This is a genomic window from Mycobacterium fragae, from assembly GCF_002102185.1.
GTDB classification, from domain to species: Bacteria; Actinomycetota; Actinomycetes; order Mycobacteriales; family Mycobacteriaceae; genus Mycobacterium; species Mycobacterium fragae.
In genome coordinates this window covers 686,932-737,341 of sequence record NZ_LQOW01000031.1, presented here as the reverse complement: position 1 = coordinate 737,341, position 50,410 = coordinate 686,932, and the positions used below count along the sequence as shown (strand labels likewise).

Here is a 50,410-nt window from a genome sequence, read left to right as displayed (position 1 = left end):
CGGCGCTGATCACGACTGCGCGGATCATGCTCACACACCGTGCCCGCCAACGCATCCAAGCGCTTATCCAACGCATGCGCATCCACGGTGAACAGACTCCCGTGGATCTCCGAGATCGCGCCTTCGGCCACATCCCCGATCCACACCTCGCGATCAGCATGGCGCTCCTTACGCCGGCGCACGGCGTCCGCGTCGGCCCTGGCCACGATCTTGTCCACCTGACCGGCCAGCCGATCACGAGTCATCGACGGCCAGCGCGGCACCTTGAGGGCCAGCTCGGCATCCACCGCCGCCAGCACATCGCGATCGGTGATCAAATCGGTGCGATACACCATCGTGGCGAACATCCGAAAATCAATATCACCGGACTTGAAGACCTCACCCACCTTGGGTAGCTGCTCGCGCAGGGCCCGGGCATAGCGCAACCGGCTGCCCGCCAGCGCCTGACTAATCCGCAACGCCGCGGCCACCTCAGCCGCCACCGCCTCCTCGGTATCGACGGCCCACTCCTCGGCATCCGAGCACGACAACCGGTAGGCGAACAATTCCCCAATCGCCACCAACTGCGCAGCAGCAGCCCGGTTCTCCGCGCGCGACGACGAGCAGATCCGACCCACCATGGCGGCGGACTCCGGCGTCGTCGATGGATGGCGCCGCTCAAACATGTCATCGAAGCGAGCGATCACCTCCGGCGACGGCACAGAACCGCTATCTGCTTCGAACATGTGTTCGAGTCTAGCAGCCTGCACTGACTCAACCTTTTTGGCAGGGTCGCGTTATCCACATCGCGGCCATCGCTGAAGCCGAACGCCTCCTTTGACTTCGATGACCTGCGCGGACCGCAGCGTGATGGACATCGTCGATGCCGCCGAGACCGTCATCGGCCACGCACCCGCACCCTGGCCGTAGTCTCCGGTAACGGTCCCTGCTTTCAGGGCCAGACTTTCCAAACCGCCTTCGACGGGCGACGACCCTCTACTGCGCCACGTGCGCACCCGCGTCAAATCCCCGCAGACCAACGGTGTCGTCGAATGCTTCTTCGGCACCCTCAAATACATCGACGGCAAAACTCACCCCAAAGCTGCCAACTTCTTGACTCAAGACAAGCCCGGTACGACAGGACCCAGCCGCCGCAATTGCGTGACGTGTTTGGGCGACAGTTCCTCGAGGCAGGTGACGCCGAGCAGCCGCATGGTGCGGGTGAGCTGCCCGGACAGGATCTCGATGGCACGACCAACGCCCGCCTCGCCGCCGGCCATCAGCCCGTACAGGTAAGCCCGTCCGACCAGCGTGCAGCGCGCCCCCAGGGCGATCGCGGCGACGATATCCGCTCCGGACATGATCCCGGTGTCGAGCAGAATCTCGGTATCAGCACCGAGCTCGCGCGCGACAACTGGCAACAGATGAAACGGCACCGGCGCACGGTCGAGTTGGCGACCACCATGGTTGGACAAGACGATGCCGTCGACACCGAGATCGGCCGCCGCTCGGGCGTCGTCGAGTGTCTGAATCCCCTTGACGACGAGCTTGCACGGCCACTGGGTCTTGATCCACGCCAAGTCGGCGAAGGTGACGCTGGGATCGAACATGGTATCCAGGTATTCGCCCACGGTGCCCGACCAACGGTCCAAAGACGCGAACGCCAGCGGCTCGGTGGTCAGCAGGTCGAACCACCAACGGGGGTGCCGTGAAGCGTCGAGCACGGTGCGCAGCGTCAACGCCGGCGGTATCGACATCCCGTTGCGGGTGTCGCGCAGCCGCGCGCCGGCGACCGGGACGTCAACGGTGACCAGCAGTGTGTCGAATCCGGCATCGGCGGCTCGTTGTACCAATGCCATCGAGCGGTCCCGATCGCGCCACATGTATAGCTGAAACCATTTGCGGCCCTGGGGGATAGCGGATGCAACGTCTTCGATCGACGCGGTACCAAGCGTGGATAGCGAAAACGGGATGCCGGCCGCCGCCGCCACCCGCGCACCGGCGATCTCGCCCTCGGTGTGCATCAACCGGGTAAAGCCGGTCGGGGCGATCGCGAACGGCAGCGCTATCGGCTGACCCAGCACCTCCCAACCGGTCCGGACATTGGTGACATTGCGCAGGACCCCGGGGTGAAACTCGATGTCACGAAAGGCTTGCCGCGCACGATCCAGCGAGATCTCGTCTTCGGCTGCGCCGTCGGTGTAATCGAAGGCGGCCTTGGGTGTCCGCCGCATGGCGATGCGGCGCAGGTCGCCAATGGTCAAAGCGGCATCGAGTCGGCGCCGGGTGCTACTGAGTCGCGGTCTGCGGAACCGGATCAGCGGCGCGAGATCGCGGACTTTGGGCACTCGTCTGTGCAACCGTGTTGGCATGGACTCTGCAACCGACCCCTTCGATCTGCAGCGCTTCGTCGACGCGCAGGCCGCCGTCTACCACACCGTAGTCGAGGAGCTGCGTGCCGGGCGCAAACGCAGCCATTGGATCTGGTTCATCTTCCCGCAGATCGCCGGACTGGGCAGCAGCCCGACAGCCGCCCGGTATGCGATTTCCTCACTCGAGGAAGCCAAGGCGTATCTGAACCACGACGTGCTGGGACCGCGCTTGCACGAATGCGCGCAACTGGTCAACCACATCCAAGGCCGCTCGGTCAACGAGATTTTCGGCTCGCCCGACGATCTCAAGGTGCGCTCGTCGATGACGTTGTTCGCCCATGCCACCGACGACAACGGGGATTTCGTTGCCCTGCTGGACAAGTACTACGGCGGCGAAGAAGATTCGCTGACCGTCGAGCGGCTCAAATAGGCTGCAAGATCCGCCAGCCGTGCGGCTCGATTGTCACCGCGTCGACGACCTCCTGCGGCGGTGCCCCCGACCCGGCGATGATCTGCGCGTGCGGCAGGCTCATCTGCAACGGCGACTCCGCGATGTTCAGCGCGACGATCAACGCGTCGTCGCCGTGCTGCGTCCGATAGACGTAGTGCCGGTTGTCCAGCCGCAGCGCGGTCGTCGATGCCCCGAAAAGCCATGGGTGTCGACGGCGGAACCCGATCAGGTATTGGTACAGCGACCACACTCGTGCACCATGCTCGTCCACGGGCACTGGGGGAGAACCGAATTCGGGCCGAATCGCGTCGTCGCCGCCGAACCGCTCCTCCTTGACCCCGAGGTAGCCGAGTTCGTCGCCGGCGTACACGCTGGGAACGCCGCCGACGGTCATGAGCAGCACCAGTGCGTGGGCCAGGTGGTCAGAGTTCTCTAACCGGCTGGCGATCCGAGTGACATCGTGATTGCCGATGAATGTCAGCGGCGGGAAGCTCTCCACAAACCCGTTGTGCCGCTGCAGTGCCCAGTCCAGTTCGTAGAAGTTGCCGTCATTGAGGCCGCTCCAGATCGCCTTCCACAGCTCGTATTGGGTAACCGAATCGAAGCCGGCCTCACTGACGACCGCCGCGTAGTCGCCGTGGATGAGCTCCCCGACGAACCATGCTTCGGGATGCATTTCGCGGACCCTGGGCAGCACCGCGGACCAAAATCGCTGTGGCACAGCATATGCCGCATCGAGGCGCCAGCCGTCGGCACCTCGTCGCAACCAATAACCCATGACGTCGACGACATAGTCGGCGACTTCCGGGTTGTCGTGGTTCAGGGTGGTGAGATCGCCGTGGCCTTCGAACGTGTGCTCCCGAAACCACCCCTCATGATTACGGGGGAAGTCGGGGCCGACGTGGTTGAAGACACCGTCGAGCAGGACACGTAACCCATGTCGATGCGCTTCGCCGACGACGTAGTCGAAATCGTCATCGTCACCGAGCCGGGGATCGATCCGGAAGTGGTCGGTGGTGTCGTAACCGTGTGTGCGTGAGGCGAAGACGGGCCCCAGTGCAATCCCCGACGCACCCAGCTCGATGGCGTGGTCGAACCATTCGGCGATCCGGCGCAGCCGATGTTCACTCGGATCCGGTGGCGCATCCGCCGGAAACGCGCCCACAAAACCCAAGGGATAGACCTGCCACCAGATCACGTGCCGAACCCAACCGGGCGCCGTCAAGGCTTGAACCTGGCCTCGTAAAGGGATTTCAGCTCGTCCTCGAATTCCGCCACCGGCCCGTCGACCACCGCCCTGGGCGCCACCGTCGTAATCGGCAACGGCGCCACCGGCGGTATCGGCACATCCCAATCGGCCAGCCATTGCCACAGCTGCGCACCCGACGTGGCGTAGACGATGCGCCCGAGACCGGCCCACGCGTGGGCCGCGGCACACATCGGACAGTGCTCACACGAGGTGTAGACCGTGGTCCGAACACGCTGCACCGGGCGCAAGTTGGCGGTCGCCCAGCGGGCGATAGCGAATTCGGGATGTTGGGTCAGGTCGTTGTCGGTGGTGCGGTTGCGGTCCTCATAGAGGATCCGGCCGTCGGCGCCGACCAGAACCGCGCCGAACGGCGCGCTTCCGCCCTCGAGCGCGGCACGTGCGAGTTCGACACAGCGACGCAGATGTTCGAAGTCGGCCTCGCGGAGAACCACAGAGCGTGAGTCTACGTTCCGGCGGCCGCCAGCGTCTGTGCCGTGGTGATCGCCTGTGCCACACCGGCGACGATGGCGGCTGCCTTCAACGCCTCGAAAATCGCCTCCCGGTCGACGCCGGCTTCACGCAGCGTGTGCTCGTGGGCGGTCACACAGTGCGAGCAGCCGTTGATCGACGACACCGCGAACGACCACAGCTCGAAGTTCGCCTTGTCCACGCCGGGATTGCCGATGATGTTCATGCGTAAGCCCGGACGCAGGTCGTCGTACTGGCCATCGAGGAAGCCGCGGCCACGGTAGAACACGTTGTTCATGCCCATGATCGACGCGGCGCCCAGCGCCGCCTGATAGGCCTCTGCCGAGAGGTAATCGGCCGCTTCAGCGCCAATCTCGGCGAGCACCTGAGTGTTCCGGGTCGCGGCGGCGCTGGCCAGCAGCGTGCCCCACAGCTGTTCCTCGGTCAGCAGGGTACTGCGGCTGATCGTGCCGAGGTTGAGCTTGAGATCCTTGGCGTACTCCGGCAAGGCGGACTTGAGATTCTCGATGCTCATCAGGACGCCTTCAGCAGTTCGCCGGCATCTATGGTCGGGTCGCCCTTGCGCCAGTTGCATGCGCACAGCTCGTCGGACTGCAGCGCATCCAGCACCCGCAGCACCTCGTCGACGTTGCGGCCCACCGAACCCGCGGTCACCGAGACGAATTGGATTTCGTTGTTGGGGTCGACGATGAACGTCACCCGGTCGGCAACGCCGTCGGCATTGAGCGCCCCGGTGGCCTGGACCAGCTCGCGCTTGATGTCCGAGAGCATCGGGAAGGGCAGCGTCTTGAGGTCCTCGTGCTGTGCGCGCCACTGAAAGTGGACGAACTCGCTGTCCACCGAAACGCCCAGCACCTGCGCGTCACGGTCGGCGAACTCGTCGTTCAGCTTGCCGAACGCGGCGATCTCGGTCGGGCACACAAAGGTGAAGTCCTTGGGCCAGAAGAACACCACCCGCCACTTGCCGGGGTGGTCGTCGCTGGAGATGGTCGTGAAGTAGTCCTCGGGCTGCTTGGCGTCGACTTTCGAAAGGTCGCCACCGATCAGCGCGGTGAGCCGGTAGGTGGGGAACTGATCACCGATCGTCAGCAGTGCCATGTCGCTCCTCTATCAAGATTGGATCCAGTCAATTTTGTCTCGCTACCTATGCTGCCCTAACTCGACTTAGAATTAAAGGTGATTTTTCCCACTATACTGATAGGCATGACCGATAAGAGTTATCAGCCGACGATCGCCGGTCTGCGGGCGTTCGTCGCCGTCGCTGAAAAGCAGCACTTCGGCAGTGCCGCAACGACTCTCGGGGTCAGCCAGTCGACGCTCTCGCAAGCGCTGTCGGCGCTGGAAGCCGGCCTTGGCGTCCAGCTGATCGAGCGATCGACCCGTCGGGTCTTTCTGACGGCGGAAGGTCGCGAGCTGCTCCCGCATGCGCAGGCGGTGATCGAGTCGGTGACGGCGTTCACCGCCGCCGCGGCGGGCACCTCGGATCCGCTGCAGGGAACCATCCGGCTGGGGCTGATTCCGACGGTGGCGCCGTACGTCCTGCCGACGGTGTTCGCCGGGCTGACCGACAAGCTGCCCGGCCTGACCTTGCGGGTGATCGAGGACCAGACCGAGCGGCTGCTCACCGCGCTGCGCGAAGGCTCGCTGGATGCTGCGCTGATCGCGTTGCCCGCCGAGGCTGCCGGGGTCACCGAGATCCCGATCTACGACGAAGACTTCGTCCTTGCGCTCCCACCCGGGCATCCTCTGGCGGGCAAGCGACGAGTGCCGCCGGCGGAGCTGGCGCAGCTGCCGCTGCTGCTCCTCGACGAGGGGCACTGCCTGCGTGACCAAGCCCTCGACTTCTGCCGCAAGGCGGGCGTGCGCGCCGAGCTGGCCAATACCCGGGCGGCGTCGCTGGCCACGGCGGTGCAATGCGTGTCAGGCGGACTGGGCGTGACGCTGATCCCGCAGAGCGCGGTGCCCGTCGAGGCGGCCCGCAGCCGGCTCGGACTGGCGCACTTCGCCGCACCGTGCCCCGGGCGCCGTATCGGGCTGGTGATTCGGTCTTCGAGCGGCCGCGAAGGGCCCTACCGTCGGCTGGCCGCCATGATCGGCGAACTGGTCGGCGCCGACCAGCAGGTACGCCCAGCCGGCTAGCGGCACCCCCGCCATCTGCCGCCGCGGTGAACGTGTTCTAGTTTCAGGCATGCTGGACTTCACGCTGGAGAACCTCAGCGCCGAGGACATCGAACGACTTCGAGCCGTCTACGAACCGCTGGCCCAGTCGGTCCGCGAATTGGTCGACGCCACGGTCCGAACCCAAGCCGACGCCGAAGCAGTCGCCGCGGCCAAGGCCGAGATCGACTCCGCCACGGCGCGGTTGCGCAGCCGGCAACTCGACGGGACGTTCGGTGTCCGCTACCTCGCCACCGGTGAGCGGATGGCCTGGGGCAATCCCGTCATCGGTATCCGCAACCCGATTGCCCCGCCGTTGGTGATCCGCCGCGACGCGTCGGGGAAGTCGTACTGCGATTTCCATCTCGGCGCCGCCTACGAGGGACCGCCGGGACACGTGCACGGCGGAGTCGCCGCCCTGGTTCTCGATCACCTGCTGGGCGAGGCCGCCAGCGACGGCGTGAATCCCCGCTTCACCGGAACCATCACCCTCCGCTACCTGCGAGCCACCCGGCTGGGCCGCCTGCATGCCGAGGCGACGACCACCCGCACCGACGGGGTGAAAACCTTCGCCGCCGGTCATCTCGCCGACGATGAGGGCGTCACCGTCGAGGCCGAGGGCGTGTTCATCCTGCCCCGGTGGGCGCGGGAAGGGTAGCGATGGAGAAGGTCATCGCTCTGCTGCAGGCCGCAGACCGCGACGACGACTGGTGTGCCCGCCAGCGCGGGCCGGTCGCCGACGCCATCCTCCGGCTCGGTGTGCCCGGTCTGGCCGTCAATGTGCGCGACGATGCGGTGCGTCATTCCCTGATGACGCTGACCACGCTCGACCCGCCCGTTGCCGCCGTGGTGAGCCTGTGGACCCAGCAATGCTATGGCGACCAGATCGCGGCCGCGCTCGACCTGCTCAAGACCGAGTGCGACCAGCTGGCCGCATACCTGGTCACCGAGTCGGTTCCGGTGCCGGCGCCGCTCGAACTCGGCAGCAGGACAACGGGTTTGGCGAACATCGCGCTGCTGCGCCGACCGGAGACGCTGGATTACGCGAGCTGGCTGAATCGTTGGCAGGGCGACCACACCACGGTCGCGATCGAGACGCAATCCATCTTCGGCTACACCCAAAACGCGGTGGTGCGCGCGCTCACGCCGGATGCGCCGGCCCTGGCCGGCATTGTCGAGGAATTGTTCCCGGCCGAGGCGATCACCGACCTGAAGGCCTTCTTCGGAGCCGCCGACGACGACGACCTGCAGCACCGGCTGAGCAGAATGGTCGCCAGCACATCGGCGTTCGGCGCCAACGAGAACATCGACACCGTGCCCACCAGCCGCTACGTACTCAAAACTCCGTTCTCTGCGTTCGAGAGGTGAAGCCGCCCGTGATACTGCAGCTCCAAGACGACAACAGGGTGCGGACCCTGACCTTGAACCGGCCCGAAGCGCTCAACGCCTTCAACGAAGCGCTCTACGAGGCCACTACCGCCGCACTGATCGCCGCGGCCGACAACCCCGAGGTGTCCGTCGTGTTGCTGACCGGCGCCGGCCGCGCCTTCAGCGCGGGTAACGACCTCAAGGAAATGCAGCAGCGCATCAGCGATCCGCAATTGGCGAACCAGGGATCGCACTTCACCACGATGATCGAGGCGCTGAGCCGGTTTCCAAAGCCGCTGATCTGCGCGGTAAACGGCGTCGGGGTAGGGATCGGGGCAACCATCCTCGGCTATGCGGACCTGGCGTTCATGTCGTCGACGGCCCGGCTGAAATGCCCGTTCACCAGCCTGGGCGTCGCACCGGAAGCGGCGTCGTCATTTCTGCTGCCGCAATTGGTGGGCCGGCAGAACGCCGCCTGGCTCCTGATGTCCTCGGAGTGGGTGGACGCCGCCGAGGCCCTGCGGATGGGCCTGGTCTGGAAGGTGTGCGAGCCGTCGGATCTGCTGCCGGAGGCGCGGCGCCACGCCGAAATCCTTGCCTCGCGGCCGATTTCGAGCCTGATGGCGGTCAAGCACACCATCGTCGAGCCGATCCTTCCCGAGATCGCGGAGGCAACTGCCCGCGAAAACGCGCATTTCGCGGAGCTGATGGGCGGGCAAGCCAATGCCGATGCGCTGGCGAATTTCACCAGTCGGCGAGGGAGCTGAATGCTTTAGCGCGAAGCGCTGGCTTCGAACTGGTTGGCCGAAGCGATGATGGCCCGGAGCGTGCGCCGGCAACGTCCGCAGTCAGCGCCGGCTCCGCACGCCGCCGCGACCTCCTTGGAGGTGGACGCCCCGCTCGCGACGGCGTCGGACACCGTTTGGCTGGTGGCGCCAACACACAGGCATACGTACATCAACGAACCTCTGCCAGGCCGGTCTCCGACGACTCAACGGGTCGCATGTTAGTAGAGTCTAACCTAAGTCGGTTAGCCGAGTCTAACCTAACTAACCGGTGACCGGACCGGCCTGCTCGCCGGGCGACGCGCCGATACTGCACCAAACACCACGCCGATCGTCGGCTCCTGGACTAGATTCGAGCTTGTCACGGCTCGGTGGCGTTCCAGCCCAACCCACCGGCAACAGCCTGATGCAGCCCGACACCTGCCAGCCCTCAACAAGGAGCGATCATGCAAGGTGATCCCGATGTTTTGCGCCTGCTGAACGAGCAGCTGACCAGTGAGCTCACCGCGATCAATCAATACTTTCTGCATTCCAAGATGCAGGAGAACTGGGGGTTCACCGAGCTGGCGAAACGCACCCGCGAAGAGTCGTTCGATGAGATGCGGCATGCGGAAATGGTCACCGACCGGATTCTGCTGCTGGACGGATTGCCCAACTATCAGCGCATCGGGTCATTGCGCGTCGGGCAAACGCTGCGCGAGCAGTTCGAGAGCGATCTGGCCCTGGAATTCGAGGTGGTCGACCGTCTCAAACCGGCGATCATCCTGTGCCGGGAGAAGCACGACACGACCAGCGCCAACATTTTCGAGAAGATCGTGGCCGACGAGGAAGACCACATCGACTACCTGCAAACGCAGCTGGAGCTGATGGACAAGCTGGGCGAGCAGCTCTATGCCGCGCAGTGCGTCGCCCGACCGCCGACGACCTGACCCGCCGCGTGCCGAGCGCCCCGCCGGCTGCCGTCGCCGACACCGAGTCCACCAGCACGCTGATCAGTCCGCAGCGACGCAATTTCATCTTCGTCGCGATCATGCTGGGAATGCTGCTGGCGGCATTGGACCAGACAATCGTCGCGACCGCGCTGCCGACGATCGTCGCCGACCTGGGTGGAGCGGGCCATCAGTCGTGGGTGGTCACCAGTTATCTGTTGGCCTCGACCATCATCACCGCTCTGGTCGGCAGGCTCGGTGATCTGTTCGGCCGCAAGTTGGTGTTCCAGGCGGCCGTCGTGTTCTTTCTGGCCGGGTCGGTGCTGTGCGGGGTGGCGCAGTCGATGATCATGCTGGTGGCATCGCGGGCGCTGCAGGGCGTCGGGGGCGGCGCCATCACCGTCACGGCCACCGCATTGATCGGTGAAGTCATCCCGTTGCGCGAGCGCGGCCGCTATCAGGGCGCCTTGGGCGCGGTGTTCGGGGTGACCACGGTGATCGGGCCGCTGCTGGGCGGCTACTTCACCGACCACCTCACCTGGCGCTGGGCCTTCTGGATCAACGTGCCGGTCGGCGTCGCGGTCTTTTTCGTTGCGGCCGCGGCGATCCCGGCGCTGGCCGCCCGCACAAGACCGGTCATCGACTACACCGGCATCCTGTTCGTCGGTTTAGGGGCCGCCGGGCTGACATTGGCCACCAGCTGGGGCGGCACCACCTACCCGTGGGGATCGGCGATGATCGTCGGGCTGTTCGTCGGCTCCGCGCTGGCGCTCGGCGTCTTCGTCTGGGTGGAGAGCCGGGTGCCCGCGCCGATCCTGCCGACCCGGCTCTTCGGCAGCCCGGTGTTCACAGTGTGTTGTGTGCTGTCCTTCGTGGTCGGGTTCGCCATGTTGGGCGCGTTGACCTTCCTGCCGACCTACATGCAATTCGTCGACGGGGTTTCGGCGACGACGTCGGGACTGCGCACGCTGCCGATGGTGGCCGGCATGCTGACCACCTCGATGGGCAGTGGCGTGCTGGTCGGCCGCACCGGCCGGTACAAGGTCTTCCCGGTCACCGGGACGGTGGTGATGGCGCTCGCATTTTTGCTGATGTCGCGGATGGGCCCGTCGACATCCGCTGTGCTGCAATCGCTTTACCTGTTGATCCTCGGCGCCGGCATCGGGTTGTGCATGCAGGTGCTCATCCTCATCGTGCAGAACACATCGAGCTACGAGGACCTCGGCGTCGCTACCTCGGGGGTGACGTTCTTCCGCACGATCGGCAGCTCGTTCGGCGCGGCCATATTCGGTTCGCTGTTCACCAACTTCCTGCACAGCCGGATCGGTCCGGCGATAGCGGCAAGCGGTGCGCCGGCGGCGGCCGCCAATTCGCCGGGGGCATTGCATCGGCTGCCGCCTGACCTGGCGGCCCCGATCGTGGGGGCCTATTCGGCGTCGCTCACCCAGGTCTTCCTCTGGGCGGTTCCCGTCGCGCTGGTCGGACTCGTGCTGGCGCTGCTTCTTCGTGAGGTGCCGCTACGGGATATCGGCCGAAACGCCTCCGACCTCGGTGAGGGATTCGGGATGCCGACGACTCAGTCGTCCGACGAGCTTTTGGAGATCGCGATCGGGCGCCTACTGCGGGGCGAACCCGGTATGCGACTGCGCAGCATCGCCATGCGGCCCGATTGCCGCCTCGACGTCGCCGCGCTGTGGGCTCTGCTGCGAATTCACCGCTATCAGCGGGTGTTCGGGGTCGCCCGGCTCACCGACATCGGCGAGCAGCTGGGGGTGCCGTACGAAGTTCTCGAGCCCGTCTTCGAGCGGCTGGTCCGCGGCGGTTACGCGATGCGCGCCATCGACCGGCTGTGGCTTACCCCGTCCGGTATCCGCCAAGTGGACTTCGTGACCTCGCTGATCCGTGAGTGGATCGTGGACAAGCTGACGCGGTCGCCCAGCTTCAAGGGACGGCCCGACCGGGCCCAGGTCGAAGCGGCGCTGGATCGGATCGTCCATCGGCTTGTCGTGCAACGTGATTGGCATGAGGATCGGCGACACTTGGCGGATGTTGTGACCGAAAAGCTTCCGGTGGCAACGCCGGGCGTACCATCTCGCCATGAGCCGAATCGGAACATTCCCTGACGACGACCTGGCCGGCTGGATCCTGAAATCCCCTGAACTCGGTGCTGCGCTCGGTGGGCTCAGCAACGCCGTCTACACCCGTAACCGGCTGCCGCTGCGTACTCGCGAGTTGGCGCGTACCGTCATCGCCCACAACAACGAATGCGAGGTGTGCGTCAACACCCGCGACGCCGATGGGCCGGCGGCAGGCGTGGACGAGGAACTGTACGACCACGCGTTGGAGTGGCGCACCTGGCCGGGGTACAGCGAACAGGAGCGTCTGGCCGCCGAATTCGCCTACCGATTCGCCACCGAGCACACAGTGCTGCGCGACGACGAAGACTTCTGGGCCCGATGCGCGGAACACTTCTCCGAGGAGCTGCTCGCCGACCTCGCCATCTCGTGCGCGCTGTGGCTGGGCATGGGACGGGTGCTGCGCACTTTGGATATCGGCCAATCCTGCAAGTTGACCTTGCCCAGCCGGACATGATCCAACACGCGTGAGCACCACCCCGCTTGCCGCCGCGGCGATCGCTCAGCTGGAGGGCGAGGGGGTGGACGCGGTCATCGGTACGGTGGTCAACCCGGCCGGGCTGATATTGGCCAAGGCCGTGCCGATCCGGCGGACCAACACGTTCGCGGAGCCGGGTCTGGGTGCCAGCCCGGTCTGGCATGCCTTCGCCATCGATCAGAGCGGCATCGCGTTCACCGATCACATCGGCGTCGTCGGCGATCAGCGGATCCGCATCGACCTTTCCGCGTTGCGCATCATCGGCGACGGACTGGCCTGGGCGCCGGGCAGCTTTTTCGAGCAGGACGGCACACCCGTTCCCGAGTGCAGCCGCGGCACGCTGAGCCGCATCGAGGCCGGGCTTGCCGATCACGGCATCTCGGCGGTGATCGGCCACGAAATCGAGTTCGTCCTGGTCAATCCCGACGGGGGCCGGCTGCCGTCCAAGCTGTGGGCGCAGTACGGCTTGGCCGGCGTCCTCGAACACGAGGCATTCGTTCGTGACGTCCTCGCCAGCGCCACCTCCGCCGGGGTAGGAATCGAGCAGTTCCACCCCGAGTACGGAGCCAACCAGTTCGAGATCTCGTTGACGCCGCAGGCACCGGTCGCAGCCGCGGACCAGCTGGTGCTGACCCGGATCATCATCGGCCGTGTCGCCCGCCGTTACGGCCTGCGGGTCAGCCTGTCGCCGATGCCGTTCGTCGGCAGCGCCGGATCCGGTGCCCACCAGCATCTTTCACTGAGCAGGTCGGAAGAGCCGCTGTTCTCCGATGGACCAGGCGCACAAGGCATGACGGCCGACGGCGAGAGCGCTGTGGCCGGGCTGCTGCTCGGCCTGCCGGAGGCCCGAGGCATTCTGTGCGGGTCAATCGTGTCGGCCCTGCGACTGCGAGCGGGCAACTGGGCTGGAGCCTACGCATGCTGGGGGACCGAGAACCGCGAGGCGGCAGTGCGATTCGTACACGGTGGCCCGAGTAACCCCTACGGGGGAAACGTCGAAGTGAAAGTTGTAGACGCATCCGCGAACCCATACTTCGCCTCGGCGACCATCCTCGGCCTGGCGCTGGACGGGATCAAGCAGCATGCCGCGCTGCCTCCGGAAACCACCGTGGACCCGGCCTCGACGGCCGCTTCGGAGCGCGGCCGCGCCGGCTGCACACTGCTGGCCGGTACCCAAGCCGAAGCTATTGCCGCACTTGATAATTCGGAGCGACTACGGCGCATACTCGGCGATCCTGTCGTCGACGTGGTGGTCGCCGTGCGTCGCCTCGAGCACGAGCAATACTCCGACCTCAAACGCGAGCAGCTGGCGGACAAGTTCCGGATGGCCTGGAGCGTATGACAATGCCGCCCGTCGGCTCGGCTCTGGCAAGCCATATCGCCGGGGTGCAGCTGATCGACCAGCATGTCCACGGTTGCTGGCTGACGAAGGGAGACCGGCAGCGGTTCGAGAACAGCCTCAACGAGGCCAACACCGAACCGCTCGCCGACTTCGACACCGCGTTCGACTCGCAACTCGGATTCGCCGTGCGCGCCCACTGCGCGCCGTTGCTCGGATTGCCGAAACATGCTTCGCCTGAGGACTATTGGGGACGCCGCAGTGAGCTCACCGAAATCGAGCTGGGCCGCATCTTTCTACCCGCCGCCGGTGTCAGCGACTGGCTGGTGGACACCGGGCTCGATCATGACGTCGCCGACACGGCGCAGCTTGCCGACATGTCAGGGGGCCGGGCTCTCGAGGTGGTTCGGCTCGAGCAGGTCGCCGAACAGGCCGCGAACACCCCGGGCGACTACGCGTCGGCCTTCGAGGAAATCCTGCACCGCCGCGCAGCGACGGCAGTGGGCACCAAATCCATCCTCGCCTACCGCGGCGGATTCGACGGTGACCTGAGCGAGCCGTCAGCGGCGGAGGTCGCCGCGGCCGCCGACCGATGGCGTGACAGCGGCGGCGTGCGATTACGCGACCGGGTGCTGCTGCGCTTCGGGCTGCACCAGGCAGTGCGGCTGGGCAAACCCTTGCAATTTCACGTGGGCCTCGGTGACCGCGACTGCGATCTGCACAAGGCAAATCCGCTGTATCTACTCGACTTCCTGCGGCAGTCCGGGGATACCCCGGTCGTGCTCCTGCACTGCTACCCCTATGAACGGGAAGCCGGCTATCTGGCCCAGGCGTTCAACAACGTGTATGTGGACGGCGGCCTGTCCGTCAATCATCTCGGGGCGCGGGCTCCGGGGTTCATCGCCCGGCTGTTGGAGCTGGCGCCGTTCCGTAAGATCGTCTACTCGTCGGACGGGTTCGGCCCCGCGGAGCTTCACTTTCTCGGTGCGACGTTGTGGCGCAACGGTATCCGGCAGGTACTCAGCAGCTTTGTGGCCGACGACGAGTGGAGCGAAGCCGACGCGATCCGGGTGGCCGACCTCATCGCGCACGACAACGCCGCTCGTATCTACCATGTTTGACGCCAGCTGACACGGGGTATAGAGGGCGGTTATGGCGAGCGTGGGGGATGTCTTGGAATGGGCCCGCGACCAAGTCGTGTCGCGGGTTCCCAAAGCCGACCTCGACCAGCGGGATCCCGACTACATCCGCGACCAGCTGCCCGGAACGTGGCTGCTGGCGTCGCTGTACTTCCGGGCCGACGTGCGGGGGCTGGACCGGATTCCAGCCGATGGCCCGATCCTGCTTGTCGGTAACCACAGCGGCGGCAACGTGCCGCCCGACACGTTCGTGTTTACGCTCGCGTTCTGCTCCTACTTCGGCGTCGAGCGGCCCTTCTACCAGCTGGCCCACAACCTCGTCGTCTCGGCGCCGCCGCTGGGATGGCTGCGCAAGTTCGGCACCGTCGCCGCCAACCACGAAAACGCCCGGCTGGCATTGGAATCCGGCGCAGCGCTGCTGGTCTATCCCGGCGGGGACTATGAGGTCTTCCGCCCGTCGTGGGAACGTCACACGGTCGACTTCGGCGGCCGCATGGGGTACGTGCGGCTGGCGCGCGAGGCCGGCGTGCCGATCGTGCCGGTCGCGAGCGTCGGCGGCCAGGAGAGCGCGCTGTTCATCAGCCGCGGGCAATGGCTGGCCAAACTGCTGATGACGGATAGGCTGCTGCGGCTCAAGAGCATTCCGATTTCGCTGGCCTTGCCGTGGGGCCTGAACATCAGCGACCTGGCCGGACATCTCCCGCTGCCCGCCAAGATCGCCATCGAGGTGCAAGAGCCCATCGAGGTCGACGGCGATGATCAGGCGGTCCACGACAAGGTGATGGCCAGCCTGCAGGGCGGGGTCGACCGGCTCGCCGCCGAGCGTCGATTCCCGGTGATCGGCTGATGCGCGTCGAACGTCGCTGTGTGATCGACGCCGACCGCGACGCCGTCTGGAAGATCGTCAGCGATCCCGACTGCTACCCGGAGTTCATGACCAGCCTGGAGCGCTGGGAAAACGCCAGCGAGCAACGTGCCGGCGTCGGGGCGCGCTACACCGTGCACTGGAAGATCGGCTCCGTGCCGGTCGGCGGTCTGATCGAGGTGGTCGAATTCGACGACCTGCGCGACGTGGCGTGGGTCGGCATCACCGGCGTCAACCTGCGGGGCCGGATCCGGCTGCGCGACGCCGGCGACGGCCGAACAAAGGTGACGTTCCGGCTGTCATATCAAGCGCCCGGCGGGATCCTGGGCTACATCGCAGACCGGGTCGCCGTGCGCCAGGTGGGCCGCACAACGGCCGACACCCTCAAACGCCTCAAGGCGCTCGTCGAGGCCGGCGGCTAGACCAGTCCCGTCGCGTCGAAAATCCACGACGTGTCGGCTGTGGCAAGATCTTCCAACCAGGTCGGCGGCGCCTGGCTGACCATCGAGCCCATGTCCCAATAGTCCTTCCACAGCGTCACTTTGCCGTCTTGGACCCGATGCACCGAAACGAACCGCAGTAACGCGGTCTCACCCGTCGGCCACTTCCAGGTCTCCGAGTGCTCGTACATGACATCGGAGCCGTTGGACACCAGCGTGCCGTCGTGGTTCTCATAGCCCGCCAGCGGCTCGAGCCCGATTTTGAGACGCTTGACGATGTCGTCGGGGCCGCGCGCAGCCGCCGTCGGCCCGACCGGCATGTCCAGGTATATGCAGTCCGCGGACAAGAACGTCTTGACCCCGTCCCAGTCCCGATTCGACAACGCACGCCAAAGGCCCAGCACCTGTTCGTCAACCGACACGGGTGTCAATAGAACCTTGCTGCTGAACACGTGTCAACGACAGGCATCCGTAGAGTCGGCGCAGACGACAACGCACGGGAGGTAGTGATGGCGACGCTGCGACTGAGACGCAGAGCCGCGACCAGAAGGGCCCAAAGGGCTCGTCGAGTCAGCCCGTCACCGCTGGCGCCGTCCTGGTCGCCTGGGCCGGCGACCTACGGGGTCGGGGTGCGCCACAACGTGGCGGTGCCGATGAGCGACGGGGTCGAGCTGCGAGCCGACATTCATTACCCCACCGTGCCCGAGACCGGCGAGCCCGCCGCCGGGCCGTTCCCCGTGCTGCTGTCGGTGACCCCGTACGGCAAGAAAGCTCCGCCGCCGGCCGCCCAGATCGGCGGGGGTGCCACGCGGTATCTGATCAAGCGCGGCTACATCGAAGTCATGGTCGACGTCCGCGGCACCGGCGCATCCGGCGGTTCCTTCGAGATGTTCGGGCACAGGCAGGCACAGGATGGGGTGGAGCTGGTCCAGTGGGCTTCGGCGCTGCCGAACGCCAACGGTCGCGTCGGGATGTTCGGAATCTCCTACCTGGCCATCAACCAGCTGTTCACCGCGGCCGCGGTCGGCCCGGATTCGCCGTTGAAGGCGATCTTCCCGGTGATGGCGGCACGCGACTTCTACCGCGATGCCGCCGCCATGGGAGGGGTGCCGCACCTGCGGACCATCCGGGCGTACAGCGCCATCTACCGGCTGCTCAACGTCGTGAACCCCACCCTGGAACTGCTGTCCAGGGGCGGCCATCCGCGCCCTCGGGCCGGCGGGTTCGCCGCGGTTCGGCAGCGCGGACGCGACCAGCGCCGGTACTTCGGGCCGCTGGTCGCCGATGCCATGGCCGGCGGTGACACCGCCTACGACGGGCCGTTCTGGGATGCGATGCGCCCGGGTGACGTCCTTGGTGACGTCGCCGCCAACGGCGTTGCGGTCTTCCTGGTCGGCGGGTGGCACGACGCCTTCCAGCGCGGGGAGCCGCTGAACTACGCGGCGCTGCAGAACGCGCTGGCCGGGCGGCCGGATGCCGCACCGATGGAACCCGGCCAGCCGGTATCCGAGCGGGTCCGGCTCCTGATGGGCCCCTGGTATCACGTATCGGACTTCGACGGCCTGCGCCTGGCCGAACTGCAGTTGCGCTGGTTCGACCATTGGCTGAAGGACGAGCCGATGGCGGCGGTAACCGGAGCGCCCTTCACGTTCCAGGCCATCGGAAGCACGCAGTGGTTCCACGCCCGCGAATACCCGCTTGCCGCGGCGACGCCGACCCGGTTGTATCTGTCCGACTCGGGCAGGTTGACGCGGGATTGCGCCGGCGAAAAGAGCGAGGCAACCCTCAATTACGCGGCACGAGGTCCGCTGGCCGGTCGCAGCCTGGAGCAGTGGAGCCTCGGGATGAACAGCTTCTTCACCACCCGGCGGGGCAGGCGGATCCGCTACGACGCGGACAACAGTCGCCTGCAGCGCAAGGCGCTGACGTACACGACCGAGCCGTTTACCACCCCGACGCTGGTTGCCGGACCGATCACGCTGACCGTCCACGCGACGGCCAACACAACCGAGACGCTGTGGGTGGCCCACCTCGACGACGTCGCCCCCGACGGAATCAGCCGCCCATTGACCCAAGGCGCGCTGCTCGGTTCACATCGCGCGCTGGACCCGGCCCTTACGTGGTACCTGCCGGACGGCACCGTTCTGCGCCCGCATCACTTCAGCACCCGTTCCGCCGTGCAGCCCGTCGTTCCCGGCGAAGTGACCCGCTACGACGTCGAGATATTTCCGACCGCCGCGTTGATCGCCCCCGACCACCGGCTGCGGCTCACCCTGACCACCTACGACTTTCCGCATCTGGTCCCCACCAAGCCCGCCCGCCGCGCTCTGGTCGGCGGCAGCTACCGGCTCCAGCAGGGCGGGCCGACGCCGTCGCACCTTCTCGTCCCGCTGGCCGACCCGGACCGGGTGACCTGACAAGCGTTTCGGCGGGTTACCGCGCCGCCATCGACCGTGCCGGACCCAGCGCCACCGGCAACGTTGACCAGCCCCGCAGAATCTGGGTGTCGCGCCGGCTGCCCGCACCCGCAGACCGCACCTCGGGGAAGCGGTCGAAGAAGGTGCGCAGGCCGACCTCGCCCTCGGCGCGGGCCAGGGCGGCGCCCAGGCAAAAGTGCCGGCCACCGGAGAACGCGAGGTGTCTGCCGGCGTTGGCGCGTTCGATGTCGAAGCGATGCGGGTCGGCGAATACCGCCGGGTCACGATTGGCTGCGGCAAGATAAATCACCACCAGCTCACCTCGCTTGATGTGCGTACCTGCGATCTCGGTGTCGTTCAACGCGATCCGGGCGGTCAGCTGAACCGGCGACTCCAGCCGGAGGATCTCCTCAACGGCGTTGGGCCACAGCTGCGGTCGCTGAGTGAGGGTCTGTACATGCTCCGGCGCATCCAGCAGCATGCGAATCCCGTTGCCCAGCAGGTTGACGGTGGTCTCGAAGCCGGCAGCCAACACCAGGCCGGCGATTGCCTGAAGTTCTAGCTCATCCAAATATGTTTCCGCAGAACCGTTTTGGGCCTGCTGGATAATCTGGCTCATCAGGTCGTCACCAGGGTTGCGTCGCAGGTGGGCCAGATGCTCAGCAAGCCAGTGGGTAAATCCGGTGATGCCACGCTGCACCCGCCGGTACTGCGGCCACGTCAGCCCGAAATCCAAACTGGGGGCGGCCAGTTCGCCGAACTCCAGAATGTGTGGCCGATCGCGTTCCGGCACTCCCAAGATGTCACTGATGATCGCCACCGGCAGCTGCGAGCAGTAGCGCTCGACGATGTCGACCACACCGGGTTCGGCCGAAAGTTGATCGAGCAGTGTGCGAGCGGTCTGCTCGACGCCGTCCCGGAGCGCGGCGACCGCTCTCGGGGTGAACACCGACGACACGGTCTTTCGGTAGCGGGTGTGCTCCGGCGGCTCCACCGCCAGCAACGACGGTGGCCGCAACGGATGCAGCATCGCGTCACGGGTGCGACGCTCGAGCCAGCGCAGCGGCGCCGGTAGGTTTGACCCGATCGAAAGTACCCGGAAGTCTTCCGAGCGCAGCAGTTCATGCGCGATCCCATGGTCGGCGGTGAGGTGGCCGATACGGGATCGCACCAGGGGACCGCGCGCCCGGACCTCGTCGTAGAAGGACACCGGATCCTGGTGGACAGCCGGATCGGCGATCAACCGGCCTTGCAGGTCACCCCGGCGGGCGCCGATCCGCGCGACGCCGCGGACGAAACCGTGCAGCGTCAGCCAGTTCACCCGTTCCCTGAATCCGATGCCCACGAGAAGCCCCCAACTTGTTAACCGAGTTCCCAGTTCATTCGTTTCGCGAACGCGATCGCATCGTCGCTGGCGGTGCCGAGCACATGGCAGCGCTGCACGTACCCGCGGACCACCGGCAGGAAGTTCATCGGGTTGTAGGCGTCTTCCTCATAACTCCACAAGTTGTCGCCGGCGTATTTCAGGATCGACAGGTTGGGCGCCTGGTGGATGCTGCCGTCGCCCGGATCCCGCATCCGGTTGAGAAACTCGCAGAACACCCAGCCGCGGTCCTCGTCGATGGAATACCAGGACGTCGGGTAAAACGGCATCTCGCTGCCCGGAAACACATTCATCGTGGAGACAATCCAATCCCGGATGTTCTCGCGGCCATGAAAGGTTCCATACATGTGCTCGACGTAGGTGGCGTCCTCGGTGAACTCGTCGGCGAACCGTGACCAGTCCCAACTCGTGCCGATCTGTCCGACCACCTGTTTGTGGTGTTCGAAAGCCGACTCGATCTCAGCGCGCGACCACTTGCTCATGGCTGCTGCAGCTCCGGCAGCAGTCTCGGAAGGGATTTGATGATGCGACCGCGCACCAGCTCCGGACTCAGCCCTTTGAAGCGGTCGATCCAGCGAATGCTTTTCGGCACATACCAATGCAGCCGGGTCGGGTGATGGTAGGCAGCCCAGGCAGTCTCGGCCACGCTGCTGGCCGGCATCAATCGGAACATTCCTTTCTTCGGCGCGCTCGCGGCGACCTCCTCGGCCGACGCCGGCTGCGGGCCGTCCTCAGAGCGGTTGGGCGTCGACGTGAGGATCGCGGTGTCGATCAGTCCGGGCAGCACGTCGGCGACGCGCACCCCGTGACGGCGCCATTCCACGCTGAGCGCCTCGGTCAGCCCCTTCACCCCGTGCTTGGTCGCCGAGTACACCGCCAGCCGCGGCATGCCGTAGGTGCCCGCCGACGACGAGGTGGAAAACATCAAGCTGCCGGGCGATTTCTTGAGGTAGGGCAGGGCGGCGTAGGCGCCGGTGAGCACCGCCTTGAAGTTGATGTCGACGACGCGCATGGCGGCCTCGTAGGGAACATCTTCGAACCAGCCGGATTCCCCGATGCCGGCGTTGTTCCACATCATGTCGAGTCCGCCGCCGTCATTGCCGGCGCAGAAGTCGGCCAGCGCGCCGTCGAGCGCGGCTTTGTCTGTTACGTCGACGACGCGGGTCCACAGCCGCTCGCCGCTCAGCTCCTCGGTCAGCGACGCCAGCCCGTCCGCGTTCCGGTCGACCGCGCCCACTCGCCAGCCATTGGCGTGGAAGAGTTTTGCGCCCTCGCGCCCCATTCCACTGCCGGCGCCGGTGATGAAGACGGACTTCACGCCTCGGCCACATCCTTGATGCGGTGCAGCGTCTTGGTCATGTCGCGGATATTGCGCCGCTGCCGCAGCCAGCCACCGAACAACCAGTAGTACAAGGTGGTGAATGCCGACGAGTGCATCCGGAATGATTCGGTGACGTCGGTGCCGTCACGGGCCGGCGTGAGCTGGTAATGCCAGTTGTTCACCGGGCGGTCGCCGACCAGCACCGCGAACCCGAATTCACGACCCGGCTCGCATGCGGTGACCCGGCAGGTCGTCCAGTACACCGGCCCGATTTCGTTTCGCTTCACATGACCGCGGAACCGCGCGCCGAGAGCGGGCCCGGTCGCGCCGTCGAGCCACTCCGCGTCGAAAACTTCCGGGGAGAACCGCCCGGTGTTACGGACATCCGCGATCAGATTCCAGATCTTGTCCGCGGGTGCCGCCATATGAACCGTCGCCGACCCTTGCATGGGCTGATCCAAGCACGCCCTACGCGTGACGCGCTAGGAATCGTCGGCGGCGTCGGGCATGTCGTGGCGGACCACCCGCACCCTGCCGTGCGGCAGGCATGCCGCGTAGCCGTGGTACTTGCCGTACAGCTCCCACGCGGTGACCTCGTCGTCGGGCGCGACGTCGATCTGGTGTCCGTCCGAGAACTCAAGATGCAGATCTCCGGTGTCGTCCCAGACGACATCCGTGCATGTCTCTCCGGAGAAATCGAAGAGCGGTCGCTCCTGGACGGCCGGGGCGTTCGGGTCGATGGTCACAACCTCGGTCGGTGCGGATGCGGTGGCGGGCAGAGTCAAGCGGAGCGGTACCGAGATGACGAGTTCGTTGTAGTCCTCGAGGTTCAGCACGAGACCGTCACGGAACATGATCCGCTGAACAGCACAGCCCTGAATCCAGTGCTCGATCAATTTCTGGTCGGTCATATATTCACTTTGGCCGCCATTAGTCACGTGCACAAGGGGTGGGTTCGCCGGGCCGCTGATGTGCGATAACACTTGTATCGACGCTGGATCCGCGCTAGCGTTTCGACGTCTTCTATCAGGTTTTACCGCGATCAATACGGAGTGATCATCATCGACGAGTTCAGTGATGCCGTCCACAGCAGCAAGCGGTCCAAGAACGGACCGGATGACGGTGAGGCGCCCGTCATCGTCAGCCTGGTCGAAGCTGCGATGCAGATGTTCACCACAGCGATCGACGCCCTGCCGGACACCAACGACCCAGAGTTTTCCGGACGCGCCGCGGTGATTCTCTCCGGCCTCCGAAAACTGCAGGAGGCGCTCACCAAGGCCGCGTCCCGCGGTAGGGCGACGCCGTCGGTCATCGTCGCACTGAGCGGAGTTCGAACCCGCTACGACGATCTGATGGCCATGGCGGCAGAGGCACCCGGTGCGACGTTGGGCCAGCAGCTATACGTCATTCGCCGGCGCGCCAAGCTGTCGGCGCAGGAAACCGCCAACGGCGCGGGGCTGCGGGCCGATCTTCTCGACGCCATCGAGGCCGATGAGGTCCCGACCGACGAGGAAGCGGCCAAAATCAAGGAACTCATCGCCGCTCTCGGAGGCTGATACTGTCGCCGGGCCGCGGGGAATCGCTGCGCTCGCCGGCTGCCCGGGCACTACTTGCTGTCGCATTGGCAGTCTCACTGCTACTCGGCGGAGCATTTCTGGCGGTAGGCCGGCTCCATTCGTCGCCGGCCGACGTCCTTGACCACCCCAGCCGCACCGCCACCGACGAGCAGACGAGGGCCGAGGTCGTCGAGCAAGCCAAACGCATCGTCATCATCGCTCGGCTTCAGCAGCCGAGCGCGGGCTACCTTCTGATGTCCTGCAAGGACCGCGACGACCCGCCCTATCAGGGCGCGGTCTACATGAACTTCGTCGTGCCCGCCGGCAGCGGCGCCGTCGGCTACATGCAGGCGATCGCGGCGGCCATGGTCGGCCACGGGTGGCATGAGGGCCCACGGCCCAACCAGCATTTGAACGGCAAAACCCTGTCCAAGGACGGCGTCACCGCGATCTTCTATGAAGACATCGATCATCCGAACCACGGAGTCGCGCGTCTTTACGGTCAGTGCCGCGACATGAACAACCACCGCGGTGACACCACCGGATGGGTGAACATCACCGACGAACTGCGGTGAACCTCCTGTTGCTACGCCCGGGTCCGCGACCGGGCGCGGGCGTCGGCAACCTCCAATTCTTCGGAGGTCACCACGAGCGCGTCGGGGCCGGGAAACACCGTCGCCTCATGGCTAGTGGCCAGCCAGCGCACCACGTATGGGGGAGAACCGTCCGCCGAACGCACCTCGGTGATCAATCCACGCTGGTCCGGCTGTGCAATTGTGGTGCCCTTGACTACCAGCCAATCACCAACCTGGGCCTTCATCGCCGTCAACCTTTCCTTCTTGTCGTGCTCGCGTTTCCGATTGTGCGCGCGTCACCCGCGTACGGAAAGGGACAGAAAACTGCGCCTGACGGACAACCGTCAGGCGCAGTCTTGTTCGTCGTTGTCAGCCGTGTGCGCCCAGTGCGCCCTGCAGATCAGGCTTCATCGCGTTCAGCTGGGCACCCCAGTATTCCCAGCTGTGGGTTCCGCCGGGCGGGAAGTTGAACACTGCGTTGTGCCCGCCCGCCGCGTTGTATGCATCCTGGAACTTGATGTTGCTGCTGCGCACGAAGTTCTCCAGGAACTCAGCCGGCATGTTGGCGCCGCCCAACTCGGTTGGGGTGCCGTTACCGCAGTAAATCCACAGGCGGGTGTTGTTGCCGACCAGCTCCGGGATGTGCAGTGACGGATCGTTGCGTTGCCACGCCGGGTCGCTCGACGGGCCCCACATGGCGTCGGGCTTGTATCCACCGGCGTCGCCCATCGCCAGGCCGATCAGCGACGGCCCCATGCCCTGGGAGGGATCCATCAAGGCCGATAGCGAGCCGGCGTAGATGAACTGCCCCGGATGGTAGACGGCCAAAATCAGGGACGACGCCCCCGACATCGAGATGCCCACCGCGGCGCTGCCGTTCGGCTTGACACTCTTGTTGGAGGCCAGGTATCCGGGCAGCTCGCTGGTCAGGAAGGTTTCCCACTTATAGGTCGTGCAACCGGCCTTGCCGCAGGCCGGACCGTACCAGTCGGTGTAGAAGCTGGACTGTCCGCCCACGGGCATGACGATCGCGAGGCCCGACTGGTAGTACCACTCGAACGCAGGGGTGTTGATGTCCCAGCCGTTGTAGTCGTCTTGAGCACGAAGGCCGTCGAGCAAGTAGACGGCCGGCGCGTTGCTACCGCCAGGCTGGAACTGGACCTTGATGTTGCGGCCCATGGCTCCCGACGGCACCTGCAGGTATTCGACCGGAAGACCGGGCCGGGAGAACGCCCCCGCCGTAGCGGTTCCACCCACCAGGCCGATCAGGCCCGGCAGTGCGGCGGCCCCAATCGCGGCGACCGCTAGCCGCCGCACCCAAGCCCGCATCTTTTCGCTGACATGTGTCATACCTGTGCCCCTTGTCGTATGCCGTCGCGGCTCTTGGCAGAACTTACCTTGTGGTAGACCATATGTCGATTAGGACGCAAAGGTGTCTCGATTTTGCAACGGCGCTCCGACCTGCGCGGAGCCGGCGATAGTCGGGCGGCGCTGCGGTCCGTGGCAACGTCGTTGAGCCTGCAGTTCGCAAGTGCAGCCATATCTGTAGCCGGTACCCGATCAGCCGTTGTCGCGATGGGCGCGTAGGCTCACCCGCGGTAGGCCGACGAAGACCACGCTGTTCCGGTCGTCCGGCGCCCGCGAACCACCACCCAAGTCCTGGTGCTGTTCGCTGCGGCGCATCGGAGGCTGGGGCTTGATTGAGGTGCGAATTTGGATACGGTACTTGGGCTGTCGCTGACGTCGACGGCGGTCGGCTGGGTTCTGGTCGAGGGGCGAGCCGCAGACGGCACCATCGTGGACCATGAGGATTTCGAGGTTCACGCCGGCGGCGGGGTCCGTGCCGTCGAAGTCTCACAGCGGGCGACCGAGGCCGTGTTGCACGCACAAGCCGCCACGGCTCGCCACGATCAGCGACTTCACGTCATCGGGGTGACGTGGAGCGACGACGCGGCGGCCGAAGCTGCGCTGCTGCAGGAGTCGCTCACCGACGCCGGCTTCCATAACCTCGTTCCGATCCGCTTGCAGCAGGCCGCCGACATGCTGGCGCAGGGCATCGCACCGGTAGTCGGCTACGAGAAGGCCGCGGTCTGCGTTCTGGACAGCGAGTCGACGACCGTCGTGATGGTCGACAGCAGTGACGGCGACACGCAGACCGCCGTCAAGCACCTGTCCGGTGGTGCCGATCGGCTGAGCCAGTGGCTGGTCGCACTGTTCGACCGGGGCTCGTGGCGGCCGGACGGCGTGGTTGTCGTCGGCGCTGACAACGACCTCGACTCGCTGTCGTGGCAGCTGGAAAAGGTCCTGCCGGTCCCGGTGATCACTCAAAGCGGTGCACAGTTGGCCCTGGCACGCGGCGCGGCAATGGCAGCGGCGCAGTGCACGGAGTTCACCGACGACGACATTCTCGAAACGACCGGCCGAACGCCGGTGGTGCACCAGCGATCCCGGCAGCCTTCCCATGCGGGGGCATGGACGATGCTGGTTGCCGGCGCGGTCACGCTCGTGGCGTCGCTGGCGCTCGCGGTGGGCCCGCGTCTGATGCCGGAGCAGGCGTCCGCACCGGTTCACCATGCGGTGCACAAAGCGGCGAGTCCGCCGATTGCGCAAGCACCCCCTCTACCGCCTGCACCGGTCGAGGTCCCGGCGGCACGGCCGGCCCCCGAACCCACGCCCATCGAAGAGCCGCAGGTCTCACCGACACCCGTTGAGCAACAAGGCGTGAGCGCCGCAGCACCGGCCGCGGCACCCGCGGCCGAGCCGGTACCGCCGCCACCGCCCCCGCAACCGGTCCCTCCGCCGGAGCCCCCGCCGAATCCACATCCGCTCCTGACCAGAGTGCTCGAGCGCCTGCACGGGCATCAGGACGATCCCGCGCAGCAACCACCGGTGCCGCCGCAGGTTCCACCGCCCAACCCTGGGGCACCGCCGCCGTAGCGGCGGATGCCCAAGGCGCTCAGGCTGTTTCGGCCGCCGCCGGGGATCCCGGTTCACGCGGACCGGTGTCGAGGCGAAACGGCGGGTATTCGTCACGCATCAACGTGGTGTAGGCACGGACCCTGATCGCCCAGCGGTTGATTCCGATCGCGAAGTCGTACAACCCCTTCGGGTAGCGCCCGGTGAACAGCAACCCCAACAAGGCGATCACCAGCAGGATCGTTATCAGCGGCGGCAGATCGTAGCCGACGAATTTGCCCTGGTCCATCATGAGGACGCGCCAGCCCGCGGTGAAGAAGGCGAGAAGGATCAGGTAGTGCGGGATCGCCAGCAGCCACCATTTGATCAGCACAAGACCGCGGCTCAACCGCTCCGGGTAGTCGATCTCCAGGTCGGCGGGATAGTCGTCCTTCGGCTGCAAGCTGAACGGCGGATACCTGTCGGTGCCCAGTGCGAGCAGCGCGTAAAACGCGACACGCCAACGCCATCGCTTCACGCCGACGCTGAAGTCGAACAGTGCACGTGGGTATCTGCCGGTGAACAGGATCGCGAAGAACGCGATGATCGTCACCACGAAGGCGGCGATGTGCAAGAAGAACAGCACGATGTAGTGCGGAATGGCGAGGATCCATTTGATCAGCCATTGCCAGCGCGACAACGCAGGATCGAGGTCGCCTCGAACGCGGACGGGATAGGACGTGGGTTCGGGTTGCATGATCGGCAGCTCCTTACGCGGTTCGGCTCGATCGAGCCGTCCCCGATTGTTTCGCAATAAAGGCCGTCAACCCAAGCAATTCCGGAAGAGTGGACATCACGTCTCGTCGGCGAAATCCTTGGTTCGCTGCGCGGTGAACGACACGGTGACGTCGTCGGCGACCTTCAACGAGCCCATCAATAGCGAGTATCGGTTTACCCCGAAATCGGATTGGCGAACGCGGGCCTGACTGGACAACCGCCAGACATCGCCGAGATCGTCGGTGCGCAGGTCGATTGTCTGCGCTCGTGTCTTTCCGCGGATCTGCAGTGTCCCGGCCAGACGATAGCCGTCCCCGCTCTTTTCAATGCTGTTGGCGTCGAAGCTTATCCGGGGAAAGCGGCCGGCGTTCAGCTGTCGCAACGCATTTGACCGGATCAGGGTCTTTTCCGGGGCCGACAACGGCGTGAGGCCACCTTCGCCGCGCAGAACTTCCAGCGAGTCCACGTCGACCGTCAGCTGCGCCGCCGCGGGTTCACCATCAGACCACCTCACGGTGGCCTGCCAGCGCTTCATCGCGATGGTGAGGCGATGCCCCATTCGCGCCGCCCTGCCGGTGACCCCGGTATGAACGAGCAACTCACCGTCGGATGCGTTGAGGGTCCACGCGGTGCCGGCCACCTCAGACGGTGATCACCACGCGGTAACGCGGGCGTCCCTGCTCCATGGCCGCGTACGCGTCAGCGGCTTGGGCGAGTGGTCGTTCCTCGATCCATGCGCGCACGCCCGACATCACCGCGAATTGCATGGTCTCTTCGACTTCGCGTGCGGTGCCCGACGGGTGGCCGGTGATGGACAGGCCGGGTCCGATCAGCTGTGCCGGGCTGATCGGCAAAGGATCGGGTGTGACACCGATGGTGATCAGCTCACCGCGGGGGAGAAGCCCGCCCACGGTGGCCGCCATGGCGTCCGAATTACCCGCAGTGGCAAGGACAACCGATACGCCACCGAGCGCACGCATGGCTGCACTGACGTCACCGGCGGTGGAGTCGATGTAGTGGTGCGCGCCCAACTTGCGTGCGTCATCAGCTTTGTCGGTGCCGCGGGCGATCGCGATGGTCTCGAAACCCATCGCCCGGCAGAACTGGACACCGAGATGCCCAAGGCCGCCGATGCCGAGGACGGCCACCCGATCACCGGCCATGGCTTTCGTGTTGCGTAACGCGTTGTAGGTGGTGACCCCGGCGCAGCCCATCGGCGCGGCTTCGGCGAAGGACAGCTCGGACGGGATGCGGGCGAGCGCGCTGGCGGGCACCGTCACCGACTCCGCGTAGCCGCCGGGATACTGCCAGCTGGGCACCTTCATGTTCTCGCAATGAATGAAATCGCCTTTGCGGCACGGGATGCAGTGATAGCAGCACCCGCCGAACCAACCGACCGCGACGCGGTCACCCACCGCGAAGTCGGTGACGCCGGCACCGACTTCGGCGACGGTTCCGGCGATTTCATGGCCAGGAGTCAGCGGCCATGACATGTCCGGGAAGCCGCCGTGGACGAAGGCACGGTCGGTGCCACAGACGCCGCACGCGGAAACCGCGATCCGAACTTCGTCACGGCCCGGGGATGGCGTTTCGACGTCGGCTAACTCCAGTGTGGCGCCAGCGGCGGACACTTGGACAGCCCGATGAGTGGCCATTGAGGTTATTTTAATGTGCCACCGGGCATTTCGCTCCAGTGGTGTGGTAGTCGACCTGCCAGTGCTTGATGCCGTTGAGCCATCCCGACCGCAGCCGCTCGGGCTTACCCGCGGATGTGAGATCGGGTATCTGGTCGGCGATCGCGTTGAAGATCAGGTCGATCGTCATCCGCGCCAGATTCGCGCCCATGCAGTAGTGCGCACCCGTGCCGCCAAACCCCACGTGCGGGTTGGGATCACGCAGGATGTTGAAGGTGAACGGATCGTCGAACACGTCCTCGTCGAAGTTCGCGGAGCGGTAGAACATCACCACCCGCTGCCCCTTTTTGATCTGTACCCCGGACAACTCGTAGTCCTGCAGCGCGGTGCGCTGGAACGACGTCACCGGAGTCGCCCACCGGACGATTTCGTCCGCGGCCGTCGCCGGGCGCTCACGCTTGAACAGCTCCCACTGGTCCGGGTAGTCGGTGAAGGCCATCATCCCTTGAGTGATGGAGTTACGCGTGGTCTCGTTGCCGGCGACCGCCAGCAGGATGACGAAGAACCCGAACTCGTCCTCGGAAAGCTTGTGCCCGTCGACGTCGGCCTGGACCAGCGTGGTCACCAGATCCTGTCCAGGGTTCTTGGTCTTTTCGGCGGCCATCTGCATGCCGTACATGATCAGCTCGACCGACGCGGTGATGGCGTCGTTGTTCGCGAACTCCGGATCCTGGTCGCCGACCATCTGATTCGACCAGTGAAACAGTTTCTTACGGTCTTCCTGCGGCACGCCCATCAACCCGGCGATGGCCTGCAGCGGCAGCTCACACGACACCTGCTCGACGAAGTCGCCGCAACCCTCGGCCGCGGCGGCCGCGACGATGCGCTGCGCGCGCTCGTTGAGGTCGTCGCGCAGGCGTTCGACCGCGCGCGGCGTGAAGGCCCGCGAGACGATCTTGCGTAGCCGAGTGTGCTGCGGCGCGTCCATGTTCAGCAGCACGAACTTGCCGCGCTCGACCTGCTCACCGACCGTGCCGTCCTTGTAGCGCGGCAACGCGGTCTTTTCCAGGCTGGAGAACACGTCGCTGCGCAGCGAGATCTCTTTGACGTCCTTGTGCTTGGTCACCACCCAATAGCCGCCGTCGTCGAACCCCCCAACGCCGTATGGCTGTTCGTTCCACCAGATCGGCGCGCACCGCCGCATCTCGGCCAGTTCCTCGACGGGAAGGCGCTCGGCGTAGATGCCAGGATCGGTGAAATCGAATCCGGGTGGGAGGTTCGGAGTCGGCATCGGGGGCACTCCTAGTAATACGACTGGTATTCGACCCGTTCTGGCTCAGTAAAGCATCGCGATCCCGGAAATGGAACGTGTTCTCGCGAGCGGCTTCGACCGGCACACAGCGCGTACGCGGCGAAACGACCTTGTGGCCGAGGCCCTACTCGTTATGGTGTTGGTCATGATTCGCGAACTGTTCACCGCCGCTGCGATCGCCGCGACAACTGTGAGCCTGGCACCGACTGCCGCCGCTGACCCCCAGCACTACGACGGCGATGTGCCCGGGATGAACTACGACGCCTCGTTGGGTGCTCCGTGCGACAACTACGAGCGGTTCATCTACGGACGCGGCCCGAACGGTCAGGCCGAAGCGTGCCACTTCATCACCCACCAGTTCCCGGCCGCGCAATCGGGCTACTGGGTGGTCACCTACCCGCTGCGCGGGGTCCAGCAGGTCGGTGCCCCGTGTGACAACCCGCGGGGGTTGTCGGCCCAGTCTCCCGACGGGCTTCCGATGCTCTGCACCGAACATGGCTGGCAGATCGGGCAATTGACCAACGGCGGGTTCCCGCTTCAAAGCGGAGGGTTCCCCTCAGACACAGGTATCACCAGCGATAACCCGAACCCGTAATAGATATCCAGATCACACAAACGGGGAATCTGGAGGTAATCACCGGCAAAAACGCCGACGACGAGTGATCAGACGCTGGCTGCGGCGTTGAGCTCGTCCAGCCGGTTCGTCGCTTCCAGGTACTCCTGCACCCAGCGCTCGATGACCGTCGACGTCTTCTCCACTTTGCTGAACTGCCCGACCACCTGTCCGACGGGGTTGAACGCGACGTCGACGGTCTCGTTTGGGTACTTGTTGGTGGCCCGCACCGCCATCCCGGAGACCATGTACTGCAGCGGCATGCCCAACGGCTTCGGGTTCTCCGGCTTCTCCCAGGCCTCGGTCCAGTCGTTGCGCAGCATTCGGGCCGGCTTGCCGGTGAACGAGCGACTGCGGACGGTGTCCCGGCTGTCCGCCTTGGCGTATGCCGCCTGCTGGACGGGGGTGTTGGAGGCTTCCTCGACCATCAGCCACTGCGAACCGGTCCAGGCGCCCTGCGCGCCCAGCGCCAGAGCCGCGGCGATCTGCTGACCACTGCCGATGCCGCCTGCCGCGAGCACCGGTATCGGGGCGACCTCCTTGACGACCTGCGGCCACAGCACGATCGAGCCCACCTCGCCGCAGTGTCCGCCGGCCTCACCGCCCTGGGCGATGATGACGTCCACCCCCGCGTCGGCGTGCTTTCTGGCCTGAGACGGTGAGCCGCACAGCGCGGCCACCTTGCGACCGGAATCGTGGACGTGCTTGATCATGTCCGCCGGTGGGGTGCCGAGCGCATTGGCGATCATCGCCACCTTCGGATGCTTCAGGGCCACCTCGACCTGCGGCGTGGCGGTCGCCTCGGTCCAGCCCAGCAACTGCAAGGTGTCCTCGTCTGCGTTCTCCACGGGGACCCCGTGGTCGGCGAGAATCTTCTTGGCGAAGTCCAGGTGCTCCTGCGGCACCATCTTGCGCAGCGTTTCAGCCAGCTCTTCGGCGGACAGGTGCGCGTCCATGCCCTCGTATTTGTTCGGGATCACGATGTCGACGCCGTACGGGTGGTCGCCGATGTTCTCGTCGATCCAGTTCAGTTCGATCTCCAGCTGTTCCGGCGTGAAGCCGACCGCGCCAAGCACGCCGAAGCCGCCCGCTTTGCTGACCGCGACGACGACATCGCGGCAGTGCGTAAAAGCAAAGATCGGAAACTCGATCCCGAGTTCGTCACAGATGGGGGTATGCATGCCTGCTCCTGAATCGCTGGCCGAATTGAAACGTGTTCTAGTTTAGTACACCACCCACAAGACGACGAATGCCAGCATGCAGCCGGCGCACATCAGATGATCCCGGCAGATGGCGCGGGCCAGCCGGCTTTGGCGGGCCGTGTCGTCCGAACGACTGCCGAGCCGGACCGCGTTGGGGACAGTGCGCGTCAAGGCCAGCCCAATCGGGGCGCCCGCCAGCACTGCCGAGGCGGCCACCAACCAGCCCGGGTCATGCCCGCGGACCGCGCGGATCGCCAATGCTGCCAGCAAGACGACCATGACGACGGCGATGAGCCGGTTCATCGGTCGCGATCCGGTGGTCGCACGCCGGTAGTAGGCCGCGATAGAGGCCAACACCGATTCCGGCAGCTCATCGCGGGCGTCTCGGCGGCCGAGGACCTGTGTGTCGAACATCAGGTCCATCCACAGCACGGCGAGCAGAAACCCGCTGCACGCGGTGAGTAACGACGTCGCGACGCTCATCGTCTCATTGTCAGGCCCATTGTTTCCCGGCGCTCGACCCGAAACCGGCTGCGGTAGCCTGACCCGTCATGGGACGCGTGGACGGAAAAGTTGCACTGATCAGCGGCGGCGCTCAGGGCATGGGGGCTGCCCATGCCCGGATGCTGGTCGGGGAGGGCGCCAAGGTCGTCATCGGCGACATCCTCGACGAGAAGGGCAAGGCGCTGGCCGACGAGCTCGGGAACGCCGCGCGGTACGTCCACCTCGACGTCACCCAGCCCGATGACTGGGAAGCCGCCGTCTCCACCGCGCTCAACGACTTCGGCGCACTCAACGTGTTGGTCAACAATGCCGGCATCGTGGCCCTGGGACAGATCGGCAAGTTCGACATGGCCAAGTGGCAGAAGGTCATCGACGTCAACCTCACCGGCACGTTCCTGGGTATGCAGGCCGCCGTCGAGCCGATGAAAGCCGCCGGCGGCGGCTCGATCATCAACGTCTCGTCCATCGAGGGTCTGCGCGGGGCGGTCATGGTGCACCCCTACGTCGCCTCCAAGTGGGCGGTGCGGGGCCTGACCAAGTCGGCCGCCCTGGAATTGGGCCCGCACAACATCCGGGTCAACTCCATCCATCCCGGCTTCATCCGCACCCCGATGACCAAGCATTTCCCGGACGACATGGTCACCACCCCGCTCGGCCGGCCCGGGCAGTCCGACGAGGTCGCCACGTTCGTCGTGTTTTTGGCCAGCGACGAATCTTCGTATGCGACCGGTGCCGAGTTCGTGATGGACGGCGGGCTGGTCAACGACGTCCCGCACAGGATGTAGCCGCTAGCGGCACTTTGCGATCACGGTCTCGGCGAACCGCTCGATGGCCGCTCGATACGGCAGGTCCTCGGCGCCCGCCCAGGGCGCGCACATCACCGCGGTCACCCCGAGGTCTTCGGCGCGCCGGTAGAGGTCCGCCGACGGCGGCTCCAGCAAGGCCAGCATGATCTCGAACGGCTCGTCGTGCCGACCATATTCGCGGCGCAGCGCGGTCAGCTTCTGGACATAGGCCGCGGCGTCGTCCCACGCATAAGCCGTGCCGACCCATCCGTCGCACAGCCGTGCCGCCCGCCGCAACGCCGCATCCGATTCGCCGCCACACAGGATCGGCACCGGCGCACTCGGGTGCGGTTCGAGCATCAACTCCGGCACCTGGTAGTAGCGGCCGCTCCACGACACCCAACCGCCCTGCCACAGTGCACGCAACGCCGGGATCATCTCGTCGAGCCGTTTGCCTCGGTTGCCGAAATCCTGGCCCATCAGCTCGAATTCCTCGCGCATCCAGCCGGCGCCGACGGCCAGCGACACCCGGCCCTCGGAGATGACCGACGCGGTGGCCACCTGTTTGGCGACCTCCAACAGCGGACGAGCCGGCGCGACGTAGACGGCGTTGGAGAAGCGCAGCCGCCGCGTCACCGACGCCATGGCGCCGATCAGAATCCACGAGTCCGGCCACGCTGTCTCGGGTGACCACGGCGGCCGGTCCGCACCGGTGGGGTAGGGCGATGTCAGGCGGCGCGGATAGATCATGTGGTCGGCGCAGATCACGCCGTCGTAGCCGGCCTCGTCGAGCAGTTGCGCGACGGCCAGGGCATCCTTCGCGCTCATAAATGGTGTGCCCGACCAGAATTGCATCCCCGTACTCTAATGTTCGGATCGTGGACTTCGAGCTCGACGCCGAGCAGAGCGCCTGGTTGGCCGAGGTGCGCGCCTTTCTGCACGAGAACGTCACCCCGGCGTTGCGAGCGGAGCTGGCCGAACGGGGCCAGGAGGAACACGGCGGGGAAGTCGCGGCATTCCGGCGCAAGATCGGCGAGAAGGGCTGGTTCGGGCTGAACTGGCCGCCCGAATACGGCGGGCTGGGCCTCGGCGCCATCTACCAGCATCTGCTGATGCGCGAATTCGAGTACTGGGGTGTGCCCGGCCCGGATCTGACGGTGACCTCGGTGGCCCCGATGATCATGCGGCACGGCACCGAGCAGAACAAGAAGGAGTTCCTCCCGCCGATTGCGCGCGGCGAAATGACCTGTGCGGTGGGCTATTCCGAACCGGAGGCAGGCACCGACCTGGCCAGCCTGCGCACCCGCGCGGTGCGTGACGGCGACGAATGGGTGATCACGGGATCCAAGATCTGGAACAGCGGCGCGCAGCGCGCCACCCATGAGTGGCTGTGCGTGCGCACCGATCCCAGCGCTGCACGGCACAGGGGAATCTCGGTGATCATCGTGCCGGTCAACCTACCCGGCATCACGATCCGTCCGCTTTACGCGTGGTCGGGGTACCGCACCAACGAGGTGTTCTTCGACGAGGTCCGGGTTCCCGTCGGCAATCTGATCGGCGAGGTCAATCAGGGCTGGACGTACATCACCGGCGCGCTGGATCTGGAACGCGGCGCGCTGACCAACGCCGGGGATCTCCGCCGCGCGCTCGACGAGCTGACCGAGCTGGCCGCCCGTCCCGGCCGCGACGGGACCGTGCCGTTGCGTTCCGCGAGCTTTCGTAGGCGGCTGGCCCAAGCCGAGGCGGACGTCGAGGCCGCGGTGCTGATGGGATATGAGGCGGCATCGTTGCTGGACAGCGGGGTGATCCCGACGGTGGAAGTCAGCGTTGAGAAGGTGTTCAGCAGCGAACTGCGCCAGCGGATCGCCGACCTGGCCATCGACCTGCTCGGCCCCGACGGACTGCTGGCGTATCGCAGCCCAGCCGCACCGCTGGACGGCCAGTTCGAGCGCTTGTACCGGGTGTCGCCGCTGATGCGGTTCGGCGGAGGCACCAACGAGGTGCTGCGCGACGTCATCGCCCAACGGGGCCACGGCATGCCGTCATACGGACGTTGAGCATGCGGCTGTTACCCGACCAAGACGAACAAGACCTGTCGTCGATGCTGCGCAAACTGTTGGCCACTGACAGGACGCCGCAATCGTTATGGGCGGCACTGGCGGACGCCGGTGTGTTCGGTCTGACGCTTCCCGAGCAATACGGCGGTTCCGGCGGCACGCTGTCCGACCTCGGTATCTTCTGCGTGGAAGCCGGTCGCGCTCTGTGTCCGACCATCGTGCACAGCACCGTGCAGGCGGCGCTGGCCGTGCATCTGCTCGGCGGGCCGCAACAACATGCGGCGTGGCTGCCGCTGCTATCGAGTGGAAGCATCAGCGCCACAACGGGTTTGTGGAGCGCACGCAATTCCGCGATGATCACGCCGACGCTGCTCGCCTGCCCGGGACCCGACGGCGGGTGGCGGCTGCGCGGTACCGCCGACTTCGTCGCCGACGCCGATTTGGCCGACCACATCGTGGTGTCGGCGGCGACCGACGGACGGACCATGGGCTTCGTCGTCGACATGCGCGCGCCGGGTCTGCGCGTCGAGCCGCTGCAGCTGATGGGCGCCCACCGGTCCTTCTGCGTTCGCTTCGACGATGTGCCGGTGGCGGATGGTCCGGCGGTGCTCGCGGACATCGCGGATTCTGATTTGCGCCGGGTGGCCAACGCGGCGGTGGCGTTGCTGTCGCTCGATCTGGTCGGGGTCGGTGAGGCGGTGCTGCAACGCACGGTCGACTACACCACCACGCGCCGGCAGTTCGGCCGGCCAATCGCCTCGTTTCAGGCGGCACAGCACCTGGTGGCGAACATGCATATCGCGTTGGCCGCCGCCCGGCTGGCCGCGCAGTCGGCCGTGTTCTGGATCGGCAAGGGCCGCACCGCCACCCGGGAGACCGCGATCGCCCGCATGCACGCGGCCACCGCCGCGAAATCGATCACGCTGGATGCCCACCAACTGCACGGCGGCATGGGTTACGTGGTCGAGACCGACCTGCATTTGTTCTCCGAGCGGGCACGGGTGCTGGCGACGCTCGGCGGCGGCGCGGACATCGCCGCGACATGGTTGGAGGACAACGGATGAGTCTGATCGACGCCGAGTCCGCGTCGCGCGTGGGCACCGTCGCCGCCACCGCAACCGGCGAAGTCAACCGGCGCGACTGGCAACGCTGGGCCGCGGCCGTCGGCGACCACAACCCGTTGTGGTTCGACGCCGAATACGCTCGCGCCCAAGGCTATCGCGACATCATCTGCCCGCCGCTCTACCTGCAATACGCCGTGCTGGGAGCAACGCCGCTGGATGGGCTGCGGCCGGACGGTTCTTCCGGAGCGGTGTCGGGCAGCCTGGCGTTTCCCCGCGCGCCCAAACGGATGGCCGGCGGGGAGAGCACCAGATTCTACGGGCCCGCATATCACCGCGACGAGATCGAGATGGTGCGCACGATCGAGTCGATCGTGGAAAAGCAGGGCCGCTCAGGCCCGTTCGTTCTGGTCACATGGCGAACCGTGTACCGCAACCAGCGGCGTGAATTGGTCGCCGAGGCAACGACATCGATGATCGCCCGACCGTAGAGGAGTTCGATGTTCTACGAAGACGTCCACGTCGGCGATCCGTTGCCGGGCCTTACGGTGACCGTCGACGAGCGGCAGATGTTCTTCTTCAGCGCCGCCACCTACAACGGTCACCGCATCCACTACGACAAAGACTGGGCCCGAACCGTCGAGGGGTATGACAACGTGTTGGTGCAGGGCCCGCTTCAGGCGGCGCTACTCGCGCGTGCCATCACCGATTGGATCGGCGGCCGAGGCCGGTTGGTCGAATACGCCGTGCAGAACCGGGCGGTCGCATTCCCTGGCGAAGAGCTGAGTTTCGGTGGAGTGGTCACCGGCAAGCGGCTGGCCGACGGCACCGGCCTGGTCGATCTCGACATCGCCGGGCGGCGGGGGAGCACCGTGCTGATGCCCGGCACCGCGACCGTCGCGCTGCCACGCCGGGAAGAATCAGCATGACCGGCCTACGCGGCGAGGCGGCCATCATCGGCATCGCCGAACTGCCCGCCGAGCGCAAACAGACCAGGCCGCCGTCGTTCACCCTCGACCAGTACGCCCTGCTGGCCAGGATGGTCGTCGAGGACGCCGGTGTCGACGCCACCGTGGTCAACGGCCTGATCTGCCACGGCCTGGCGGAATCCGACATGTTCGCCCCGGCCACGCTCGCCGAATACCTCGGGCTGCCAGTGGATTTCGGTGAACGGGTCGACCTCGGCGGTGCGACGTCGGCGGGGATGGTGTGGCGGGCCGCGGTCGCCGTCGAACTCGGGCTGTGTGACGCCGTTCTCGCGGTGGTGCCCGGCTCCTCGATGCTGCCGAAGTCCGCGCGGCAGCCGGAGCCTGCACCCCGATGGCATGGAGCGTCGAGCAACAAGTACGGATCGCCGCAGGCCGAGTTCGAGATCCCATACGGCAACGTCGGCCAGAACGCGCCCTACGCGCAAATCGCGCAGCGGTATGCGGCGGTGTTCGGCTACGACCCGGCGGCGCTGGCGAAGCTGGCCGTCGACCAGCGCGCGAACGCCTGCGCGCATCCCGGCGCGGTGTTCCACGGCAAGCCGATCACAGTCGACGACGTGCTGAACAGCCCGATGATCGCCGATCCGATCCACATGCTGGAGACCGTGATGCGGGTGCAAGGCGGTGCCGGCGTTCTGATCGCCAACGCGGACGTGGCGCGGCACGCGCGGCATCGGCCGGTGTGGGTCAGGGGATTCGGCGAACACATCGCGTTCAAGACTCCGACCTACGCCGACGATCTCCTGACCACTCCGGTGGCGCGTGCTGCGGAGCGGGCGTTCGCCATGGCGGGCCTGACGCGCTCAGAGGTCGATGTTGCATCCATTTACGACTGCTACACCATCACCGTGCTGATGACCCTCGAGGATGCCGGATTCTGCGCCAAAGGGGAAGGCATGCGCTGGGTTAACGAGCATGACCTGACCTTCGGCGGCGACTTTCCGCTCAACACCGCCGGCGGGCAGCTGTCGTTCGGGCAAGCGGGGATGGCCGGCGGCATGCATCATGTCGTCGACGCCGCCCGCCAGGTGATGGGCCGCGCAGGCGACGCGCAAGTGCGCGACTGCCATCGGGCTTTTGTGTCCGGCACCGGCGGCATCATGAGCGAGCAGGTCGCGCTGATTCTGGGCGGTGACTGAGGATGACCGAACCGCGGCCCCTTCCCGAACCGACGCCGGTGTCGCAGCCGTTTTGGCAAGCACTCACCGAACACCGGATCATGGTGCAGTATTCTCCGTCGCTCGACCGGTACGTGTTCTATCCGCGCACGCTGGCCCCCGGCACGTTGGCAGACGACCTGGAGTGGCGCGAAATCGACGGCGCCGGAACACTTTACACCTTCACGGTGGCGCGACGACCGACCGGTCCGCCGTGGGCGGACGCATTGCCTCAGATTCTCGCGGTGGTGCAGTGGGACGCCGGACCGCGGGTCAGCACCGAACTGGTGGATGTCGATCCGGACGACGTCCGCATCGGCATGCGGGTGAGCCCGGTGTTCTGCGATGTCGCCGATGCGGGCATCACCCTGCTGCGGTATCGACCGGAGCGAAATGTTTGAAACCGTCCAGCAGCTGCTGCGAAGCCGTATGCACGACGACACCGTTGCGGTCGCCCACGGCGATCGAACATGGACGTGGCAAGAGCACCTCGGTGAGGCGGCCGCTGAGGCATCGGCGTTGATCGGGCTCGCCGATGACACCCGTCCGCTGCACGTCGGCGCCTTGCTCGGCAACTCGCCGGCCATGCTGCGGTCGATGGCGGCGGCCGCGTTGGGCGGTTACGTGTTGTGCGGCATCAACACCATCCGCCGCGGCGCCGGGCTGCTCGCCGACATCCGGCGCGCAGACTGCCAACTGCTGCTCGTCGACCCCGACCACCTGCCGCTGCTCGACGGGCTGGACCTGGCCGGCATCGCGGTGCTCGACGTGACTTCGCCGCGCTACCGCGACGCCGTCGCCGCAGCGCCGCCGCTGGTGCCGCACCGCGAAGTCAGGCCGGACGACACCCTGATGATGATCTTCACGTCCGGAACCAGCGGCAACCCAAAAGCGGTCCGCTTCGCCCACGTGATGGCGATCCTTTGCGGCGCAAGCCTGATCGGCCAGTTCGACATCACCGCGGCGGATGTCTGCTACCTGTCGATGCCGTTGTTTCACTCCAACGGCGTGGCCGCCGGCTGGGCGGTGGCGATCGGAAGCGGTGCCACCATGGTGCCGGCGCGGTTCTCGCCGTCGCGATTTCTGGCCGACATCCGCCGTCACAACGTCACCTACATGAATTACGTCGGCAAGCCGTTAGCGTTGGTGCTGGCCACCCCGGAGCGGCCCGACGACGCCGACAACACGCTGCGAATAGCGTTCGGTAACGAGGCGACCGAACGTGATATCGCGGAGTTCAGCGGGAGATTCGGCTGCCAGGTCGTCGACAGCTTCGGATCGAGTGAGTTCGCGGTGATCGTCACCCGCGAAGACGGCACCCCGGCCGGATCCATCGGTAAAGGCTATCCGGGGGTCAGCGTGTACAACCCGGAAACGGTTACCGAATGTGCGCCAGCGATTTTCGACGAAACCGGTGCGCTGGCCAACGTCGACGAAGCGGTCGGGGAACTGGTGAACACCCAGGGCGCCGGGCCGTTTTCCGGCTACTACAACGACCCGGCGGCCACTGCCGAGCGGATGCGCCACGGCATGTACTGGTCCGGTGATCTGGCCTACCGAGACGCCGACGGATGGATCTATCTGGCCGGGCGCACGGCGGACTGGCTCCGCGTGGACGGCGAGAACCTGGCGGCCGCGCCGATCGAGCGAATTCTGCAGCGGCTCACCCCGATCAACCAGGTCGCGGTTTACGGGGTTCCGGACGAACTGGTCGGCGACCAGGTGATGGCCGCGATCGTGCTCAACGAAGGTGAGGCCTTGACGCCGAGCGACTTTGAAAGCTTTCTCGCCGGTCAAGCCGACCTGTCGGCGAAGGCCTGGCCCCGTTTCGTCCGGATCAACAGCGAGCTGCCGAAAACGGCGACCAACAAAATCCTCAAACGCGAGCTGATCCACGCGGGCGTGACCGCCGGCGACGGTGTGCTGTGGGAGCGGGTGGGCCGCAGCACCACCTACCGCGAGACGCGCGAGGCGTAATTGCCGTCGCATGCACCGCCGACTGTGTGGGTTATGGTCGAAAAATCGCGAAATCGCGTGCATAACCCACACACTCGGCGCCAGGCGGCGAGGCTCAACGGGTCGCCGTGATGTATTCGGAGTGCATGATGTTGTCGATTTGCACATCCACATCGTTGGGTGTTCGTCCGTAGTCGGTTTGCAACTGCGGGTTGGTGCGGACCGGATCGACTGACCATCCGTGTTCGGCCAGCCACTGCGCGGGTTTGGTCTTCGTTTCCTGGTCGTAGGTGAAATTCGAGAAATCGAAGTCGCCGGACTTGTTCAGGCCGGGGTAGGTCGCCTCCAGGGCGGAGAGCCGATGTCGGTCAAGGCCCGAACCGAGCGCACCAATCGCGAGCCGGCTGCCCGGCGCCGAGAGCTGATCGATGCGCGTGAACAGGGTGTCTTGCGCGGCGGCGGTCAAGTAGGGCAGCAGCCCTTCCACCGACCAGGCGCTGGGCTGTTGCGGGTCGAAGCCGGATGCCCGCAGCGGTATCGACCAGTCGGTCCGCAGATCCACCGCGACGTCGATCCGCCGGGCGGTGGGCTCGGCCCCGTGCTCGGCAAGCACGCGTCGCTTGAACTCAAGGACTTTCGGCCGATCGATCTCGAACACTGTTGTGCCGCTTGGCCACGCAAGCCGGTATGCCCGCGAATCCAGACCCGCGCCGACGATGATCGCTTGCCGCAAACCGCCGTCGGCCATTGACATGAAGAACTCGTCGAAAAACCGGGTTTGCACGCCGTAAAGCCGCGGGAATGCCGTCGCGCCCTCAGATGTTCCCGGATCGGCAAGTTGCGCAGTCAAATACGGATCGGCCGAGGCAGCGATGAAATGCCGCGCATATTCGTCTCGGACCAATGGGTCGGGACTTGCGGTGTGTAATGCACGCCATCCGGCTACCAGCAGGGCGGTGTAGCCGACGCTGGTGACGATGTCCCATTCGTCGTCGTCGGAGCGTGCGGTCATCGTTGGCTTTCGAACAGGTACGACCCGACGGTGATCGCCCGGTCGTCGGCGCCCTCGTCATGGATGACGGTGCGCACCGCGACGCTGCCATTGGCGCCGGCGATCGGTTCGGCTTCGACGCGGAACGGGCCGGCCTTGCCGCGGGCCACGAACATGACGTGAGAGGACACGCCTTGCAGCCGATCGGTGTCGGCGAGCCCGGCGGCTTGCTCAAGGGCCGCTGTCTCCAGGACGACGAACTGGGGCCCAAGGTGCAGCGCCGCGTCCGGTGACGCCACCTCAGCGGCGAGTTCCGGTAGGGTCCAGTGCCCGTCGTCGCGGCGATGCGCGCCGAACACGCGCCACAGCGGCGGCAGGTCGGGGGAGTCGACCACCTCGATCGGTTCGACCGGCATCCGGTCCAGCCCCTCGGGTGGCGTGCCGATGCTGATGCCTTCGCCCTCGGTCAGCGCGAGCACCCGGGCCGGCTGATCGGCGTCGACGATGCGGGATCGGCTGAAACCCATCTTCCGGCCGCGCCTTACCACCTCGGTCTTCACCTCGATGCGACGCACGTCTCGGCCCGGGTCGAGCACTTGGCAGGAGTGGATGACCGGGTTGGGAACCGCCTCCAGATCGGACATTCCGCCGCCTTCCGGGGAGGCGATGCCCAGCATGGCCAGCAGTATGCCGCCGGTCGGGTTGCGCATATCGTGACGCAGCGTGACGGTGTCGTCAACCGGGCCCAGGTCCATCGACACGTAACTGCGCCCGATGTAGCGGTAGCTCAGCAGTCCGCCCCAGCGCCGGCGAAGCTCGGCGGCATAGGCGTCGGGGTCACCGGCGAGTTCACGAATGTCTCGCAGCATGCGGTCCGTGGCCGTCCGCTACACCGGCTTGGCGTCGGCCCGCACATGGCGCAGACCGAGCACGTCAACCAGCCGATTGATCACGGGTTGTTCGGTCCACAGCTGGACCTTGCTGTCCTGCTCGCGGGCACGTTCTTCCAACATGACCAGCTGCTGATGGCTGATGAACGTCAAACGCTGGGCATCGATACGCAGCGTGTGACCGGACTCCAGCGGCCACACACGTCGCAGCGTGGTCTCGAACAACGCGTCGGCCGAGGCGTCGATTTCGCCGGCCAACGCGAAATCAACGTCGGCGTCCGGGTCGGCGTAGAGCCGGAACTTCACCGATCCCTCGCTGACGAACGGGTGCAGACAGATCAGTTCTTCTGCGGCGGCTCCGAGCACGCCCGTGTCGTAGGCGCACAGCGCTGCGACCGGTAACACCGCCATCCGCTGGTCGATCAGGTACTCCAGACGGGCCAATGCATCGCGCTGTACGGCGGTTCGGGCGACCGGCGTGACATTTGCGATCGCCCGGACGCCGGTGTAGCCGTTGGCGATTGCCCACTCGAGAACCGACAGGTATCTGGCCAGTGCGGCATCAGCGTCGACGACGTCGCTTCCGGACAGGTAGACGAAGTAGTCCTGGGCCGGGATCGCCGTGATACGACCGGAGCCGAGGTACTCGCCGACTCCGGGCATCGCGGCCAGCTCCGCTCGCAGCGTCTCGCGGGTGCCCTGCGCGGCGTAGACGATGAACTGGTTCTGCCGCAGCCCGTCGGCGATGTATTCCGCTGCGCGGCTGAGAAATTCGGCCCGGTTTTGGTAGCCCCACGCGACATGGCCGAACGGGGCCAATCCTGCGGCGGAGTCCAGCACAGCCTGCGCGCGCATCATGCCGTCTCGTCCAGACGAAGGTAGGCGTGGATCGTGGTTGCCTCCGGGCTGCTGTGGGTACGCACCAGATCGGCCACCGCGTTGACCACATACAGTCCGCGGCCTCGGGCGTTGTCGCTGCCGTAGGGTCGGCGCCCGGTGAGTGGATCATCGAGATATCCGCCGTCGCGCGCTTCGCAGACCATGTGGCCGTCATAACGCCACAGCGCGAGCCGGCACGGCCCGCCGGTCTCGGTCAGGCTCGAGGTAGCCAGCTCGCTGGCGATCAATTGCAGATCCGCGGTTTTCCGAGGGGGCAGGCCGAACCACTGCGCATACGCGCCGGCGAAGGCGCGCGCACCACTGAGATCGGCCAGATTTCGCGCCGTGTACTTGACGGCGGTCGGATCGCTGGACAGCGGCTGGTTGTAGCGGGCCCACACTTCGTCAGGCGCGAATGTCGGGCTGTCCTGCTCGGACGATCCGTGCTGCCACAGCACCGGATGGGTGCAGTGGGCGTCGACGATGACGTCGGGGTCAAGCTGTGCAACGTCGTACGGGCAGACAACGGTGACGTCGCGGCCGGTGAATGCGTGGTTGATGAGCGCCTCATGCTGCACGCATGCCGGGTATTCGAGTTCAGATCGGCTGGGCCAGATCGGTTCACCCACCATGCGTACCGGTTGATCGCGATGCTTCTCGACGAAGCTGCTCAGCACTTCGCCGAGGATCCGCCCGGGGTTGCGTCCCGCAAGTGTCATGTCGGCCATGACGACGTGATCGGCAGAGGACCCCAGCGCCTCGTCCAGCAGGGCCAGGTTGGGTCCCGGTACCGCGACCAACACCGCTGCGTCGGCCTTGACGGACTCAGTGATGAACGGCAGCAGGCAATCGAGGTACTCCTGCTGCGTGCGATAGAGCAGCGCGGGGTGGGCAAAAGTGAACTGACCAGTCTCGGCGTTTGTCACGTCAGCCGCTCCACCAATCCCCGGGCCCAACCCTCAGATCAGGCTACGCCACCATGTGAATCACAGTTCCAGCAACACGGTCACTGGGCCGTCATTGACCAGTTCGACCCGCATACGGGCACCAAAGGCACCGGTCTGCACCTCGGCGCCCAGCTGTTGGAGCGCTTTCACGAACGCGCCGACCAGCGGCTCGGCCACCGCACCCGGTGCGGCCGCGTTCCACGACGGTCGTCGACCCTTGGCGGTGTCCGCATACAGAGTGAACTGGCTGACCACCAGGATCGGCGCGTTGACGTCGGCCGCGGATTGTTCGTCGTCGAGAATGCGTAGCTGCCAAAGCTTTTCGGCTAACCGCCGGGTCTTGTCGACATCGTCGTCGTGGGTGACGCCGACGAATGCCAGCAGGCCCTGGCTCGCGGGGTTGATCGAGCCGACGACCTGCTGGTCGACCGTCACGGCCGCTGAGGAGACCCGTTGCACCAGAACCCGCATGCGCCCGATGCTGCCATGCGTACCCTCGTGTTGTGTCGGTGCTGGTCGCGTTCTCCGTGACGCCGCTGGGCGTCGGCGAGGGTGTCGGGGAGCTTGTGGCCGAGGCGGTTCGGGTGGTTCGGCGCTCCGGCTTGGCGAACAAAACCGATGCAATGTTCACGGTCATCGAAGGCGACAGCTGGGACGAGGTGATGACGGTCGTTCACGACGCCGTCGAAGCCGTCGCCGCGCGCGCCCCCCGCGTCAGTGTGGTGATCAAGGTCGACTGGCGCGCCGGTGTCACCGACGCGATGACCCGCAAAACCGAGTCGGTGGAGCGCTACCTGTCGGGGCCCTAGCGCTCCGCGGCCGCGCGGAACGCCTGCTCGGCCTCGTCGCCATGGACCGCGAACACCACCCGCTGCAGCGAGCGAGGCTGGTGCCGGCGGACCGCGCCGACCATCAGCCGGGCCGCCTCGTCGAGCGCGAAACCGCCGACGCCGGTGCCGAATGCCACCAAAGCCAGTGAACGGCAACCCAATTCGTCAGCCTTATCCAACGTGGATCGGGTCGCGTTCTCGATGATCTCGGCCGAGGTCGGCCCGCCGAGCTCCATCGTCGCCGCGTGGATCACATAGCGTGCCGGCATGTCGCCGGCCGTGGTCTCGATAGCTTCGCCGAGGCCGATCGGGGCCTTCTCATTCGACTCGCGCTGGACCTGCGGCCCGCCGGCGCGGGAGATGGCCTTGGCCACGCCGCCGCCGTGCTTGAGTTGGGTATTGGCGGCGTTGGTGATCGCGTCCACCTCGAGCTTGGTCACGTCAGCCTGAAGCACCTCTAACTCGATCATCGCCACACTTTAGTGTCATAGCGGTGAGCGTGCGTGCGGGCATTGTGGTCACTGGAACCGAGGTTCTGACGGGGCGGGTGCAGGACCGCAACGGTCCCTGGATCGCCGATCAGCTTCTCGAGCTCGGGGTGGAGCTTGCCCACATCACGATCTGCGGTGACCGGGTCCCCGACATCCAGGCGCAGCTGCAATTCATGGCCGATCAGGGCGTCGACCTGATCATCACCAGCGGCGGGCTCGGGCCGACGGCCGACGACATGACGGTTGCGACCGTGGCGCGGTTTTGCGGTCGTGAGTTGGTGTTGGACGCCGAGCTGGAGGGCAAGATCGCGGCGATCCTCAAATCCTTGATGGCGCGCATCGGCGGCGACTTCGACGCGGTGCGCGCCGCCAACCGCAAACAGGCGATGATCCCGGCCGGGGCGCTGGTGATCGATCCGGTGGGGACCGCGCCGGGTGTTGTGGTTCCCGGCCCGCCGACCGTCGTGGTGTTGCCGGGGCCGCCGCGTGAGCTGCAGCCGATGTGGCGGACAGCGGTGCAGCTGCCCGAAGTCCAGGAGGCCATCGCGAGGCGGACCGTTTATCGCCAGGACACCGTGCGGATGTTCGGGCTGCCGGAATCCGGGCTGGCCGAAACACTGCGCGACGCCGAGGAGCGGCTGCCCGGTTTCGAGTCGCTGGAGATCACCACCTGCCTGCGGCGCGGGGAGGTGGAAATGGTCACCCGCTACGAGCCCGACGCCGCCGGCGTGTACGACCAGTTGGTCGAGCTGTTGCGCGAAAAGCATGGGCAGCACGTCTTTTCCGAAGACGGCTCGACTGTCGACGAGCAGCTGGCGCAGTTGCTGGCCGGTCGCTGGATTGCCACCGCGGAGTCCTGCACCGCAGGCCTTGTGGCGGCGCGGCTGACCGACCGGCCGGGTTCGTCGGCGTACGTCGGCGGTGGGGTGGTGGCCTACTCCAACGAGGCGAAGACCGAGTTGCTCGGCGTGGACGCGGCGATGATCGAGGCGCACGGGGCGGTGTCCGAACCGGTGGCCGAGGCGATGGCCGCGGGTGCTTTGCGCCGCTTCGGGGCCGATACCGCGGTCGCGATCACCGGGATCGCCGGTCCCGAGGGCGGTACCGAGGACAAGCCAGTGGGCACGGTCTGCTTCACCGTCGCGTTGGCTGATGGCCGGTCGTTGACGCGGACGCTTCGGCTGCCCGGCAATCGCGCCGACGTGCGGGACCGTTCGACGACGGTGGCGATGCATATGTTGCGGCGTGTGCTGAGCGAGGCGGCCCCATAGAAATTTTTTTCACAGCGGTGTCGGATCGGGGCGGGTCCATACGTCAGGCGGGTAGAGGCAAACATTGAGAAGGGAGTACATGCCATGTCCACCTACGTCCTGACCTTTCGCAATCCCGGTGTCAACCCGACAGCCGAACAAGAAGACGCGTGGTCGAGCTGGTTCGGCAAGATCGGCTCGCACATCAGCGATTTCGGCAGCCGCGTGGGACGCGCGGTGATGCTCGGTGAGCCTGCCGAGGCCGGTGACCAGTTGTCCGGCTACATCGTCATCACCGCCAACGACCTCGACGCTGCAGTGCAGATCGCGAGCGGCTGCCCGCTGCTCGGCTACGGCGGGCGCGTCGAGGTGGGCGAAACGATGTCAGGGTAGCTCCCCGGTGCGCTACCGCCTGACCGTCGCGTCGTCGCGCACTAATGCGCACAGCTGCCACCGGCCGGGGACACCCTTGAGGTCGTGGGCGCCCCGGTCGGTGAACCTGCGCCGAGAGCCGGCGACGATGTCACGCACCGTCGAGGACACCAGCACTTCACTCGGCCCGGCGAGCGCGGCGACGCGCGCGCAGATGTGTACGGCCAAGCCCGCGACATCTTCTTTCAGCGTGCCGCGCACTTCGACCTCGCCCGCGTGGATTCCGACCCGCACCTCGATGCCGAGCACACGGACCGCATCCACGATGGTGTCCGCGCACGCGATGGCAGCGCTCGGGCTGGTGAACGAGGCGACGAATCCGTCTCCTGCAGTGTTGACTTCGCGTCCGCCGAATCGCTCGAGCTCGTGGCGAATGATGCTGTCGTGATTGTCCAGCAGGTCACGCCACCGGTCGTCGCCGAGCGCGGCGGCGCGCTCCGTCGAGCCGACAATGTCGGTGAACACGATCGTGGTGAGCACCCGCTCGGCCTCGAAGCCGCCCCGCACGCCGGTGATGAACTCCTCGATCTCGTCGAGCATTGGCGCGGTATCGCCGACCCAATAGAGCGAATCCGCGCCCGGTAGCTCCACGAAGCGTGACCCCGCGATGTGCTCGGCGAGATAGCGGCCGTGCCCGATCGGGATGAAGTCCACGTCGACACGATGCAGGATCAGCGTCGGCGCGCTGATGCGGGTGAGTGTGTCGCGCACGTCGGCCTCGATCACCACGCGGGTGGCAGCCCGGGCCATGCTCGGCGAGGCCGCACGGTTGCCGGCCAGATCCCACCAGGCACGAAACGCATCATCGCGAGCGACGCTCGGCGCGACGATGCCAAGCATGTCGAAGCCCCGCTCAACCGCGTCAGGCTCTATTCCGACCGTCCCGAATCGAGTCGCCTCACTCGGCGCGGCGCCGACCGGATAGTCGGGCGCCCGCAGCACGCGTGCCGCGCCGTTGACAATCACCAGGCTGCGCACTCGTTCCGGGTAGTCGGCTGCCAGAACGAGTCCGGCCATCGTGTTGAAACTCGGCGCGAAGACCGCCGCCTGCTCGCATCCGACCGCATCCATGACCGCGACCGCATCCTCCGCCCAGAACTGCGGCCCAAGCATCTCAATCGAGGGAATGCGCGACGACAGGCCCATTCCGCGGAAATCGAACCGGATCACCCGGCTGAAGGCCGCCAGCCGCCGATGAAAGCGGTACATCGACGGCTCGGCATCGATCGTGTCGATCGGGATGGATGGCCCCGGCAGCACGAGGAGATCGGTCGGGCCGTCGCCAAACACCTGGTAGGCGATGTCAAGCTGTCGGTCGCCGCCGCCGCACGCGGCATACCGAGTTCGCGGAGACTGCGCCACACGGCCAAGGTTAATTCAGTGGGCCGACAACAGCGGTTTGCTCGGTGCCGAAGCGAATCCCGGTGGCGTCTTGACCGATCGCGGTCAGCAGCGCGACCATGATCAACACCGGCACAATCGTCGCGGCCAACGCAAATGGATAGCCGTGAGCGGACGCCAGGCGTTCCTGAAGCGGTAAGTTGAAGGCCGCCAACAGATTTCCCAGCTGATATGTCACGCCGGGGTAGAAGCCGCGGATGGCGTCCGGAGACATCTCGGTCAGATGTGCCGGGATGACGCCCCAGGCGCCCTGCACGACGAGCTGCATCAAAAACGCGCCGAGGCACAGCATCGCGGCGGTCTGCGAGTATGCGAACACCGGCACGATCGGCAACCCCAGCACCGCGCAGAACACAATCGTGTAGCGGCGACCGAATCGCTGAGAAAGCGACCCGAAGATCAGCCCTCCGACGACGGCGCCGACGTTGTAGGTCACCACGATCCACTTGGCCGTCGCGCTCCCCAAGCCGGCACCGCCGCTGTGGGAGGCCGTCAGGAACGTCGGGTACACATCCTGGGTGCCGTGGCTCATCCAGTTGACGGCGGTCATCAGCAGCACCAGATAGACAAACCGGCGGATAACGGCGGCGTCGGCCAGCACGTCGCGAATCTTGGTGTGGGTCAACCGCATCCGGCGTTGCGTCACCTCCCACACCTCGGATTCGGTAACCCGGTAGCGGATGATCAAGCTGACCAGAGCCGGGATGATGCTCAAGCCGAACAGCCAGCGCCATGACAGCCCCAACCAGTTCATCACCAACAACGACGCCAGCGTTGCGAGCAGATAGCCGAAGGCATAGCCCTCCTGCAGCAGCCCGGAAAAGAAGCCGCGTCGCTGGGCCGGAACCTTCTCCATCGCCAGCGCCGCGCCCAGCCCCCACTCACCGCCCATGCCGATGCCGTACAGCAGCCGCAGGATCACCAGCACGGTGAAGTTGGGTGCGAACGCACACAGGAAGCCGACCAGGGAATAGAACGCCACGTCGACCATCAGCGGCAGCCGTCGGCCCACCCGGTCGGCCCACAGCCCGAACAACAAGGCGCCCACCGGCCGCATCATCAGAGTGGCCGTGGTCAGGAACGCGACTTCGGTCTTGCTGCGGTGAAACGTCGTCGCAATATCGGCATAGACCAGCACCACCAGGAAGTAGTCGAAGGCGTCCATGGTCCAGCCCAGCAGCGCCGCGATGAATGAATTCCGCTGGTCGGCCGTGAGCCGCTGTGTTTGCACGGCGAATTACTTCTGCTCGATGCTGTCCCAGAGTTCGCTGATGGTGCGCAGGATCTCCTCGGCGCGGCCGAGGCCGGCCAGATGGCTTTCACCGGGCAGGTGATACAACTCCGCGTCGGGCAGCCGGTCGACTACATGCTGGCCGTGGGCGAACGGCACGATGTGGTCGCGGTCCCCGTGCCACCACCGGACGGGGACCTTCACCTGATCGAGCCGGAATCCCCAATCCCGGGCGAACACGATCACATCGGCGAACGGGGCCGCGAGCTGCTTGCGGCTGCCGTTGAGCAGATCGTCGAGGAACATCGCCTTGAACTCCGGCCGCACCAGCAGCCGCCGGTCGGCCTCGGGGGATACCCGGGCGTAGACGTACAGCGCGGGCTCGGCAACCGGGCGGATCATCCGGATGAAACCAACCGCCGCCAACCGGATCGGCCATCCAGCCACCGCGAGCAGCGGTGCGATATACGAACCGAGTGTCATCACCCCGCCGGCGATCGCATCCGGGCCCTTGGTAGGCGCGACACCGCCGAGCACCCCGACCGCCACGACGCGATCGGGCATGGCGGCTGCGCACCCCAGCGTGTAGGGCCCGCCGCCGGAGAGGCCGATGACGGCCATCTTGTCGACGCCGAGCGTGTCCGCCATGGTGCGCAGGTCGTCGGCGAAGGCGACGACGGTGTCGTATTGGTAGGGCG

Annotated in this window: 59 protein-coding genes (1 of these 59 cut by a window edge); 28 read left to right on the top strand and 31 right to left on the bottom strand. The window is 66.1% G+C overall.

Annotated elements, in window-relative coordinates:
* Window positions 1-725 (bottom strand): DUF222 domain-containing protein (locus AWC06_RS21890; protein WP_139820170.1); only part of this gene is annotated, 725 nt, incomplete at its 3' end.
* A gap of 372 nt (window positions 726-1,097) precedes the next feature.
* A complete protein-coding gene (locus AWC06_RS21885) occupies window positions 1,098-2,351 on the bottom strand; it encodes an alpha-hydroxy acid oxidase (RefSeq protein WP_085200033.1) in 1,254 nt (417 codons plus the stop codon).
* Between AWC06_RS21885 and AWC06_RS21880 the strand changes: the two genes are divergently transcribed.
* Window positions 2,350-2,781 (top strand): DUF1810 domain-containing protein, encoded by a 432-nt coding sequence (locus AWC06_RS21880; RefSeq protein ID WP_085200032.1) that lies wholly within the window; start codon window positions 2,350-2,352, stop codon window positions 2,779-2,781. The two genes, AWC06_RS21885 and AWC06_RS21880, sit on opposite strands and share 2 nt — an antisense overlap.
* Here AWC06_RS21880 and AWC06_RS21875 read toward each other — a convergent pair.
* From AWC06_RS21875 to AWC06_RS21860, 4 genes are read right to left on the bottom strand one after another with little or no spacing between them, the layout of a single operon-like run.
* Window positions 2,774-4,027: an alpha-amylase family glycosyl hydrolase gene (locus tag AWC06_RS21875; protein WP_085200031.1), complete on the bottom strand. Its 1,254-nt coding sequence runs from the start codon at window positions 4,025-4,027 to the stop codon at window positions 2,774-2,776. The two genes, AWC06_RS21880 and AWC06_RS21875, sit on opposite strands and share 8 nt — an antisense overlap.
* Window positions 4,024-4,503, bottom strand: coding sequence for a nucleoside deaminase (locus AWC06_RS21870; RefSeq protein WP_085200030.1), 480 nt, complete (start codon window positions 4,501-4,503; stop codon window positions 4,024-4,026). Before AWC06_RS21870 ends, AWC06_RS21875 begins: the two co-directional genes overlap by 4 nt.
* 11 nt (window positions 4,504-4,514) lie before the next feature.
* Entirely contained in the window at window positions 4,515-5,054 is a 540-nt protein-coding gene (locus tag AWC06_RS21865) for an alkyl hydroperoxide reductase (RefSeq protein ID WP_085200029.1), read from the bottom strand.
* Window positions 5,054-5,638 (bottom strand): peroxiredoxin, encoded by a 585-nt coding sequence (locus AWC06_RS21860; RefSeq protein WP_085200028.1) that lies wholly within the window; start codon window positions 5,636-5,638, stop codon window positions 5,054-5,056. Before AWC06_RS21860 ends, AWC06_RS21865 begins: the two co-directional genes overlap by 1 nt.
* A 105-nt stretch (window positions 5,639-5,743) precedes the next feature.
* Between AWC06_RS21860 and AWC06_RS21855 the strand changes: the two genes are divergently transcribed.
* From AWC06_RS21855 to AWC06_RS21840, 4 genes are read left to right on the top strand one after another with little or no spacing between them, the layout of a single operon-like run.
* A complete protein-coding gene (locus AWC06_RS21855; RefSeq protein ID WP_085200027.1) occupies window positions 5,744-6,679 on the top strand; it encodes a hydrogen peroxide-inducible genes activator in 936 nt (311 codons plus the stop codon).
* A 49-nt stretch (window positions 6,680-6,728) separates the two neighbouring features.
* Window positions 6,729-7,355: a PaaI family thioesterase gene (locus AWC06_RS21850; RefSeq protein WP_085200026.1), complete on the top strand. Its 627-nt coding sequence runs from the start codon at window positions 6,729-6,731 to the stop codon at window positions 7,353-7,355.
* Between the two features lie 2 nt (window positions 7,356-7,357).
* The gene (locus tag AWC06_RS21845) at window positions 7,358-8,065 is read left to right on the top strand and encodes a hypothetical protein (RefSeq protein WP_085200025.1); all 708 of its coding nucleotides are present in this window, start codon (window positions 7,358-7,360) and stop codon (window positions 8,063-8,065) included.
* 8 nt (window positions 8,066-8,073) lie between these two features.
* Window positions 8,074-8,832, top strand: coding sequence for an enoyl-CoA hydratase/isomerase family protein (locus AWC06_RS21840; protein ID WP_085200125.1), 759 nt, complete (start codon window positions 8,074-8,076; stop codon window positions 8,830-8,832).
* 5 nt (window positions 8,833-8,837) lie between these two features.
* Here the strand turns inward: AWC06_RS21840 and AWC06_RS21835 are convergent, their stop codons facing one another.
* The gene (locus tag AWC06_RS21835; RefSeq protein ID WP_085200024.1) at window positions 8,838-9,023 is read right to left on the bottom strand and encodes a (2Fe-2S)-binding protein; all 186 of its coding nucleotides are present in this window, start codon (window positions 9,021-9,023) and stop codon (window positions 8,838-8,840) included.
* A gap of 273 nt (window positions 9,024-9,296) precedes the next feature.
* Between AWC06_RS21835 and bfr the strand changes: the two genes are divergently transcribed.
* The 7 genes from bfr to AWC06_RS21800 are packed head-to-tail and all read left to right on the top strand — an operon-like array spanning window position 9,297 to window position 16,157.
* The gene (gene bfr, locus AWC06_RS21830) at window positions 9,297-9,779 is read left to right on the top strand and encodes a bacterioferritin (RefSeq protein ID WP_085200023.1); all 483 of its coding nucleotides are present in this window, start codon (window positions 9,297-9,299) and stop codon (window positions 9,777-9,779) included.
* Between the two features lie 8 nt (window positions 9,780-9,787).
* On the top strand, window positions 9,788-11,902 hold the full coding sequence (locus tag AWC06_RS21825; protein ID WP_085200124.1) for an MDR family MFS transporter: 2,115 nt from the start codon (window positions 9,788-9,790) through the stop codon (window positions 11,900-11,902).
* Window positions 11,877-12,371: a carboxymuconolactone decarboxylase family protein gene (locus AWC06_RS21820; protein WP_085200022.1), complete on the top strand. Its 495-nt coding sequence runs from the start codon at window positions 11,877-11,879 to the stop codon at window positions 12,369-12,371. The genes AWC06_RS21825 and AWC06_RS21820 overlap by 26 nt, the downstream gene beginning before the upstream one ends.
* Before the next feature lie 10 nt (window positions 12,372-12,381).
* The gene (locus AWC06_RS21815; RefSeq protein ID WP_085200021.1) at window positions 12,382-13,734 is read left to right on the top strand and encodes a type I glutamate--ammonia ligase; all 1,353 of its coding nucleotides are present in this window, start codon (window positions 12,382-12,384) and stop codon (window positions 13,732-13,734) included.
* A 2-nt stretch (window positions 13,735-13,736) separates the two neighbouring features.
* Entirely contained in the window at window positions 13,737-14,852 is a 1,116-nt protein-coding gene (locus AWC06_RS21810) for an amidohydrolase family protein (RefSeq protein ID WP_139820188.1), read from the top strand.
* Between the two features lie 31 nt (window positions 14,853-14,883).
* Window positions 14,884-15,717 carry a lysophospholipid acyltransferase family protein gene (locus tag AWC06_RS21805; RefSeq protein ID WP_085200019.1) on the top strand — a complete coding sequence of 278 codons (834 nt, stop codon included), beginning with the start codon at window positions 14,884-14,886 and terminating at the stop codon, window positions 15,715-15,717.
* Complete coding sequence (locus AWC06_RS21800; RefSeq protein ID WP_085200018.1) at window positions 15,717-16,157, top strand: SRPBCC family protein; 441 nt, start codon at window positions 15,717-15,719, stop codon at window positions 16,155-16,157. The genes AWC06_RS21805 and AWC06_RS21800 overlap by 1 nt, the downstream gene beginning before the upstream one ends.
* Here AWC06_RS21800 and AWC06_RS21795 read toward each other — a convergent pair.
* Entirely contained in the window at window positions 16,154-16,597 is a 444-nt protein-coding gene (locus AWC06_RS21795; RefSeq protein ID WP_085200123.1) for a nuclear transport factor 2 family protein, read from the bottom strand. The two genes, AWC06_RS21800 and AWC06_RS21795, sit on opposite strands and share 4 nt — an antisense overlap.
* Before the next feature lie 231 nt (window positions 16,598-16,828).
* On the opposite strand from AWC06_RS21795, the gene AWC06_RS21790 reads away from it, so the two are divergent.
* Window positions 16,829-18,592, top strand: coding sequence for a CocE/NonD family hydrolase (locus AWC06_RS21790; RefSeq protein ID WP_227371191.1), 1,764 nt, complete (start codon window positions 16,829-16,831; stop codon window positions 18,590-18,592).
* Between the two features lie 16 nt (window positions 18,593-18,608).
* On the opposite strand, the gene AWC06_RS21785 is transcribed toward AWC06_RS21790, so the two are convergent.
* From AWC06_RS21785 to AWC06_RS21765, 5 genes are read right to left on the bottom strand one after another with little or no spacing between them, the layout of a single operon-like run.
* Window positions 18,609-19,913: a cytochrome P450 gene (locus tag AWC06_RS21785; protein ID WP_372458200.1), complete on the bottom strand. Its 1,305-nt coding sequence runs from the start codon at window positions 19,911-19,913 to the stop codon at window positions 18,609-18,611.
* Between the two features lie 41 nt (window positions 19,914-19,954).
* A complete protein-coding gene (locus AWC06_RS21780) occupies window positions 19,955-20,458 on the bottom strand; it encodes a nuclear transport factor 2-like protein (protein WP_085200016.1) in 504 nt (167 codons plus the stop codon).
* Entirely contained in the window at window positions 20,455-21,294 is an 840-nt protein-coding gene (locus AWC06_RS21775; protein ID WP_085200015.1) for an SDR family oxidoreductase, read from the bottom strand. Before AWC06_RS21775 ends, AWC06_RS21780 begins: the two co-directional genes overlap by 4 nt.
* The gene (locus AWC06_RS21770) at window positions 21,291-21,746 is read right to left on the bottom strand and encodes an SRPBCC family protein (RefSeq protein ID WP_139820169.1); all 456 of its coding nucleotides are present in this window, start codon (window positions 21,744-21,746) and stop codon (window positions 21,291-21,293) included. Before AWC06_RS21770 ends, AWC06_RS21775 begins: the two co-directional genes overlap by 4 nt.
* A 33-nt stretch (window positions 21,747-21,779) precedes the next feature.
* A complete protein-coding gene (locus AWC06_RS21765) occupies window positions 21,780-22,208 on the bottom strand; it encodes a DUF6188 family protein (RefSeq protein WP_085200013.1) in 429 nt (142 codons plus the stop codon).
* Window positions 22,209-22,463: 255 nt separating this feature from the next.
* Here AWC06_RS21765 and AWC06_RS21760 point away from each other — a divergent pair, with 255 nt between their 5' ends.
* Together AWC06_RS21760 and AWC06_RS21755 are read left to right on the top strand one after the other, a co-directional pair.
* Window positions 22,464-22,853 (top strand): hypothetical protein, encoded by a 390-nt coding sequence (locus AWC06_RS21760; RefSeq protein WP_085200121.1) that lies wholly within the window; start codon window positions 22,464-22,466, stop codon window positions 22,851-22,853.
* Between the two features lie 65 nt (window positions 22,854-22,918).
* On the top strand, window positions 22,919-23,428 hold the full coding sequence (locus AWC06_RS21755; protein WP_227371192.1) for a hypothetical protein: 510 nt from the start codon (window positions 22,919-22,921) through the stop codon (window positions 23,426-23,428).
* An 11-nt stretch (window positions 23,429-23,439) separates the two neighbouring features.
* On the opposite strand, the gene AWC06_RS21750 is transcribed toward AWC06_RS21755, so the two are convergent.
* Both AWC06_RS21750 and ag85B read right to left on the bottom strand, forming a co-directional pair.
* Window positions 23,440-23,673 (bottom strand): DUF1918 domain-containing protein, encoded by a 234-nt coding sequence (locus AWC06_RS21750; protein WP_085200011.1) that lies wholly within the window; start codon window positions 23,671-23,673, stop codon window positions 23,440-23,442.
* A gap of 124 nt (window positions 23,674-23,797) precedes the next feature.
* Window positions 23,798-24,778 (bottom strand): diacylglycerol acyltransferase/mycolyltransferase Ag85B, encoded by a 981-nt coding sequence (ag85B, locus tag AWC06_RS21745; RefSeq protein ID WP_085200010.1) that lies wholly within the window; start codon window positions 24,776-24,778, stop codon window positions 23,798-23,800.
* A 363-nt stretch (window positions 24,779-25,141) separates the two neighbouring features.
* Here ag85B and AWC06_RS21740 point away from each other — a divergent pair, with 363 nt between their 5' ends.
* Window positions 25,142-26,365 (top strand): DUF7159 family protein, encoded by a 1,224-nt coding sequence (locus AWC06_RS21740; protein WP_085200009.1) that lies wholly within the window; start codon window positions 25,142-25,144, stop codon window positions 26,363-26,365.
* Window positions 26,366-26,384: 19 nt separating this feature from the next.
* Here AWC06_RS21740 and AWC06_RS21735 read toward each other — a convergent pair whose 3' ends face one another.
* The 4 genes from AWC06_RS21735 to AWC06_RS21720 all read right to left on the bottom strand — a co-directional run bounded on the left by AWC06_RS21735 (window position 26,385) and on the right by AWC06_RS21720 (window position 30,025).
* On the bottom strand, window positions 26,385-27,080 hold the full coding sequence (locus tag AWC06_RS21735; protein ID WP_085200120.1) for a DUF4389 domain-containing protein: 696 nt from the start codon (window positions 27,078-27,080) through the stop codon (window positions 26,385-26,387).
* Window positions 27,081-27,176: 96 nt separating this feature from the next.
* Window positions 27,177-27,740 carry a YceI family protein gene (locus AWC06_RS21730; protein WP_085200008.1) on the bottom strand — a complete coding sequence of 188 codons (564 nt, stop codon included), beginning with the start codon at window positions 27,738-27,740 and terminating at the stop codon, window positions 27,177-27,179.
* 1 nt (window position 27,741) lies between these two features.
* Complete coding sequence (locus tag AWC06_RS21725) at window positions 27,742-28,755, bottom strand: alcohol dehydrogenase catalytic domain-containing protein (RefSeq protein WP_085200007.1); 1,014 nt, start codon at window positions 28,753-28,755, stop codon at window positions 27,742-27,744.
* 10 nt (window positions 28,756-28,765) lie between these two features.
* The gene (locus AWC06_RS21720) at window positions 28,766-30,025 is read right to left on the bottom strand and encodes a cytochrome P450 (protein WP_085200006.1); all 1,260 of its coding nucleotides are present in this window, start codon (window positions 30,023-30,025) and stop codon (window positions 28,766-28,768) included.
* Between the two features lie 166 nt (window positions 30,026-30,191).
* On the opposite strand from AWC06_RS21720, the gene AWC06_RS21715 reads away from it, so the two are divergent.
* On the top strand, window positions 30,192-30,641 hold the full coding sequence (locus AWC06_RS21715) for a hypothetical protein (RefSeq protein ID WP_085200119.1): 450 nt from the start codon (window positions 30,192-30,194) through the stop codon (window positions 30,639-30,641).
* A gap of 68 nt (window positions 30,642-30,709) precedes the next feature.
* On the opposite strand, the gene AWC06_RS21710 is transcribed toward AWC06_RS21715, so the two are convergent.
* Entirely contained in the window at window positions 30,710-31,840 is a 1,131-nt protein-coding gene (locus tag AWC06_RS21710) for a nitronate monooxygenase (protein WP_085200005.1), read from the bottom strand.
* Between the two features lie 42 nt (window positions 31,841-31,882).
* The gene (locus AWC06_RS21705; RefSeq protein ID WP_085200004.1) at window positions 31,883-32,344 is read right to left on the bottom strand and encodes a hypothetical protein; all 462 of its coding nucleotides are present in this window, start codon (window positions 32,342-32,344) and stop codon (window positions 31,883-31,885) included.
* Window positions 32,345-32,412: 68 nt separating this feature from the next.
* Between AWC06_RS21705 and AWC06_RS21700 the strand changes: the two genes are divergently transcribed.
* On the top strand, window positions 32,413-33,150 hold the full coding sequence (locus AWC06_RS21700; protein ID WP_085200003.1) for a glucose 1-dehydrogenase: 738 nt from the start codon (window positions 32,413-32,415) through the stop codon (window positions 33,148-33,150).
* A gap of 3 nt (window positions 33,151-33,153) precedes the next feature.
* Here the strand turns inward: AWC06_RS21700 and AWC06_RS21695 are convergent, their stop codons facing one another.
* Complete coding sequence (locus tag AWC06_RS21695) at window positions 33,154-34,005, bottom strand: TIGR03619 family F420-dependent LLM class oxidoreductase (protein WP_085200002.1); 852 nt, start codon at window positions 34,003-34,005, stop codon at window positions 33,154-33,156.
* Between the two features lie 23 nt (window positions 34,006-34,028).
* Here AWC06_RS21695 and AWC06_RS21690 point away from each other — a divergent pair, with 23 nt between their 5' ends.
* From AWC06_RS21690 to fadD1, 7 genes are read left to right on the top strand one after another with little or no spacing between them, the layout of a single operon-like run.
* Window positions 34,029-35,207 carry an acyl-CoA dehydrogenase family protein gene (locus tag AWC06_RS21690; RefSeq protein WP_085200001.1) on the top strand — a complete coding sequence of 393 codons (1,179 nt, stop codon included), beginning with the start codon at window positions 34,029-34,031 and terminating at the stop codon, window positions 35,205-35,207.
* A gap of 2 nt (window positions 35,208-35,209) precedes the next feature.
* Entirely contained in the window at window positions 35,210-36,271 is a 1,062-nt protein-coding gene (locus AWC06_RS21685; RefSeq protein ID WP_085200000.1) for an acyl-CoA dehydrogenase family protein, read from the top strand.
* Window positions 36,268-36,759: a MaoC family dehydratase gene (locus AWC06_RS21680; protein ID WP_085199999.1), complete on the top strand. Its 492-nt coding sequence runs from the start codon at window positions 36,268-36,270 to the stop codon at window positions 36,757-36,759. The genes AWC06_RS21685 and AWC06_RS21680 overlap by 4 nt, the downstream gene beginning before the upstream one ends.
* A gap of 9 nt (window positions 36,760-36,768) precedes the next feature.
* Window positions 36,769-37,197: a MaoC/PaaZ C-terminal domain-containing protein gene (locus AWC06_RS21675; protein ID WP_085199998.1), complete on the top strand. Its 429-nt coding sequence runs from the start codon at window positions 36,769-36,771 to the stop codon at window positions 37,195-37,197.
* Window positions 37,194-38,396, top strand: coding sequence for a thiolase family protein (locus AWC06_RS21670; protein WP_085199997.1), 1,203 nt, complete (start codon window positions 37,194-37,196; stop codon window positions 38,394-38,396). Before AWC06_RS21675 ends, AWC06_RS21670 begins: the two co-directional genes overlap by 4 nt.
* A 2-nt stretch (window positions 38,397-38,398) precedes the next feature.
* The gene (locus AWC06_RS21665) at window positions 38,399-38,815 is read left to right on the top strand and encodes a Zn-ribbon domain-containing OB-fold protein (protein ID WP_085199996.1); all 417 of its coding nucleotides are present in this window, start codon (window positions 38,399-38,401) and stop codon (window positions 38,813-38,815) included.
* Complete coding sequence (gene fadD1 / locus AWC06_RS21660) at window positions 38,808-40,391, top strand: fatty-acid--CoA ligase FadD1 (protein WP_085199995.1); 1,584 nt, start codon at window positions 38,808-38,810, stop codon at window positions 40,389-40,391. The genes AWC06_RS21665 and fadD1 overlap by 8 nt, the downstream gene beginning before the upstream one ends.
* 94 nt (window positions 40,392-40,485) lie before the next feature.
* Here fadD1 and AWC06_RS21655 read toward each other — a convergent pair whose 3' ends face one another.
* Genes AWC06_RS21655 through dtd form a run of 5 tightly spaced genes read right to left on the bottom strand, consistent with a single transcriptional unit; the run spans window position 40,486 to window position 44,548 of the window.
* Window positions 40,486-41,382 (bottom strand): class I SAM-dependent methyltransferase, encoded by an 897-nt coding sequence (locus AWC06_RS21655; RefSeq protein WP_085199994.1) that lies wholly within the window; start codon window positions 41,380-41,382, stop codon window positions 40,486-40,488.
* Window positions 41,379-42,230, bottom strand: coding sequence for a hypothetical protein (locus AWC06_RS21650; protein WP_085199993.1), 852 nt, complete (start codon window positions 42,228-42,230; stop codon window positions 41,379-41,381). The genes AWC06_RS21655 and AWC06_RS21650 overlap by 4 nt, the downstream gene beginning before the upstream one ends.
* Window positions 42,231-42,248: 18 nt before the next feature.
* The gene (locus AWC06_RS21645; protein ID WP_085199992.1) at window positions 42,249-43,109 is read right to left on the bottom strand and encodes an MEDS domain-containing protein; all 861 of its coding nucleotides are present in this window, start codon (window positions 43,107-43,109) and stop codon (window positions 42,249-42,251) included.
* A complete protein-coding gene (locus tag AWC06_RS21640) occupies window positions 43,106-44,056 on the bottom strand; it encodes a sensor histidine kinase (RefSeq protein ID WP_085199991.1) in 951 nt (316 codons plus the stop codon). The genes AWC06_RS21645 and AWC06_RS21640 overlap by 4 nt, the downstream gene beginning before the upstream one ends.
* A gap of 60 nt (window positions 44,057-44,116) precedes the next feature.
* Window positions 44,117-44,548 carry a D-aminoacyl-tRNA deacylase gene (gene dtd, locus AWC06_RS21635; RefSeq protein WP_085199990.1) on the bottom strand — a complete coding sequence of 144 codons (432 nt, stop codon included), beginning with the start codon at window positions 44,546-44,548 and terminating at the stop codon, window positions 44,117-44,119.
* Between the two features lie 32 nt (window positions 44,549-44,580).
* Between dtd and AWC06_RS21630 the strand changes: the two genes are divergently transcribed.
* Complete coding sequence (locus tag AWC06_RS21630; RefSeq protein WP_085199989.1) at window positions 44,581-44,886, top strand: MTH1187 family thiamine-binding protein; 306 nt, start codon at window positions 44,581-44,583, stop codon at window positions 44,884-44,886.
* Here the strand turns inward: AWC06_RS21630 and AWC06_RS21625 are convergent.
* Complete coding sequence (locus AWC06_RS21625) at window positions 44,883-45,377, bottom strand: macro domain-containing protein (protein ID WP_085199988.1); 495 nt, start codon at window positions 45,375-45,377, stop codon at window positions 44,883-44,885. The genes AWC06_RS21630 and AWC06_RS21625 overlap by 4 nt on opposite strands.
* 23 nt (window positions 45,378-45,400) lie before the next feature.
* On the opposite strand from AWC06_RS21625, the gene AWC06_RS21620 reads away from it, so the two are divergent.
* Complete coding sequence (locus AWC06_RS21620) at window positions 45,401-46,669, top strand: competence/damage-inducible protein A (RefSeq protein WP_483406800.1); 1,269 nt, start codon at window positions 45,401-45,403, stop codon at window positions 46,667-46,669.
* 84 nt (window positions 46,670-46,753) lie between these two features.
* Window positions 46,754-47,041, top strand: a complete 288-nt coding sequence (locus AWC06_RS21615; RefSeq protein ID WP_085199986.1) for a YciI family protein — start codon at window positions 46,754-46,756, stop codon at window positions 47,039-47,041.
* Between the two features lie 12 nt (window positions 47,042-47,053).
* Here AWC06_RS21615 and AWC06_RS21610 read toward each other — a convergent pair whose 3' ends face one another.
* The 3 genes in view from AWC06_RS21610 to AWC06_RS21600 are tightly spaced (at most 10 nt apart) and all read right to left on the bottom strand, a layout consistent with a single transcriptional unit that may run on beyond the window.
* Window positions 47,054-48,442, bottom strand: coding sequence for an adenylate/guanylate cyclase domain-containing protein (locus AWC06_RS21610; RefSeq protein WP_085199985.1), 1,389 nt, complete (start codon window positions 48,440-48,442; stop codon window positions 47,054-47,056).
* Window positions 48,443-48,452: 10 nt separating this feature from the next.
* Window positions 48,453-49,712, bottom strand: a complete 1,260-nt coding sequence (locus AWC06_RS21605; protein ID WP_139820167.1) for an MFS transporter — start codon at window positions 49,710-49,712, stop codon at window positions 48,453-48,455.
* A gap of 6 nt (window positions 49,713-49,718) precedes the next feature.
* On the bottom strand, window positions 49,719-50,410 hold the 3' portion of the coding sequence (locus AWC06_RS21600) for an alpha/beta fold hydrolase (protein WP_085199984.1). 223 nt of this gene lie beyond the right edge of the window; only the last 692 of its 915 coding nucleotides appear in the window; the start codon falls outside the window, past its right edge — the gene reads right to left on this strand; the stop codon is at window positions 49,719-49,721.

What these genes read in the sequence shown, in the direction of transcription:
- AWC06_RS21650 (WP_085199993.1), bottom strand. Translation starts at nt 42,230, where the DNA reads ATGCTGCGAGACATTCGTGAACTCGCCGGTGACCCCGACGCCTATGCC.
- AWC06_RS21845 (WP_085200025.1), top strand. Translation starts at nt 7,358, where the DNA reads ATGGAGAAGGTCATCGCTCTGCTGCAGGCCGCAGACCGCGACGACGAC.
- AWC06_RS21710 (WP_085200005.1), bottom strand. Translation starts at nt 31,840, where the DNA reads ATGCATACCCCCATCTGTGACGAACTCGGGATCGAGTTTCCGATCTTT.
- bfr (WP_085200023.1), top strand. Translation starts at nt 9,297, where the DNA reads ATGCAAGGTGATCCCGATGTTTTGCGCCTGCTGAACGAGCAGCTGACC.
- AWC06_RS21695 (WP_085200002.1), bottom strand. Translation starts at nt 34,005, where the DNA reads ATGCAATTCTGGTCGGGCACACCATTTATGAGCGCGAAGGATGCCCTG.
- AWC06_RS21855 (WP_085200027.1), top strand. Translation starts at nt 5,744, where the DNA reads ATGACCGATAAGAGTTATCAGCCGACGATCGCCGGTCTGCGGGCGTTC.
- AWC06_RS21835 (WP_085200024.1), bottom strand. Translation starts at nt 9,023, where the DNA reads ATGTACGTATGCCTGTGTGTTGGCGCCACCAGCCAAACGGTGTCCGAC.
- AWC06_RS21850 (WP_085200026.1), top strand. Translation starts at nt 6,729, where the DNA reads ATGCTGGACTTCACGCTGGAGAACCTCAGCGCCGAGGACATCGAACGA.
- AWC06_RS21770 (WP_139820169.1), bottom strand. Translation starts at nt 21,746, where the DNA reads ATGCAAGGGTCGGCGACGGTTCATATGGCGGCACCCGCGGACAAGATC.
- AWC06_RS21805 (WP_085200019.1), top strand. Translation starts at nt 14,884, where the DNA reads ATGGCGAGCGTGGGGGATGTCTTGGAATGGGCCCGCGACCAAGTCGTG.
- AWC06_RS21625 (WP_085199988.1), bottom strand. Translation starts at nt 45,377, where the DNA reads ATGATCGAGTTAGAGGTGCTTCAGGCTGACGTGACCAAGCTCGAGGTG.
- AWC06_RS21760 (WP_085200121.1), top strand. Translation starts at nt 22,464, where the DNA reads ATGTTCACCACAGCGATCGACGCCCTGCCGGACACCAACGACCCAGAG.
- AWC06_RS21820 (WP_085200022.1), top strand. Translation starts at nt 11,877, where the DNA reads ATGAGCCGAATCGGAACATTCCCTGACGACGACCTGGCCGGCTGGATC.
- AWC06_RS21685 (WP_085200000.1), top strand. Translation starts at nt 35,210, where the DNA reads ATGCGGCTGTTACCCGACCAAGACGAACAAGACCTGTCGTCGATGCTG.
- AWC06_RS21865 (WP_085200029.1), bottom strand. Translation starts at nt 5,054, where the DNA reads ATGAGCATCGAGAATCTCAAGTCCGCCTTGCCGGAGTACGCCAAGGAT.
- AWC06_RS21810 (WP_139820188.1), top strand. Translation starts at nt 13,737, where the DNA reads ATGCCGCCCGTCGGCTCGGCTCTGGCAAGCCATATCGCCGGGGTGCAG.
- AWC06_RS21670 (WP_085199997.1), top strand. Translation starts at nt 37,194, where the DNA reads ATGACCGGCCTACGCGGCGAGGCGGCCATCATCGGCATCGCCGAACTG.
- AWC06_RS21675 (WP_085199998.1), top strand. Translation starts at nt 36,769, where the DNA reads ATGTTCTACGAAGACGTCCACGTCGGCGATCCGTTGCCGGGCCTTACG.
- AWC06_RS21860 (WP_085200028.1), bottom strand. Translation starts at nt 5,638, where the DNA reads ATGGCACTGCTGACGATCGGTGATCAGTTCCCCACCTACCGGCTCACC.
- AWC06_RS21645 (WP_085199992.1), bottom strand. Translation starts at nt 43,109, where the DNA reads ATGATGCGCGCGCAGGCTGTGCTGGACTCCGCCGCAGGATTGGCCCCG.
- AWC06_RS21700 (WP_085200003.1), top strand. Translation starts at nt 32,413, where the DNA reads ATGGGACGCGTGGACGGAAAAGTTGCACTGATCAGCGGCGGCGCTCAG.
- AWC06_RS21720 (WP_085200006.1), bottom strand. Translation starts at nt 30,025, where the DNA reads ATGCCGACTCCGAACCTCCCACCCGGATTCGATTTCACCGATCCTGGC.
- AWC06_RS21735 (WP_085200120.1), bottom strand. Translation starts at nt 27,080, where the DNA reads ATGCAACCCGAACCCACGTCCTATCCCGTCCGCGTTCGAGGCGACCTC.
- dtd (WP_085199990.1), bottom strand. Translation starts at nt 44,548, where the DNA reads ATGCGGGTTCTGGTGCAACGGGTCTCCTCAGCGGCCGTGACGGTCGAC.
- AWC06_RS21715 (WP_085200119.1), top strand. Translation starts at nt 30,192, where the DNA reads ATGATTCGCGAACTGTTCACCGCCGCTGCGATCGCCGCGACAACTGTG.
- AWC06_RS21615 (WP_085199986.1), top strand. Translation starts at nt 46,754, where the DNA reads ATGTCCACCTACGTCCTGACCTTTCGCAATCCCGGTGTCAACCCGACA.
- AWC06_RS21790 (WP_227371191.1), top strand. Translation starts at nt 16,829, where the DNA reads ATGAGCGACGGGGTCGAGCTGCGAGCCGACATTCATTACCCCACCGTG.
- AWC06_RS21725 (WP_085200007.1), bottom strand. Translation starts at nt 28,755, where the DNA reads ATGGCCACTCATCGGGCTGTCCAAGTGTCCGCCGCTGGCGCCACACTG.
- AWC06_RS21765 (WP_085200013.1), bottom strand. Translation starts at nt 22,208, where the DNA reads ATGACCGACCAGAAATTGATCGAGCACTGGATTCAGGGCTGTGCTGTT.
- AWC06_RS21680 (WP_085199999.1), top strand. Translation starts at nt 36,268, where the DNA reads ATGAGTCTGATCGACGCCGAGTCCGCGTCGCGCGTGGGCACCGTCGCC.
- AWC06_RS21880 (WP_085200032.1), top strand. Translation starts at nt 2,350, where the DNA reads ATGGACTCTGCAACCGACCCCTTCGATCTGCAGCGCTTCGTCGACGCG.
- AWC06_RS21665 (WP_085199996.1), top strand. Translation starts at nt 38,399, where the DNA reads ATGACCGAACCGCGGCCCCTTCCCGAACCGACGCCGGTGTCGCAGCCG.
- fadD1 (WP_085199995.1), top strand. Translation starts at nt 38,808, where the DNA reads ATGTTTGAAACCGTCCAGCAGCTGCTGCGAAGCCGTATGCACGACGAC.
- AWC06_RS21655 (WP_085199994.1), bottom strand. Translation starts at nt 41,382, where the DNA reads ATGACCGCACGCTCCGACGACGACGAATGGGACATCGTCACCAGCGTC.
- AWC06_RS21800 (WP_085200018.1), top strand. Translation starts at nt 15,717, where the DNA reads ATGCGCGTCGAACGTCGCTGTGTGATCGACGCCGACCGCGACGCCGTC.
- AWC06_RS21885 (WP_085200033.1), bottom strand. Translation starts at nt 2,351, where the DNA reads ATGCCAACACGGTTGCACAGACGAGTGCCCAAAGTCCGCGATCTCGCG.
- AWC06_RS21705 (WP_085200004.1), bottom strand. Translation starts at nt 32,344, where the DNA reads ATGAGCGTCGCGACGTCGTTACTCACCGCGTGCAGCGGGTTTCTGCTC.
- AWC06_RS21750 (WP_085200011.1), bottom strand. Translation starts at nt 23,673, where the DNA reads ATGAAGGCCCAGGTTGGTGATTGGCTGGTAGTCAAGGGCACCACAATT.
- AWC06_RS21780 (WP_085200016.1), bottom strand. Translation starts at nt 20,458, where the DNA reads ATGAGCAAGTGGTCGCGCGCTGAGATCGAGTCGGCTTTCGAACACCAC.
- ag85B (WP_085200010.1), bottom strand. Translation starts at nt 24,778, where the DNA reads ATGACACATGTCAGCGAAAAGATGCGGGCTTGGGTGCGGCGGCTAGCG.